The organism is Spirilliplanes yamanashiensis (assembly GCF_016863475.1).
In the GTDB taxonomy this organism is placed as follows: domain Bacteria; phylum Actinomycetota; class Actinomycetes; order Mycobacteriales; family Micromonosporaceae; genus Spirilliplanes; species Spirilliplanes yamanashiensis.
This window is the reverse complement of the sequence record NZ_BOOY01000032.1, coordinates 167,085-224,755: the sequence shown is the minus strand read 5'-3', so window position 1 is coordinate 224,755 and position 57,671 is coordinate 167,085. Positions and strand designations below refer to the sequence as shown.

Genomic DNA, 57,671 nt, shown 5'->3' with positions numbered 1-57,671 from the left:
GGCGTCGCGGGCCGCCGACCACGCCGCGGCGCGGCGGGCCGTGCGCACCCTCGGCCGGATCGCCCAGCGGCCCATGATCGCCGCGCACCACCGCATCGCCCGCACCGGCCTCGACATGGTGGACGACACCGGCCCGGCCGGGGCAGCCGCCGCGCTGCGCCGCCTCGACGCCGCCGGCCCGCAGCTGCGGGCCGTCGACGCGCCGCTGGTGGCGTACCTCGCCGCGGCGCTGCGCGCCCGCGCCCTGACCCGGCTCGACCTGCGCGGCGAGGCCGAGCGGCAGGCCCGGTACGCCATGACCACCGCCGTGGACAACGGCTGGCCGCAGCGGGTCCGCCGGCTGATGGGGGAGTTCCAGCTGGAGGGCCCCGGCAGCGTCGTGCAGCACCGCGGCTCGACCACGTTCTCGGCGGGCCGCGACGTGCAGCGCCTGGCCGCGCTGCAGGAGATCAGCCTCGCCGCGTCCCGGGTGCTCGACCCGGTGAAGCTGGCCGGCGTCGCCCTGGACGAGACCATGCGGCTGATGGGCGCCGAGCGGGCCCTGCTGTTCCTGGCGGACCCGGCCACCGGCGCGCTGACCGCGCACGCCGGGCGCGACGCCGCCGGGCGGCCGCTGCACGACCTCACCGGCTACAGCGCCAGCCTGGTCGACCAGGTCGGCGTCACCCGCCGGCCGATCGTCGTCACCGGCACGGAGCAGGGCGAGGCGCTCGCCTCGCGCAGCGTGGTCGCCTACGGTCTGCGCAGCATCCTCGTCGCCCCGATGCAGCTCGACGGCAGGCTGCTCGGCGTGGTCTACCTCGACAGCCGGGTCGCCAAGGGCGTGTTCACCGACGACGACGCCGACCTGCTCACCGCCGTCACCCACCACGTCGCGGTGGCCCTGGAGACCGCCCGCGCCGCCCGGCTGGAGGCGGACGTGGCCGCGGCCACCCGCCAGCGCGACCTGGCGGAGACGCTGCGCGCGGCGATGGGCCACGTGTCGGGCACCCTCGACCCGGACGAGGTGCTGCGCCGCACCGTCGGCACCGTGCTCACCCAGCCGGGCGGCGCGGGCGCCTGGCTGCTGCTGGCCGACCCCGCGGTGCTGGTGGGCGGCGACCACGGCCCGGTGCCGCTGCCGGCGGGCGACGAGCTGGCGCCGGTGCTGGCGACGGCCGAGCCCGCCCTGCACCCGGCGGGCGGCTGGACCGCGCTGCTCGCCGACGGCCCGCGGACGTGGCTGGTGGTGCCGCTGCTGGCCCGCGACCGGCGGCTCGGCGTGCTGGTCCTGGCGGCCGAGGCGGCCGACGCCTACTCCGCCGCCGACATCGGGCTGGTCACCGCGCTGGCCGCGCAGGGCATGGTCGCCTACGAGAACGCCACCCTGTTCGACCAGGTGCGGGCGCTGGCCACCACCGACCCGCTGACCGGGGTCGCCAACCGGCGGCACTTCTTCGAGCTGGCCGGCCGCGAGGTCGCCGCCGCGCACCGCACCGGCCGCCGCCTGGCCGCGCTCATGATCGACATCGACCACTTCAAGCAGGTCAACGACACGTACGGCCACCAGGCCGGCGACGACGTCATCCGCGGCGTCGTGGAGCGGCTGCGCGCCGGCCACCGGGAGGCCGACATCCTGGCCCGCTACGGCGGCGAGGAGTTCGTGCTGCTGCTGCCCGACGTGGGCGACGGCGCCCCCGAGCTGGCCGAGCGGCTGCGCGCCGCGGTGGCCGCCGGCCCGGTCGAGACCCGCGACGGGCCCGTCCCGGTGACCATCAGCGTCGGCTGCGCCCACCTGGGCCCGGCCGACCACGAGCCGGACCGGCTGCTGGGCCGCGCCGACGAGAGCCTCTACCGGGCCAAGCAGGCCGGCCGCGACCGCGTGGTGGTCGACGGGGCCGTCAGCGCGTGAACCGCGCCAGCTGACCCGTCTCGCAGGCCACCCACACCGCCCCGGCGGTGACCGCCAGCCCGTGCGGCTCGCGCGCCGCCGCCGGCAGGTCCCGGCCGGTGTACGCGCCGTCGCGGGTCACGTGCCCGAGCCGGTGCGCGCCCCACTCGGTGACGAAGCAACCCCCGGCGCCGTCGGCGGCGATCGCGTGCGGGCGCGCCCCGGCGGGCAGGGCGACCGTGCGCACCGTGCCGTCCATGGCGCGCCGGCGCACCCGGTCGGCGGCGATGTCCACCCACCACACCGCGTCGGCGTCCGCGGCGATGCCGACCGGCGCGTCGCCCGCCGGCTCGACCGTCACCTCGCCGTCGGCGGTCAGCCGGCCCAGCTCGCCGGAGCGGTTGCAGGTGAACCACACCGCGCCGTCGGGGCCCGTGACGATCGTGGACGGGAACCCCGGCGTCGCCCACACCCCGCCGCCGACCCGGCCGACCGCGTCGGCGTTGGCCGCCGTGTACCACAGCGCCCCGTCCGGGCCGGTCGCCAGGCCGAACGGCCCGCCGTCGGGCCACGGCAGCTCGTGGGTGCCCATATCGCCGTCCACGGTGACCCGGCCGAGGCGGCCGTCGCCGAACCGGCTGAACCACAGCGCCCCGTCCGGCCCCGGCACGATGATCGTCGGCCGGGCGGCCGGGTCGTCCAGCGCGTGCCGGGTGACCTCGCCGCCGGGGGTGACCCGGGCGACCGCGCCGGCGTGCACGAGGGTGACCCACAGGTTGCCGTCGGGGCCGGCGCACACGGCGTAGGGGCCGGCGTCGTCGCCGGCGACGTCCAGGAGCTCGACGTTCATCCGCCCGACACTAGGCGACCGGGTTGCGCGGGGCAGACAACGGGCATATCGCCGCGCAGGCGGGGCGAACGTCGCGTGCCCCGCCGAGTGGGGTGCGGGAAAGCGTCGGACCAGGCCGGTAGGCTCGCCGCGCCGGAAGCGACGGATGGGGAGTACCAGCAGTGACTGCGCAGCTGTACGGGGCCGACGACCTGACGCACCTCGAGGGGCTCGACGCCGTCCGCAAGCGCCCCGGCATGTACATCGGCTCGACCGACAGCCGTGGCGTCGGTCACCTCGTCAACGAGATCCTCGACAACTCGACCGACGAGGGTGTCGGAGGTCACGCGAAGAACATCGAGGTGATCCTGCACCCCGACGGCTCGGTGCAGGTCGACGACGACGGCCGCGGCATCCCCGTCGGCGTGCACGCCCGCTCCGGGCTGTCCGGCGTGGAGCTGGTGCTCACCCGCCTGCACGCGGGCGGCAAGTTCGGCGGCTCGGGCTACAAGACCTCCGGCGGCCTGCACGGCGTCGGCGCCTCCGCCGTCAACGCGCTGTCGCTGCGCTTCGACGTCACCGTGCGCCGCGACGGCAAGGTGCACGAGATGTCGTTCCAGCGCGGGGTGCCCGGCGTGTTCGCCGGCGACGGCCCGGGCGCCCGGTTCACCCCCGAGCCCGGCCTGCGGGTGGTGCGCCGCATGAAGCGCGGCGAGGCCACCGGCACGTCCATCCGCTACTGGTACGACGCCCGCTACTTCGAGGCCGGCGCCGGCCTCGACGTCGACGCGGTGCGCGCCAAGCTGCGCAACACCGCGTTCCTGGTCCCCGGCGTGCAGTACGTGCTGCGCGACCTCACCGGCGAGGAGCCGGCGACCGAGCAGTTCCACTACCCGAACGGCCTCACCGACATGGTCGAGTTCCTGGCGCCGTCGGGCGACAAGCCGGTCTCGGGCATCCTGCTGCTGATGGGCCACGGCACCTACAAGGAGAACGCGGCCGACGAGAACGGCGTCATGCAGTCCAACGTGCAGCGCCGCGCCGAGGTCGAGATCGCCCTGCGCTGGGGCACGGGCTACGAGCGCACCGTCGAGTGCTTCAGCAACACCATCCGCAACGTGCACGGCGGCACCCACCGGCGCGGCTTCGAGCGCGGCGCGCTGCGCGCCCTCAACGACGCCATCCGCAACACCCGCGGCCTGCTCAAACCCAAGGAGGACCCGCCGGTCCTGGAGGACGTGCTGGAGGGCATGACCGCGGTCATCCACGTGCGCATCCCGGAGCCGCAGTTCACCTCGCAGACCAAGGACGAGCTGTCCACCGCCGGCATCACCAAGGTGGTGCAGAGCCTGGTCGAGCAGCAGCTCAAGGCGTGGCTGGAGGACCGGCGCACCCGGTCCGAGGCCCGCACGGTGCTGCAGAAGATCGTCGACGCGGGCCGGGTGCGGCTCACCCAGAAGCACCAGAAGGACGCCGCCCGGCGCAAGACGGCGCTGGAGGGCGCGTCGATGCCGCCGAAGCTGGTCGACTGCCGCTCCACCGGCATCGCGCGCAGCGAGCTGTACATCGTCGAGGGCGACAGCGCGCTCGGCACGGCCCGCATGGCCCGGTCGTCGGAGTACCAGGCGCTGCTGCCGATCCGCGGCAAGATCCTCAACGTGCAGAAGGCGAACCTGCAGCAGGTCCTCGACAACGTGGAGTGCTCGGCGATCGTGCAGGTGCTCGGCGCGGGCTCCGGCCGCACGTTCGACCTGGCGCAGATGCGCTACGGCCGCGTCATGATCATGGCGGACGCCGACGTCGACGGCTCGCACATCCGCACGCTGCTCATCACGCTGTTCGCGAAGTACATGCGCCCGGTCATCGAGAACGGCCGGCTGTTCGCCGCCATGCCGCCCCTGCACAAGATCACCACCAAGGGCCGCAACCCGGAGACGCTGTACACGTACACCCAGCAGGAGATGGACTCCACGGTCGCCCGGCTGGAGAAGGCCGGCAAGACGGTGTCCAAGCCGGTGCCCCGGTTCAAGGGCCTCGGCGAGATGGACGCCGACGAGCTGTGGGACACCACGATGAACCCGGCCACCCGCACCGTCCGGCGCATCACGCTCGACGACGCGGAGCGCGCCGAGGCGGTGCTCGAACTGCTCATGGGCGAGCGGGTCGAGCCGCGCAAGAACTGGCTGATCGAGGCCGCGGGGCGCATCGACGCCGAGACGATCGACGCCTGAGGGAGACGCCGGACATGGCACGCAAGAAGAACACCGGCGACCGCGTCGACCTCGCCGCCTTCGACCAGGCGGGCGCGCACGTCCTCGACACGCCGCTGACCACCGAGGTCGAGGACTCCTACCTGGAGTACGCGTACTCCGTCATCCACTCCCGGGCGCTGCCGGACGCGCGCGACGGCCTCAAGCCGGTGCACCGCCGCATCCTGTGGTCGATGTACGAGCAGGGCCACCGCCCGGACCGCCCGTACGTGAAGTCGGCGCGCGTCGTCGGCGACGTGATGGGCCGCTACCACCCGCACGGCAACCTGGCGATCTACGACGCGATGGTCCGCCTGGCGCAGGACTTCTCGCTGAACACCCCGCTGATCGACGGCCACGGCAACTTCGGCAGCCCGGACGACGGCCCGGCCGCGGAGCGCTACTGCGTGGTCGGTGACACGCGCATCAGGCTGGCGGACGGCACGAGCCGGCGGATCGCCGACGTGGTGGGTCTGGGACCGGACTCCGAGGCGGACGCCGACTTCGAAGTCCTCGACAAGGACGGCAAGCCGGTCACCGTCTCCAAGGTGTTCAACTCCGGTGTGCACCCCACATTGCGGGTGACCACGAAGGCCGGGTACTCGGTCCGTGGCAGCCACAACCACCTGGTTCTCTGCCTCGAGGCGCCGATGGGCGTACCGCTGTTCCAGTGGCGGCGCCTGGACGAAATCAGGCCGGGTCAGGTCGTCGCCATCGCCCGTAATGCATGGATGCGGGTGACGCCCACCGCCCGCGAGTACATGCTCGGTGTGTTGGCGGGAGCGTGGGTGTCGGAGGGCTGGGCCGGCGACGAGCGAGCCGGCTTCAACAACACGGACAAGCACTTCTTCGACGAGGTGCTGCACGCCTACGACCAGATCGTCGGCGGCAGCCGGTACGTGTCCGACCGGGTCACCCGGCGCGACCGCAAGCGGATCTACGAGATGGACGTCCAGGAGAGCGCCGGTGGCATGGCCGCCTTCCGGGCCAGCCCCCTGGGGGAACTCGTCGGCCACAAGTCGGCCGCCAAGTTCGTGCCCGAGTTCGTCTGGCAGGGCGGCTGGGGCGTCAAGCGGGCCTTCCTCATGGCGGCGTTCGAGGGTGACGGCGGCCCGCGCGCGGCCAGCGACGGCTTCACCATTCAGTACTCCACCTACAGCGACCGCCTTGCACGGGAACTCCAGGAGCTGTTGGCCGAGTTCGGTGTCGTCGCCGCGCACCGGCAGTACACCCGGCCGAGCGGCTCCGTGGAACACCGTCTGGTCGTCTCCGGCCTGCACAACGTGCGGGCTTTCGTCGACCGCGTCGGTTTCCTCCGCACCAAGCAGGCGAAGCTCGACGAGCTCGTCCGCCGGTCGCCGCAGCGGCCACACCGCCTCAGCGGTGACCGGGTGCCGTTCGTCGCCGAGTACGTGCGCGGAGCCCTCGCACCGGGGCGCGGCAGCGGCCGTAAGTGGCTCCAGCAGCACAATTTCGACCGGGTCGAGCGGTGGGAGACCGAGCGGCTCCGGCTGATCGACCGGTTCAAGGACCCCGAGATCCTGTCGACGATCCTGCCGGTGATGGATTCCGGGTATCGCTTCGAGACCGTCGCACAGGTCGAGGCCTGCGAGCCGGCCGAGGTCTTCTCCGTCCGGGTCGACTCGGACGACCACTCGTTCCTGGCCGGCGCGTTCGTCAACCACAACACCGAGTCGCGCATGTCGCGCGAGGCGATGCTGCTCGTCGGCGAGCTCAACGAGGGCACCGTCGACTTCAAGCCGAACTACGACGGCTCGGAGCAGGAGCCGAAGGTGCTTCCGGCCGCGTTCCCGAACCTGCTGGTCAACGGCACGTCGGGCATCGCGGTCGGCATGGCGACCAACATGATCCCGCACAACCTGGGCGAGGTCGTGGCGGCGGCGCGGTACCTGATCACGCACCCGGGCGCCTCGCTGGACACGCTGATGAAGTACGTGCCGGGGCCCGACCTGCCGACCGGCGGGCAGCTGCTCGGCCTCGACGAGGTGCGGCGGGCGTACGAGACGGGGCGCGGGGTGGTGCGCATGCGTGCCACCTGCGTGACGGGGCCGCTGGAGGGCGGCCGGGGCCGCCAGGCGATCACGGTGACGGAGCTGCCGTACGGCGTCGGCACCGAGAAGATCATCGAGGCGATCACGGACGAGGTGAAGGGCAAGCTCATCACGTCCGGCCCGCGCAAGGGCCAGCGGCAGGCGGCGCGGCTGCAGGGCATCGCGGACGTGAAGGACCTGACCGACCGCGAGCACGGCACCCGCCTGGTCATCGAGTGCAAGGTGGGCGTCAACCCGCAGGCGCTGCTGGCCGACCTGTACCGGCTGACGCCGCTGGAGTCGTCGTTCGGCGTCAACAACCTGGTGCTGGTCGACGGCCAGCCGCAGACGCTGGGGCTCAAGCGGCTGCTGGAGGTGTTCGTCGAGCACCGCTACGAGGTGGTGACCCGGCGCACCACGTTCCGGCGCACGAAGCGCCAGGACCGCCTGCACGTGGTCGACGGCCTGCTGATCGCGCTCATCGACATCGACCGGGTGATCCGGCTGATCCGGGAGAGCGACGACGCGGCGGCGGCGAAGGCGGGCCTAATCGCGACGTTCGGGCTGAGCGAGATCCAGGCCAACTACATCCTGGACACCCCGCTGCGGCGGCTGACCCGGTTCGACCGGATCGAGCTGGAGACGGAGCAGGAGCGGCTGCGCGAGGAGATCGCGGAGCTGTCGCGGATCCTCGACGACGGCGCGGTGCTGCGCAAGGTGGTGTCGGACGAGCTGGCCGAGGTGGCGAAGGAGTTCGGCACGCCGCGGCGCACCACGCTCATCGACGGCGACCTGAAGGAGGTCCTGGCGGCGTCCGCGCCGGCCGGGCCGCTGGAGGTGGCCGACGACCCGTGCCAGGTGATCCTGTCGGCGACGGGCCTGATCGCGCGCACCGCCGCCGAGAGCGAGGAGCGCACCGAGGGGCGCAGCCGCAGCGGCCGGGTGAAGCACGACGCGGTGCGCGCGGTGGTGCACGCGACCGCCCGCGGCCGGGTGCTGCTGGTGACGAACCGTGGCCGGGCGTTCAAGACCGACGTGCTGCCGCTGCCGGTGCTGCCGCAGCAGAGCGGCACGGTGTCGCTGCGCGGCGGCATGTCGGCGGCGGAGCTGCTGCCGCTGGAGAAGGGCGAGCAGGTGGTGGGCATCGCCCCGCTGGCCGACGGCGCGGGCATCGGCCTGGCGATGGGCACCCGCCGGGGCATCGTGAAGGTGTGCGCGCCGGAGTGGCCGGTGCGCTCCGACGAGTTCGAGGTGATCGGGCTGCGCGACGGCGACGAGGTGGTCGGCGCGACGTGGCTCACCGACGACAAGCCGGCGCTGACGTTCGTCACCTCCGACGCCGCGTTGCTGCGCTTCCCGGCCAAGCTGGTCCGGCCGCAGGGCGTCAAGGGCGGCGGCATGGCGGGCGTCAACCTGGCCGCCGACGCCGACGTCATCTTCTTCGGCGCGGTGGTGCTGGGCGACGACGAGCACGGCGCCCCGATGGTGGTGACGTCGACGCTGACCCAGGTGAAGGTGTCGCCGTTCGCGTCGTACCCGGCGAAGGGCCGGGCGACGGGCGGGGTGCGGGCGCAGCGGTTCCTCAAGGGCGAGACGCGGCTGACGGTGGCGTGGGTGGGCCCGCGGCCGGTGGGCGCGTCCAGCACGGGCGACCCGGTGCAGCTGCCGGAGCCCGACGCCCGCCGGGACGGCTCGGGCACGCCGGTGCTGATGGGCCCGCAGATCGTGGGCCACCACATCGAGCGCGAGTGAACGGCGGCCCCCTCAGGGGTTGATCAGGACGTCGGGCCTCGCGTCCGGGGTGGCGAAGGCCAGCAGCGCCGCCCCCTCGTCCTGCACGGCGGCGCGTTCCGCGGCGGTCAGCCGGCGGAACGGGCGGACCCGCAGGGTGGCGGCCGGGCCGTCGCGCAGGATGCGCCAGGTGGCCGCGACGGCGCCGTCGACGAGCACGGAGCTGGGCTGCTCGTTGGTGGTGCCGTCGAAGCCCTGGGCGGCGTAGTCGGCGTCGCCCACGACGCGGCGGCGGTCGGCGTGGGACAGCAGCAGGTTGTCGAAGTCGTAGAGGAACCGCACCGGCGCGGGCACGTCCGGGCCGGGCCGCGGCGCGCCGGGCAGGTCGACCAGCTCGACGCCGCGCGGGTCGCGGAAGGTCACCAGCCCGGGCCGCAGCCGGTCGACGACCTCGGCGAGCCGGGTGAGGCCGCACCACTGCTGGATGTCGCGCACGGACGCCGGCCCGAACGCGGCCAGGTAGCGCCGCACGAGGTCGTCGACGGGCGCGGCGACCGGCGGCCCGGCCCAGTCGTCGAGGGTGGCGTGCAGCACCCCGCCGCTGCGGCCCCACACCCCGCGCGGCGGCGCCTGCACCACGGGCACCCAGGCGCGGGCGGTCTCGGCCAGCGGGCCGGGGTCGGCGCCGGGGAACCGGGCGGCCAGGCCGCGGCGCAGCTCGGCCAGCGGCAGCGGGCCGCCGGCCAGCAGCTCCCGGGTGGCGGCCTCGACGGCGGTGCGGTCGAGCCCGGCGACCTTCCGGCCGAACGCGCCGCGCACCATGCGGTCGTGCACGACCTGCGTCAGGGGGCGCAGCCACCGGGCGTCGCGGGCGGTGAGCAGGTGGATGGTGCCCCGCATCGCGACGACCCGGACGAGCGTGCGACCGGTCAGCAGCGCGCCCGTGGCGTCGGCGTCGAGGTCGCGCAGCCGTGACCACAGGCCGACGTACCAGGAGTGCACGGTCTGCGCCTGGAGGCCGGCGAGGTGCTCGACGGCGGCGGGCACGCCCAGGCCCGACCGCTCGAGGAGCAGCTGCCGGGCCAGGGTCGCGCGGCCGATGGCGCGGTCGGTGAGCGTCTCCATGCCCCCGACCCTAGGGTCGATTGCGGCCAGGACGTGGCCGCATCTCGTCAGATCCGCACGTCGATGCGGGTCACCGCCCCCTCGCGGGCGAACACCGAGGCGCTGGTGTGCGCGTCGATCTCCAGCTCCGAGCGGGCCACCGTCTCGCCGGCCCGGGTGGTGAGCACCAGCTCGGGGCTGCCGGCGCGCTGCACCACGACCGGCACCTGGCAGAACGTGAACGCGTACCCGCCGGCCGGCACCTCGACGGTGGCCCGCGCGCCCGCGGTGTCCACGTAGGTCAGGGTGCCGGGCTCCGCGCGGAACTCCGCCGGGCGGATCAGCGACGGGTCGACCACGATCCGGCCGTCGGTCACGGTCAGGCCCAGCTCGGCGACGCGGCCGATCACGTCCTCCTTGACCTGGCCGGTCATGCCGGGCTGCTGCGCGCCGGTGAAGCCGGGGGTGTGCGAGTACGGGTCGAGCGGGATCGCCCCGTGCACCGCCGGGTCCTTGTGCACGCCGATGCCGTCGCGGATCTGCTCGTAGTGCGCGCGCAGCCGGTCGGCCACCGGGCCGGTGGCGTGCGGCAGCGTCTCGCCGACGGCGAGCAGCAGCTTCGACACCATGTGCCAGTAGATGCAGCCCAGGCCCTCGTACTTGTAGAGGGTGCCGGAGCGGCCGGTGAACGAGCGGTGGTCGAACACCTCCTCGTACAGGTCGAGGACGGCCTGCCGGTCGGCGGCGACCAGCTCGGCGAGGTCGGGCTCGGCGATCGCGTCGAGCGCGGCGGCCAGCACGCCGGCGTTGGCGTGGGCGGCGGCGAAGTGCAGGCCGCCGTCGTCGTCGCGGACCACGATGCGGCGGTCGCCGCGGGCGATCAGCTCGGCGAGCAGCTTGGCGCGGGCGGGGGCGTCGGCGGGCAGCACGTTCTTGGCGAGGAAGCGCGGCAGCTGCCGGTCGGGGTAGAGGGTGTAGCTGTTCTGGTCCGGCCGGTACATGGCGCTGGCGCGCAGCGCGTCGAGCAGCTCCGCCGCGGCGGCGGGGGACAGGGCGCCCGAGCCGAGCACGGCGACCTGGCCCTCCAACATCTCCGGCAGCCGGCGCACGGCGATGCCGCCCGGGTCGACCCGCAGCAGGTTGTACGAGTGGTAGAGCCCGTCCGGGCGCCGGTTGGCGGCGACGGTCTGGTCGAGGTGGCGCAGCGCCACGGACAGGAAGCCGGCCACGTCGGCGGCGGGCACCACGTCGGTGTCCTCGGGCAGCCCGCCGTCGTACAGGGCGGCGCGGTAGTCGCTCGCCGCCCCGGCCAGGCCGTCGAGGATGGCGCGGCGCTCGGTGTCCGAGACGTCGGCCGCCGGGGCGTGCGCGGTCAGCACCTGCGCGGTGCGGCGCAGCAGGGCGGCCACCGGCGCGGTCAGCGCCAGGTCGAGGCCCGCCAGCAGTTCCTGGCAGAACGCCAGGTAGCGGCGCAGCTGGTACAGCGTCACCATCGACACGCCGTAGCCGACGAGGGCGTTGTTGGCGTCGTTCCACTCGGGCCGCTGGGTGTTCATCCAGATGCCGGCGCCGGGCAGGAACGCCCCCAGCTTGGCCAGCGCGGGCACCAGCAGCTTCTCGGCGAGGGTGACGCGCAGCGGGTCGCCCGCGCCGTCGAGCAGGAACGGGCCGGCCTCGCGCCCGGCGAGCGCCTCGTGCTTCGCGGCGTCGAACGTGACGGCGTCGCGCGGGTCGGCCAGCAGCTCGGCGTACGGGCGGATCCGGTACGGCACGTCGGCGTACACGAACAGCCGCTCGGTCAGCAGCTCGCGCAGCCGGCCCGGGTGGAAGCGCTGGGAGGTCTCCAGCAGCCGCAGCAGGTAGATGATCTGGTGGTCGCCCCAGTAGCCGACGTGGCTGTGCGGGTCGCCCGGGATCAGCACCTCCCAGTCGATGCCGGTGGCGGTGATCCGGTACGGGTTGTTGCCGTCGGCCGTGGAGGCGTTGACGAACCGGAAGATCATGCTCTCGGCGTACTCAGGGAACGACCAGGCGAGCGCCTCCCAGTTCTGGAAGATGTCGCGCCAGTTGCCCTGGTAGCCGAGGATGCGCTGGCCGTCGGCGTCCTTGACGGCGATGGCGAAGGTGTTCCACGGCCGGCTCGGGTCGCCGTGCCGGCGGCTGAACGTCAGCGGCAGGAACTCCCGGGCGAGCCGCTCCAGCTCCGGGTCGCCGGCCGCGGAGGCGACCAGCTCGGCGTGGGTCTGCGCCTCCGGCAGGGCGGCCAGCCAGTCGGCCCGCCGCCGGGCCGTGCGCGGCGAGGCGTGGCGCAGGTACGCGGCCACGTCGCGCGCCCGCACGGTGTAGCCGTCGTCGGGCATGCCGCCGCGCATCACGTTGAACAGCACGTTGGAGAAGTGCCGGGCGGCGCTCAGCTCGTCGCCGGTGGTCTGCAGGCCGTCGGCGGCGCCGACGATGGCGCGCAGCGCCTCGGTGCCGCGGCGCACGTCGGCGTCGGCGGCGGCGACCACCACGTGGGCGGGAGAGCGCTCCATGAGGCGGCGCAGGCGGACCACGGCGGCCGCGTCGAGGCCGGTGTCGACGCCGGTGCGCCAGTCGGCGGTGTCGCCCGCGCCGACGGTCAGGGTGGCGACGCTCAGGTGCGCGCCGCGCCGGCCGCGTAGGTGGGTCTCGGCGGTGACGCCGCGGCCGGCGCGGAACGCGTCCAGCTGCACCGTCGACAGCAGGTGCACCGGCTGCGGCAGGCCGCGCGACCACGCCACCGCGGCGCGCAGCGCCTCGCCCGGCTTGGCGGAGTCGCCGGGGATCGAGGTGAGCGTGTAGATGCCCAGGCCGGTGCGCTCGTCCAGCTCGGCGTCCTTGTGGCCGTCGACCAGCGTGCTGAAGTGCTCCTGGAAGAACCGGTCGACGCCGGCCGGCACCAGGTTGCGCACGCCGTCGAGCAGCTCGACGGTGACCGCGGCGCCGCCGCTGTTGGTCAGCGCGGCGGCGCGCACGAACCCGAACCGCTCGCTCGGCGCCCACGAGTAGGCGAACGTCAGCCCGAGGTCGTGGTTGACCTCCTCGAACCGCACGGTGGTGCCGACGGCGCTCTTGTACAGGCTGCGGGTGACGGCGTACGCGCCGGCGTGCCGGTCCGCGAACGGCTCCCACAGCTGCCGGCCGTCGGGGGTGTGCACCAGCAGCACGGTGACGGCGCCGGTGTCGTGCCGCGCATCGTGGATCTTGTCGTCCGTGTAGTACGGGAACAGCGCGTGGTGCGGGTCGACCCGCCCGGCGGTGAGTGCGCCCGTGCTGGACACGAACAGCCAGTGGTCGGAGTCGCTGACGAGGCTCATCAGGAACGGCGGCATCGCGTCGACGCCGCGGATCCGGTAGTACGCCTCGCCGTCGAGCTGGACGAGCTCGCCGGTCACCGGGTCGCCGGCAGTCTGCAGGGGGCGGCCGCCCACCAGGATCTGGGTCACGCGGGCACGTTACGCGATCATGTCGGGGGAGTGCCCGCCGTGTCCCAGGCATCGGATCCCGCGAGCGCGAAGGCGCCCTTGCCGCCGTGCTTGACGGCGTACATCGCGCGGTCGGCCTCCAGCAGCAGCGCGTCGCTGCCGGCGCCGCCCGCGGCGCTGAACGCGACGCCGACGCTGGCGCCGACCGTCGCGGCGCCCGCGGCCAGCAGGACCGGCTGCTCGCAGGCGGCCACGATGCGGGCCGCGGTGGCGGCCACGTCGGCGGGGCGCGGCGGGCGCAGCAGCACCGCGTACTCGTCGCCGCCGAGGCGGGCCACCGTGTCGCCGTCGCGCACGCAGGCGGTCAGCCGGCGGGCGGTCTCTCGCAGCACCGCGTCGCCGGCGGCGTGCCCGAGCGCGTCGTTGACCAGCTTGAAGTCGTCCAGGTCGACGAGCATGACCGTGACGGCGTCCCCGTCGGCGCGCACCGCGGCGTCGAGCCGCTCGGTGAACAGCGCCCGGTTCGCCAGCCCGGTCAGCTCGTCGTGGTACGCCAGGTGGCGCAGCTGCGCGGCGAGGGCGTCGCGCTCGGCCAGCGAGCGGCGCAGCTCGTCCTGGGCGGCGTGCAGCTCGGTCACCCGGGTGTCCAGCTCCGTGAGCAGCCGCGCGTTGTCGCGGAACGCGGCCACCTGCCGGGCGGCGACCAGCGCGGTGCACAGCGCCGCGCCGGCGAGGCCGACCCGCACCCCGGGGTGGTCGTCGCGCAGCACGGCGACGGTGAGCAGCACGTACGTGGCGGCGACGGCCGCGTACGGCAGCACGCTGTACGGCCGCCGGGCCGACCGGGTCGCGGCGGGCGGCTGGAGCTGGTTGACCCGCACGGCGACGGTGAGCAGCGCGTGCGAGGTGACGGTCAGCGCGAGGAAGACGGGCAGTTCGCGGGCGCCGAGCCCGCCGGAGCCGAGGGTGTCGGCGCCCGCCTTGACGCCCGCGGCGGCGACGCCGACGAGGCCGCACCACCGGCTGAACGGGGCCGTGCCGCTCATCAGCAGCTTCGCGACGACGAACACGCACACCACGAGCAGGACCGGGCCGCGCAGGGTGGCGAGCACCCCGTTGCCGGCGTCGTCGGCGACCAGGGCCCAGCCCACGGCGGCCGCGGCGACCACGACGGTGGCGACGTCGAGCCAGAACCGGAACCGTTCCCGGCGGGTGCGCAGCCCCAGCGGCGCGGTGATCAGGGCAAGCCCGAGCCAGGCGCTGCCCGCCGAGAGCAGGGCGAGCTGCACCGGCCCGCCGGTCGCGGCGGCCGGCTCGTGCGGGGCGCGCGCCGCCGCCACCACCTGGGCCAGGTCGCCGGCCAGGTAGACGGCGGCGGCCACCACGACGGCCCGCCAGAACCGGTGGACGGCCGGCGGCCCGCCGCCGCGGCGCACGGAGCGCACGGCGAGCGCGAGCAGCACGGCGTGCCCGGCGGCGACGAACGCCCAGGCCGTGACGACCTGCGCGGCGACGCCACCGGCGCCGAGGGTGAGCCAGGCGGCCAGGGCGGACGTGCCGAGCAGCAGCGCCGACAGCACGGGATCGGGGCGGCGCGGGCGCAGCAGCTGTGCCATCACCCACCCACCCGTGTCGGACGCCTGCTCGGACGAGCGCCTCATCGGCGGGCCGACGGCGGATCCGAGCGACTGTGACGCGCTCAGCGAGGATTCTTCAGCCTGGCGGCGGCGCCGTCCACCGCCGCCCCGAGTCCCGGAACCGGCGGCCGGGTCGGCAGCGGGCGCGCGTCGCCGGTGAAGGGGTCGCCGCGCAGGGCGGCGGCGGGCAGCGGCACGGCGGGCCGCCCGCGCAGGGCGCGGCCGAGGAAGTCGCGCCAGATGGCGTACGGCATGCCGTCGCCGTTGATCGGCCGGCCGGCGCCGTCGCGCACCGGGCCGGGCGTCTCCCGGCCGACCCAGGTCACGGCGGCGAGCCCGCCGGTGTACCCGGCGGTCCAGGCGTCCTGCGAGTCGGCGGTGTCGCCCCACTGCTGGGTGCCGGTCTTGGCGGCAGCCGGGTGCCCCTCGACCTCGCCGTCGTGCCGGACGACCTGGCGCAGTGCGTACCCGACGTCGCCGGCCACCTCCGCCGGCAGCACCCGGGTGCGCACCACCGGGGTGCGGGCCTGCCCGACCTGCTGCACGAGGTGCCGCTCGGCGCGCACCCCGCCGGCGGCGAACGTGGCGTAGACGGTGGCGAGGTCGGCGGGGGAGACCGGGTAGCGGCCGAGCGCGATGTCGGCCCGGGTGCGCCCGGGCGCGGGCTCGCCGGGGAGGTCGACGAGGGTGCGCCGGTCGCCGTAGGAGCCGGGGACGCCGAGGCGCACCGCCAGCTCCCGCACCCGCTCCGGCCCGACCTTCTCGGCCAGCGCGTAGTACGGGGTGTTCAGCGACAGCACCATCGCCCGGTCCAGCGGGCACGCCGGGCACTGCAGGTCGAGCCGGTTGCGCAGCGGCACCCCGTGGCGGTCGGCGAAGATCCGGGGCGAGCTGCCGTCCCACACCGAGTGCACCGACACGCCCGCGGCCAGGCCCGCCGCGAGCACGACGGGCTTGAACGTGGACGCGGGCGGGCGCGGCGCGGCCGCGTCGTCGAAGAAGCCGCGCCCCTCGGTGCCGCCGTACCAGGCGCGCACGGCGCCGTCGGCAGGGTCGACGGCCACCAGGGCCACCCGCTGCTCGCCCCTGTACCGCCGGCGGGCGGCGGCGATCGCGTCGGCGGCGGCGCGCTGCGCCTGCGCGTCGATCGTCGTGACGACCTGCAGGCCGCCGGTGCGCACGGTCTGCGCGGACCAGCCCAGCCCGCGCAGCTCGGCCTCGACCCGGTCGGCGATGACGCCCAGCGGGCCGCCGACCGCCTGGGCGGTCACCGACCGCCGGGCCACCACCGGGTACGCGGCCGCCTCGGCCTGCGCCGGGTCCAGCCAGCCGGCGCCGGCCATCGCCCGCAGGATCCACCGCCACCGGCCCCGCGCCCGCTCCGGATCGTTGGCGGGGTCGTTGAGGTACGGGTCCTTCACCAGCGCGGCGAGCACCGCCCCCTCGGACGCCCCGAGCCGGTCGACGGTGGTGCCGAAGTACGCCTGCGCCGCCGACTGCACGCCGTACGCGCCGCGGCCGAAGTACACGGTGTTGAGGTAGCGGCCCAGGATCTCGTCCTTGCTCAGCCGGCGCTCCAGCCTCAGCGCCAGCGCCGCCTCCTTCGCCTTGCGGTCCAGGGTGCGGTCCTGGGTGAGGTAGGCGTTGCGCACGTACTGCTGGGTGATCGTCGACGCGCCCTGCCCGGTGCCGGCGGTGAGGTTGCTCCACAGCGCGCGCAGCACCCCGCGGGCGGAGACCCCGGCGTGGTCGTGGAAGCCGCGGTCCTCGGCGGCCAGGAACGCCTGGCGCACGGCCTGCGGCACGCTGGCCAGCGGCACGTCGGTGCGGTCGGTGGCGCCGATGCGGGCCAGCACGGTGCGCCCGTCGCGGTAGTAGAGCACCGACGCCTGCGGCGGCGCCGGGTCCGGCGGCAACTCGGTGGACACGACGTAGCCGAACGCGGCCATGCCGGCCAGCAGCACCACCGCCAGCGCGGCCGACCCGGCGGCCAGGGCGGCCCGGCGGACCCGGCGGCGCAGCCGCGCGCGCCGGTCGTCGCGGTGCGGTCCGCGGTGCACTCCTGCGCTCATCCGGCCCCGTCCTCCTCCGGCGGCGCCCGGGCCGGGCGCCGCTCGCGCAGGGGAGGACGGGTGGGGGGCCGCCGATGGTTACATCGACGGCCCCCCCGGCTCAGATCGTCACCGTGCGTCGTCGTCGCGCGACGGCTGGAGCGCGTCGCTGACCGCCCCGGTCAGGTCGCCGGCCGGCACGGCGGTCTCCTCGGCGTGGTCGTGCACCTCGTCACGCTGCCCGGCCGGCGCAGGCGTGCTCGCGCCGCCGGCGTAGCCGTACTCGTTCGGCGCGTCGCCCTCGGCCGGCGTCACGGTGTCCGTGTGCACATCCTGGTCACGTTCCGTCATGATGCTCCTCCGTTCGGGCCAACATCGGTGCAGTACCCGATTCCCGCCCCGGAAATCTCGACCGCCGTCGATCCGCGGCCGCCCCGGGTCCGCCGAGCGGGAGTCCGCGGTCCCGCCGGACTTCTCCGGCCGGGTGTAACGGCTGACGCCGTTCGGGGCCCGGGTCTGACCTCAGGGGACGGTGACGCCCATCGATGACCTTCTCGAGGACACAAGTTCTGCTTATGTCTGGATTAAGGCGCGATAACGCGGGGCCCGGGCGGCCCTAGCGTGATCGCGCGCCCGCCGGTCCCCAGCCGCGGCGCGCGTCCCCCCTCGTGCCGCCCCGGTGCCTGCCATCCCCTTCACCGCCGGGCGCGGCTGCCGCCTCCGGAGGTATCCACACGTGTCCCCGTCCCGACGCGCCCCAGCGGGAAGTCCAGGCGGCCGTCGCCGCCGCCGCATCATCCTGACCGTCGCGGTCGTCGCCGCCCTGGCGCTGGTCGGCGTGCCGTCCGCGCTCGGCAGCGCCTGGCTGCCCGCCGCCCTCACCACCGTGGGCGACGCCGCCGTCGACGTCATCACCGAGGTGCCGGCCGACGACCCGGCCAAGGGCCTCGTCCACGCCGGCCTGAAGCCCGGCAAGAAGGGCCAGCCCTGCGCGGGCGAGTACCGCGTCGAGGGCACCGACAGCTGCTCGCACGGCCCCGACGAGGTGCCCGCCGGCCTCGACGTGAAGCGTGACGTGCCGCCCGTCGCGCCCGCCGCCCCCGCCCCCGCGGTGAAGGCCGACGCGGCCCCGGTGTCCGACGCGAGGATCGCCGACGCGGCGGGCGCCGAGCTCGCCGACTCGGGGAAGCTGACGATCGTGCCGGACGCCGGCACCTACAGCACCCCGGCCCTGGCCGCCGGCGCCGCCCCCGCCGCCGAGGCCGCCCCGGCCGCCGCGCCCGCCGTCGGCCCGCACGGCGTCGTCTGCGACGGCGACGGCCAGACCGGCAAGCGGATCCAGGTCCTCTACACCTACGAGGCCGGCACCGAGAGCCGGTTCGCCAAGTACGAGGCGTCGTTCCGCACCTGGGCCGCCGGCGTCGACGCCATCTACGACGCCAGCGCGCAGGAGACCGGCGGCTCGCGCCACCTGCGCTACGTCACCACCGCCGACTGCCGGGTCGACGTGCGCGAGGTCGAGCTGCCGGCCGGCGGCCTGAAGGACTTCAGCGCCACGATGACGGAGCTGAAGAAGCTCGGCTGGAACCGCACCGACCGCAAGTACATGATCTTCGCCGAGTCCAAGGTGTACTGCGGCATCGGCACGTTCACCGGCGACGACAAGCCGGGCGCGAACAACCGCAACAACAGCGGCGCGTCGTACGGCCGCAACGACAGCGGCTGCTGGACGGCCAGCGTCGCCGCGCACGAGCTGGGCCACAACCTCGGCGCCGTGTCCAACAGCGCGCCGAACTCCAGCAAGGCCGGTCACTGCGTCGACGACTACGACGTCATGTGCTACAAGGACGCCCCCGGCACGACGATGAAGGTGGCCTGCACCAACAAGGCGCAGGACGCCCGGCTGGACTGCAACCACGACGACTACTACAGCACCGACGTGAAGCCGGGCAGCTACCTCGCGACGCACTGGAACGTGGCCGACAACCAGTTCCTCATCGCGGGCACCCCCGGCGGGGGCGGCCCGGCGCCGACGACGCCGGCCCCGTCGCCGACCACCGCGCGGCCCACGCCGACCACGGCGAAGCCGACCACGCCGGCGCCGTCCACCCCGGCCCCCTCGCCGACCACGGGCAAGCCGTCGCCGTCGGCGCCGCCGAGCCCCACGGCTACCGCCACCACCGGCCCGACGGCCACGCCGGGACCGACGGCGACGCCCGGCCCGACCGCCGGCCCGGGGCTCGCCGCGCTCACCGTCAGCGACGTGCAGCCGAACGCGGTGCGGCTGAGCTGGCCCGCCAAGGCCGGCGCCGCCCGCTACGGCCTGGTCGTCGACGGCCGGACCCTCGGCCAGGTGCAGGGCACCGGCGTGCGGCTCGTCGGGCTGCGGCCCGGCGCGACGTACCGGGTGCAGGTCCTCGCCGGGTCCGCCCCGCACACCGCCGAGGTCACGGTGACCACCCCGGCCGCCGCCGGGCCGAAGCCCGGCTCGTGGTTCACGCTGGGCAACGCGCTGACCGGCGCCGTCGCCGACCTGTACGGCGCCCGCGCCGCCGACCGCACCCCGGTCGTGCTGCACGAGGCGCACGGCGCGACCAACCAGCAGTGGCGCCTGGTGAGCGCCCCGGGCGGCGTCCGGCTGGAGTCGCGGGCGTCGGGCAAGTGCGTGACCCCGCTCGGCGGCCGGGCCGTCGCCGGCGCACCGCTGACGCAGAGCGCCTGCTCGGGCGACCCCGCCCAGGTGTTCACGGTCGCCACCGGCCCGGCCGGCCTGACGCTGTCCAGCGTCGCGGGCAAGGGCCTGGTCGTGGGGCTCGGCAGCCGGCAGTACGGTGGCCACGACGTGCTGGTCCTGCAGCGGCCGGGCGATGCCCGCCACCAGGGCTGGGTCGCGCTGCCCGCCGCCTGACCGAACCGGCGCCGGCCGCGGCTCCCCGTCCACACCGGGGGGCCGCGGCCGGCACCTTTCCGCCCCACCGTCGCCCGAGGACGTGCCCATGCGCCGTGTCATCGCCGTACTGCTCGCCGTCGTGGCCGGGGCGCTCGCCGTGCCCGCGCCCGCCGCGGCGCACGCCGGGCTGGCCCTGGTGGTCAACGACGACGGCCGCGGCAGCGTCTCCGTCGAGGTGACGTGGGAGGACGGGCACCCGGTGACCGAGCCGATCGCGGGCACGCTGTTCGCCGTCTCGGGCGCGGGCGCCCAGGTGGGCCCGGCGCCGCTGCGGCGGCTGCCGGGAACCTCCACCCTGGTCTACGGCGACACGCTGCGGCCCGGCGCGTGGCAGGTGACCGTCGACGTGGCGGCGCCGGGCATCGGGCACTGCGTGGCGTCGGTGACGGCCGCCGCGGCGGCCGCGGGGGCGCAGCCCGGCACGACGCGGTGCGCCCCGTCGCCCGCCCCGGCCCCGGCCGTGGCCGGCGGTCCTGCCGGTCCGGCCGCCGGCGCCGGGGGCGACGGGCCGCCGGTCGGGCTGATCGTGCTGCTCGGGGCCGCGGGCGTGGCCGTCGCCGGCGCGGCGGTGTGGTGGGCGCGCGCCCGGCGGTGATCGACGATCTTCGTCGGGTCGCAAGTCTCGCTTATGTCTGGGTTAAGCACCGGGCGCACCGGTGCCGGTCCGCCCTAGCGTGATCGCGTTCCGCCGACTCCCCGCGGCGGCGCAACCCCCGGAGGTCTCCAGCGTGTGGCGCGGATGGGCACAGTACGGCCCGCCCGGTCGCCGTCGGCCGCCGCGGCGCCCGCGCAGCAGCTCGCGCCCGCGGCGCCACGGCCGGCCGCGGCCGCGCCGGCCCTGGTGACGTGCCGGGGCGCGACGCCCCGGGCCGCAGGCCCGTGCGGGCCCGCCACCGGCGCGGGCGCATTCCGGCACGGGGCGCCGCCGGCCGCGGCCCCCACCTCCTCGGGGCCGCGGCCGGCGCGAACCGTCTAGTTGTTCTCGGTCGGCTGCGGGACGGAGCAGTCGACCTCGGGGTCGACGCCCAGGTAGTTGAGCGGGCCGGCGACGATCGTCACCAGGATGGTGCCCGCCTTCGCGCAGCTCGCGTCGCCCTCGTCGCTGTAGTAGCCGCGCTGGAAGCCGGCGAAGGCGCCGATGAGCAGCCAGATGAGCAGGATGGCGCCACCGATCGATCCGAGTCGCATCGCAGTCTCCTCGTCAGGGGGTGAGGGTCGCCGGGGGGAGAGCCCACCCGGTGGCGGTCCACCGGCGACGCCGCCCGAATACCCACTCCGGATCGATCACTAACGACGGGTCGCCCGCAGCGTGTACGTGTGCGGCAACCGCCACGGCCGGTCGGCGAGCTGCCACTCCCCGTTGTCGAGCAGGCGCATCATGCCGGGCAGGGCGTCCCACGGCACGCTGTCGTGCTCCTCCAGCGCGTCCAGGGTGAACCCGGCGTCCAGCAACGCCGTCACCACCTCGCCCAGCCCGTGGTTCCACTCGGCGCTGCGGGTGTGCGTGAAGGACACGTCCGTGGTGACGTACGTGCCGTCCTCGTCCCACACGGTCGGCTCCGGCCGCTGCACGTACGGGTGCTCGACGACCAGCAGCCCGTCCGGCCGGGGGTCGGCCAGCGACCACAGCACCGGGTGGCCCTCGCGCAGGAACAGCCGCCCGCCGGGCCGCAGCAGCGCCGCCACGACGCCCGCCCACCGCCGGATGTCCGGCAGCCAGCACAGCGCGCCGATGCCGGTGTAGACGAGGTCGAACCCGCCGGCGCCGAGGGCGTCCACCGCGTCGTGCACATCGGAGCGCACGTAGCGCACCGGCGGCCCGGCCCGCCCGGCCAGCTCGCGGGCCAGCGCCAGCGCCTCGCCGGAGAAGTCGAGCCCGGTCATGTCGGCGCCGAGGCGGGCGAGCGACAGCGTGTCGGTGCCCAGGTGGCACTGCAGGTGCACGCCGCGCAGCCCGGTGAGGTCGCCGAGCCGCGGCAGGTCGAAGCGGACCACGCCGCTCAGGTGCGCCGGGTCGTCGGCGAAGCGCTGGAAGCCGTAGTCGGGGCTGGCGGCGTGGGCTCCGGCGCGCTCGTCCCACAGCGCGCGGTTCAGCTCGAGGTACTCCGACGTCATCTCACCCCACCTCGACGGGGGTGCCGGCGGCGGGCCGGCCGAACATCTCCGCCGCGTCGCCGCCGCGGGCGAACACCTCGTACCAGGTGAGCTGCTCGCCGTCCGCGGACGCCCAGCCGGAGCTGCCGGGGGCGAACGCCAGCTCCCCGGCGGGCACCTCGAACACGCCGTCGCTCACCACGGCCTCGGCGGTGGCCGAGCCGATCCGCACGGTGACCCGGGCGCCCGGCTCGGCGGGCGCCGACGACCAGGTCGTCTTGAGGTTGCCGTAGCCGTCGGTGTACGCCACCGCCCGGCGCGGCGCGCCCCGGACGTCGATGGGGTCGCCGAGCAGGTCGTCGTCGCCGCGGGCGAGCCGCGCCAGGGCGCCCGGGAAGACGTCGCGGGAGCGGAACTGGGAGCCGGCGTCGGGCACCCGCACCGCGCGCACCGGCACGCCCGCGTCGGCGAGGAACGCCAGGCTCGACCCGGAGGCCACGCCGACGACGAGCACCCCGGACGGCAGCCGGGCGGCGGCGAGCTGCTCGCCGGCGTTGGCGGAGCGCGGGTCGTCGGCGTCCTGACGGGGCGCGACGTTGGCGTAGAAGACGCGGTCGGCGGGCCCGTCGCCGAAGGCGAGCTGGGCGATGCAGAAGCCCGCACTGACGGTGTCGAAGGCGGGCACGGGCAGCGCCTGCACGGACGCCTCGGGCAGCAGCTCGGCGAGGCGCTGGCGCACCTCCGCGAAGGCGAGGTCCCCGGTGCCGTAGTCGGCGATGACGGTCAGCAGCATGCCCTCATCCTCGTGCACCGGCGGCGCCCGCGCCGCCGGACGCGCGCCAGGCGGCGATCCCCGCGCGCAGCCGGGCCCGCACCGGTTCCGGCGCGAAGCTCGCCGCCACCCCGGCCAGGGCCAGGTCGGCCAGCTCGCCGTCGGACCAGCCCCAGGCGTCGCGGACCCGGGTGTACTCGCCGGTCAGCGTGGTGCCGACGATCGCCGGCACGTCGGTGCCGAGGGTCACGTGCAGGCCCGCCGCGCGCAGCGCCGGCAGCGGGTGCGCGGGCAGCGACGGCACCAGCCCGAGGGCGACGTTCGACGACGGGCACACCTCCAGCGGCACGCCCGCCGCCCGCACCCGGGCGACCAGGGCGGGGTCGCCGAGGATCGAGGTGCCGTGGCCGATCCGGTCGGCGAGGCCGCGGTCGAGCGCCTCGGCGATGCTGGCCGGCCCGGCGTCCTCCCCGGCGTGGTGGACCAGCCGCACGCCCGCCGCCCGCGCCCGCGCGCACACGTCCGCGAACGGCTCCAGGGGGTACGACTCCTGCCCGGCCAGCCCGATCGCCGCCACCGCGTCCGGGTGGGCGAGCGCCAGGTCGAGGGTGCGGCGGAACCGGGACACGGCGCGGCGGCGGGACTGGTCGAGGATCACCCGGGTCTCGACCCCGTGCGCGGCCCGGCCGTCGGCGAGGCCGTCCAGGACCGCCGCGAGCGGCAGGTCGCGCACGCCGAGCCGCTCCTCGTGCGCGGCCGCGGTGAAGGACACCTCCGCGTACGCGACGCCGTCGGCGGCGGCGTCCGCGCAGAACTCGCGGGCGACGCGCCGGAAGTCGCCGGCCGTTCGCAGGCAGGCGCGCACCAGCGCGTTGTGGTCGGCGAACGCGCGGAAGCCCGCGAAGGCGCCGCCGGGTCCCGGCGCGGGCAGCCCGTGGGCGGCGGCCAGTTCGGCGAGCGTGCCGGGCCGCACCGTGCTCTCCAGGTGGACGTGCAGGTCGGCCTTGGGCAGCAGGGCGAGGTCGCGCACGCCCGCAGACTACGGGCGGACGCGGCCCCGGTCCTGTCATTTCAGCGCCGCGGCCACCGGGCCGGCGATGTCCGGGTCGGCGAGGTAGTCCTCGATGGCGTGTGGGCCCGACGGGTTGACGGTCCGCTCGTCGCGGATGCCGGCCCGGCCGCCCGCGAACAGCGGCGCCAGCGGGTGCACCAGGGCGACGACGTCGCGGTCGTCGTAGCCGTTGATCCAGGCCGGCCCGGACCAGCCGGCGGGCGGCGCGAGGCCGGGCAGCGCGGGCGGGTCGGACACCCCGGGCAGGTTGCGCCGCACCGCCGGCAGCCCCAGCGGCGAGCCGACGGTGACCAGGGCCCGCACCGGCACGTCCAGCGACCGGCACAGGTCGTACGCGACGACGCTGCCCAGGCTGTGGCCGAGCACGACCACGTCGGCGTGGCCGCGGGCCAGCAGCGTGTCGACGCCGCGCCGCACGGCCGCCAGCACCGGCCCGCGGATCGCCGGCACCGTCAGGTAGTACGCGACGTCGCGCAGGAACCGCTCGATGATCCACTGTGGGGTGCTGGTCTTGTCCGCGAGGAACTGCAGCGCCCGGCGGACCACCCCGTTGCCGAGCAGGTCGCCGAAGCCCTCCGGCCGGGCGAAGCCCAGCGTGCCCGCCGCCTCCAGCACCAGCGCGTCGGTGGCGGCGTCGACGCGCTCGGCGGTGCGGGTTCCGGCGTCGGTGCGCGCCGCCGGCGCCCGCCCGGGCGCCGCCAGGGACTCCAGGTCGGGGCGGCGCCCGCCGGCCGCCTCGTGCGCGTCCACCAGGTCGGCCAGCAGGTCGCCGTAGAACGGCAGCTCGACGGCCGACGCCGGCACGGCCGGGTGACCGGCCAGCACCGCGCCGCGGGCCAGCCCGGCCAGCCACGACCGGGTCATCGCCGCGACGTGCGCGTCCACCTGCGCCTTGTCGGCGCGCAGCCGGCGGGGCAGCTCCTGGCTGCGCCCGTGCACGAGCAGCAGCCCGGTCACGGCGTGCCCGCGATCGTGAGGAACTCGGCCAGCAGCTCGCCGGGGACCGGCCCGGCCACCGCGGCGACGTGCCGGACGATGGCGGAGATCCGGATGCCGCGGTTGCCGACGAGCCGGCCCGGCGCGTCGCCGCCGCCCGCGTGGTGCAGGGCCACCAGCTCCCAGTCGTCGTTGAAGACGGGCGAGCCGGACGAGCCGGGCTCCGTGTCGGTGCCGTACGTCAGGGTGGTGGCGTCGTCGACCGACAGCAGCAGGTTGTGCCGCACGGCGATCTCCTTCGCCCGGCCCTGCGGGTGCTGCACGATGTTGACCGGCATCCCCTCCAGGATCTTGCCGGTCGCCGCCTTGGCCGCGATGCAGCCGTAGGTGGCGCCGGGGGCGGGGGCGCCGGGCGGCTGCGCCACCGCGACGAGCGTGAAGTCGAGCGCCTCGTCGGTGACGAAGCAGCGCTGCGGGTCGAGGCCGAAGCGGGTCGCCTCCGGGCGCTGCTCGTCCTCGTCGTCCTCGAACCGGAAGGTGGCGGTCGAGACGGCGGCGGTGGCGGCGTCCGGCAGGACGTGGTTGTTGGTCATCAGCAGCGACGGCGTGACGAGGAAGCCGGAGCCGAGCGAGCTGCCGGTGCGGATCCGCGCCACCGCGTCGGCGGCGGCCCGGCCCTGGCGCAGCCACCGGCCCGGCAGGAAGTCGGCCGCGCCGACCACGCTCTCCAGCCGGCGGTCCAGCTCCGCCTCGCTCGCCACGGCGGCGACGTCGATGCCGTGCCGGGCGGCGTACGCCCGCTTGCGGGGTTCGGGCTCGTCGCGCCAGGCGTCGTCCGGGTCGGCGCCGACCCGGCGCGCGCGGTCGCTGATCGGTTCGAAGGTCGGTTCGTTCGCGATGATGGTCATGTCGGGTCCCCTGGGAACACGCCGGCGAACCGGAACAGGTCGGTGATGGTGACGATGGGCTCGCCGTTCGGCAGCCGCACGCCTTCGGCGGGCGTCCACGGCCGGTAGCGGCCCAGGTACGAGTCGGGGTCGGCGCGCAGCTGACCGATGAGCGTCTCCGCCACGATCCGGCTGCCGACCTCGCCGAGGAAGTTGCCGTGGCAGCGCACCTCGGCCTCCTTGAGGATGTAGAACCACAGCGGCGTGTGGTCGGTGAAGCCGCCCGCGTCCAGGGCGTCGTTCACGGCGGCGCTGTTGCCGCGGCGCAGCTCCTCGGCGCTCAGCGGGCGGGCGCCGACCTTGGCGGCGACGGCCTGGCCGGTGGGCAGCGCCAGGTGGTAGCCGCGCAGCAGGTTGCGCACGGCCAGCGCGCGCAGCATCCGCTTGACGTCGTCGGGGCCGGCGTCGTCGGCCGGGCCGACCTGGTTGACCATGTCGAACAGCGGCGGCGCGATGTGCGTGTCGATCGGACGGGCGAAGTGGTCGGAGGTGCCGTCGCCCTTGTCGACGAACCGGTCCCACTCGATCACCCAGTTGAACGGCAGGGTGGGCGACGGCGCGCCGTCGAAGGGCCGGCGGTGCCCGCCGGTGAACGCGAACAGCTGCCGGAACGACGCGGAGTCCTGCAGGACGCCGCCGGCGCCGGCGTGGCGGCCGAAGTTGCGGTTGTAGTCGTAGGTGGCGCGGACCATGCTGTGCCCGAACCGGTAGGCGGCCACGGAGAACTCCAGCGGCATGTACGGCTCGGCGCCGTCGGCCACGACGAAGTGCCGGTTGCCGTCGAGCAGCACCTTGTCGACGACGCCCGGCATGGCGATCGTCTTGAGGTAGTCGTGGACCACGAGCCACTGGTAGTGCCAGCGCACCAGGTCGCGGGCCGACTCGAACAGCTCCCGGTCGCTCCTGCGGTGGCCGTTGGACCTGGTGCGCAGCTGCGCCAGCACGGCGTTGTGGAAGCGCAGGAACGCCACGTGGAACTGCGCGACGATCAGGTTCTCGTCGTTGCGGCCGTCGCCGATGACGGCGGTGGTGCGGTGCGTCGCGGCGGTCTGCTCGTCGGCGTCCGGCGGCAGCCCGTCGTCGCCCCGGCGGGGCAGGTCGCGCAGGGCGTCCCCGGCGGGCGGGACGGCCTCGCCCGGGATGCTGTCGGACTCGGTCACCGCGCCCACGCGCAGGGCGATGCCGTCGTAGAGCCGGCCCGACTCGGTGCCCTCGCCGTGCAGGTCGGGCCCGTCGCCGTAGACGGAGTCGAGGTTCAGCGCGGGCTGGCGCAGGTTGCGCAGGCCCGCGCGGACGACCCGGGGGTCCAGCGGCGTCAGCACGGGCTGCCGGAGGTCGGTGACCGCGTCGTTGCGGTCGGTGCCGGCGGTGATGTCGTGGTCGATGAACTGGCCCCAGTACGTGTACACGGCCGGGATCACCGAGTCCCGCCCGGCCGGGGGCTCCTCGATCATGACGGCGCCGAGCGCCTTCAGGGCCCGGGTGACGTCGGCGGGGTCGCCGGGCAGGTGGTGCGCGGGGAACCCGGCGGCCAGGTCGGCGAACAGGTAGTCGAACGGGCTCGACACGTCCTCGACGTCGCTCGCCGACTCGGCGCCCGGCGGGGCGGCGGCGGCCACCTGGCCGCCGTGCCGCACGTCGCGCAGCATGCGGCGGTAGTTCTTCTTCTCGGGTGCGGTCATGGTCGGTGTTCCCTTCCCCCGGCGCTGATGTCCGCCGTCCACGTTTTCCACGCGGGGGAATGGTCGCCAGTGGCGTGTCCCGTAGCGGACACGCCATTTCCCGATGGCGCCGGAATGCGACCGCGCGGCCGTCGGTGATGCGACGGCCGCGCGGTATCAGGCGCAATTATCGGACCGTTGGCGTCACGGAACCGTCCACTTCTGATTGGCGCCGCCCGAGCAGCTCCACAGCTGCAGCCGGGCGCCGTCGGCCGGATTGTTGTCGCGGACGTCGAGGCAGGTTCCGGACCGGACGTTCACGAGGTCGCGGCCGGCCGTGTACGTCCACTGCTGGCTGGTGAGCCCCGCGTGGCAGGTCCACATGTGCACGGTCGCCCCGTCGTTCACGGCGCCGTTCTGCACGTCGAGGCACTTGCCCAGGGACCGGACGGACCCGTCGGACGCGCGCTGCCAGGTCTGGTTGGGCCCGCCGAAGCAGGTCCACATCTGCGGCAGGGTGCCGTCGGCGGTCGCGCTGCCGGTGACGTCGAGGCACTTGCCGGTGGCGGCGCTGACGATCCGGCCGGAGGCGCCGGACGGGGGAGCGGTGGTGGGGCCGGCGGTCGGGGTGCCCGAGCCGGGGGTGCCGGCCCAGGTGAACGTCGCCGTGGTGCGCCCCGGCAGCGGGTAGGTGAAGGACTGGTTGCCCCAGACGACCTTCAGCGACTGGGCGCCCGTGCCGGCGTTGTGGGCGATGAGCGCCTTGGAGCCGTCGGTGTTGCGGTAGGCGACGTTGCGCACGGCCGAGCCGTCGTTGCTCTCGATGCGCTGGGCGCCCGGCCGGACGAACTTGGTGAGGTGGCCGGTGGTGTAGTACTCGACGGTGTAGTCGACCTGGCCGGCCCGGGCGCCGCCCTCCTGCACGGTGACCAGGCCGGTGCAGGTGCCGCAGCCGCCGTTGTGCGGGCCCATGTTCTGGTTGAGCGCCAGGCTCCACTTGACGATGCTGCGCGACCAGTTCCGGGCGTAGCCGATGATGTCGGTCAGGTCCTCGTTGTGCTGGTTGCCGATCCAGGTGCCGCCGGAGTGCTCGGTGGAGAACTGCGGGACCGCCGGGTACTGGTTGTGCACCTGCGTGCCGACGCCCATGTCACCGAAGTAGCCGTGCCAGGCGATGCCGCCGAACAGCGGGTCGTTGCGCACGCCGGCGTCGGCGAGGATGGCGGCGCCGAAGTTGGCGTAGTCGCCGTAGTTCCAGTCGTGGATCAGCACCTTGGTGCTGAGCCCGGCGGCGCGGAACGCCGGGTAGACGTGGTTCTTGGTGAACTCGACCAGGCCGGCCGGGTTCCAGCTCATGCCGGGGTAGTTCATGGCGGTCGGGTTGGCGGCCTGGCAGCAGTTGGGCTCGTTCTGCACGCTGACGTAGTTCACCGGGATGCCGGCCGCCTGGTACGACTGCACGTACTTCACCAGGTACTGGGCGTACAGCGGGTAGTACTCCCACTTGAGCCAGCCCATCTGGTCCATCCGGCCGTTGTCCTTCATCCAGCCGGGGGCGCTCCACGGCACGCCCTTGACCCGCAGCGCCGGGTTGAGCTGCTTCGCCTGCTGGGTGAGCAGCCGCACGTCGGTGTCGTAGCCGTTGGCGCCGAAGTCGTCCAGGGTGCAGCAGGTGTCGTCGAGCGAGACGTTGCCGGGGCGCGAGAGGTCGGACGCGCCGATCGGGTTGCGCACGAACGACAGGCCGATGCCGTCGGTGGGGCTGAACAGCTTGCGCATCACGTCGTCGCGGGTGGCGGCGCTGATCGGGCCACCGCGGAACAGGTACGCGGTGGTGTCGGTGATGGACGCGCCGGCGCCCTCGAACGTCTGGTGGCGGACGTTCTCGTCGACGGTGACGGTGGTGCCCGCGGCCGGGCTGCTGCCCGCGAACGCGACGGGCGCCTGCGGTTCCAGGCGGCGGGTCAGCACCCGGCCGCCCGCGTCGGACGTGGTGGTCAGGACGACGTTCACCTGCTCCCCGGCGGCGAACGCCGAGGGGCCGAGAACGACGGCGGTCACCCCTGCGCCGGCCAGGGCGGTGCCGGTGACGGCGACGGCCAACAGGCGGCGGGAGAGACGGCGGCGGGGGGCGGTCGCCGCGGCCTCGTTGGTTTCGATCACGAAATAAGAATGCCGTTTGTTAACAGCATTGCCAAGACTGTTACGAGATTCCGGAACTTCAATTTCTCGTTATGTAACAACCGTTTGTTTCAACGCGCCGGGGCCGCCACCGAATACGGTGACGGCCCCGGCCGGAACGCGTTGATCAGACGGCGCCGCGGATACGCCCGATCGTGTCCTTGAACCACAGCGCGCTCTGCTTCGGGGTGCGCTGCTGGGTGTCGTAGTCCACCCGCACGATGCCGAACCGCTTGTCGTAGCCGTACGCCCACTCGAAGTTGTCCAGCAGCGACCAGGCGAAGTAGCCGCGGATGTCGGCGCCCTGGGTGCGGGCGTCGGCCACCGCCGCGATGTGCTCGGCGAGGTAGCCGGTGCGGTCGTCGTCGCGCACGAAACCGGACTCGTCGGCGGTGTCGGCGAACGCCGCCCCGTTCTCCGTGATGATGATCGGCAGGCCCGGGTAGTCGCGGCTCAGCCGGGTCAGCAGCTCGGTGAAGCGGTTCGGCGTGATGGGCCAGCCCATCGCCGTCTGCGGCAGGTCCTGCGGGATGTCGCGCACCACCGGCACGCCGTCGCCGTCGGTGCGGCTGCCGTTCTCGTCCAGGCCGGAGAAGACCTGCCCGAAGTAGAAGTTGACGCCCAGCACGTCGATCGGCGCGCTGATGGCCTCCAGGTCGCCGTCCTGCACCGGGATCTGCACGCCCTGCGCCGCCAGGTCGGCGACGACGTCCTCCGGGTAGGCGCCCCGGCGCAGCGGGTCCATGTAGATCCGCACGCCCAGGCCGTCGGCGGCCCGGCACGCGTCGCGGTCGGCCTCCGAGTCGGTCTCCGGGGTGGCGGTCGCCATGTTCAGCGTGATGCCGAACTGCAGCGGCCGGGTGGCCGCCGCCCGCATCCGCTGCGTCGCCAGGCCGTGGCCCAGCAGCAGGTGGTGCGTCGCCGCGATGCTGTCCTGCAGGTTGCGCCGGCCCGGCGCGTGGTCACCGGTCATGTAGCCGAGCCACGCCGAGCACCACGGCTCGTTCAGCGTCGTCCACGTGTCCACCCGGTCGGACAGCTTGTCGAACACCATCATCGCGTAGTCGGCGAACCGGTAGGCGGTGTCGCGGTTCGGCCAGCCGCCCGCGTCCTCCAGCTCCTGCGGCAGGTCCCAGTGGTAGAGCGTCACCCACGGGTCCACGCCCTGCGCCAGCAGCTCGTCGGTGAGCCGGTCGTAGAAGGCCAGGCCGGCCTCGTTGACCGGGCCGCGGCCGCCCGGCTGCACCCGCGGCCACGCCACCGAGAACCGGTAGGTGTCGACACCCAGCTCCTTGATGAGCGCGACGTCCTGCGGCATCCGGTGGTAGTGGTCGCACGCCACGTCGCCGTGGTCGCCGTTCGCCACGGCACCGGGCACCCGGCAGAACGTGTCCCAGATGGACGGCGTGCGGCCGTCCTCGGCGACAGCGCCCTCGATCTGGTAGGACGAGGTCGCCACGCCCCACCGGAACGACGGGGGCAGGGTCGCGATCCGGGCCAGCAGCGCGGGGTCGGTGCTCAGGTCGAACGCCGTGGCGGTGGTGTTCATGGTTCTCCTGACTTCGGGGGGTGAGGGGGATCAGCCGACGGGCACGCGGGCGGGGTGCAGCCAACACGCGACGGTGCGGCCACCCCCCGTCGGCGCGTCGGGCTGACCCAGGATCGGCAGCCGGGCCGGGCACGGCTCGAACGCCTTCGGGCACCGCGGGTGGAACGAGCAGCCCGTGGGCATCGCGCGCAGGTCCGGCGGCGAGCCGGGGATGCCGGCCAGTTCGCGGCGCGGCCCCCGCAGGGCGGGGAACGAGCCGAGCAGGCCCTGGCTGTACGGGTGCATCGGGTCGCGGTACAGGGTTTCGGCCGGAGCCTCCTCGACGATCCGGCCGCCGTACATGATGGCGATGCGGTCGCTGAACTCCACCAGCAGCGACAGGTCGTGCGTGATGAAGATGACCGAGAAGCCGAGCCGCTCGCGCAGCTCGATGAGCTGGCCCAGGATCTGCCGCTGCATGACGACGTCGAGCGCGGTCGTCGGCTCGTCCATGATGACGACCTGCGGCTCCAGGGCGAGCGCCATGCCGATCATGACGCGCTGGCGCATGCCGCCCGACAGCTGGTGCGGGTAGGACTCCATCCGGTCCGGCGAGATGCCGACCAGCCGGAGCATCTCCCGCGCCCGCGCCGTGCGCGCCGCCGCGCTCAGGTTCGGCTGGTGCGCCTTGATGACGTCGGTGAGCTGGGTGGAGATCTTGTGCACCGGGTTGAGCGAGTTCATCGCGCCCTGGAACACGATCGCCGTCTCCGCCCAGCGGAACGCCCGCAGCTCGCGGTCGCTCAGGCCGAGCACGTCGTACGGCTCGCCGCCTGGCGGGTGGTAGATCACCTCGCCGCCGCTGATCACGCCGGGCGGCGGCAGCAGCCGGGTCAGGCCGTACGCCAGCGTGGACTTGCCGCTGCCGCTCTCGCCGGCCAGGCCGAGCACCTCGCCGCGGTGCAGGGTCAGGTTGACCTCGCGCACGGCGTGCACCGCCTGGTCGCCCAGGCCGTAGTCGACGTCGAGGTTGCGGATCTCGAGGACGGGCTGGCCGGTCACTTGACCTCCTCCTTCCGGGGTGCGACGTGCGCGCCGTTGACCTTGCCGTTGGACACCGGAGCGGCCGGGTAGGACCGCGCGACCTGGGTCGCCCGCACCGGGCGCGACGCCAGGACCGGCGTGAAGCCGACCCGCATGCGCACGGTCTGGCCCGACGCCGTCTTCACCTTGGACTTGCCGGAGCTGCGCAGCCGCGGGCTGACGAACTCGTCGATGCCGAAGTTGATGAGCGACAGCGCGGTGCCGAGCAGGGCGATCGCGAGACCGGCCGGGACGAACCACCACCACGCGCCCTGGGCGAGGGCCTGCTGGCTCTGCGCCCAGAACAGGATCGTGCCCCAGTTCCACGACGAGATCGACGAGATGCCGATGAACGCCAGGGTGATCTCGCTCATCACCGCGAAGATGACCGTGCCGACGAAGCCGGAGGCGATGATCGCGGTCAGGTTCGGCAGGATCTCGAACAGGATGATGCGCCAGGTGCTCTCGCCGGTGGCCCGGGACGCCTCGACGTAGTCGCGGCGGCGCAGCGACAGCGTCTGCGCGCGCAGCACCCGGGCGCCCCACGCCCACGACGTGAAGCCGATGGTGAGCGCGACGACGACGTCGCCCGCCGTGGTGAAGCTCGACGCCACGATGATGATGAGCGGCAGCGCCGGGATGACCAGGAAGACGTTCGACAGCGCCGACAGGGCCTCGTCGAACGCGCCGCCGAGGAAGCCGGCGGTCACGCCGATGAGCACCGACAGGACGGTGGCCACCAGGCCGGCGGTCAGGCCGACGAGCATGACGCCGCGGGTGCCGACGAGGATCTGGCTGAGCACGTCCTGGCCGAGGTGCGTGGTGCCGAACCAGTGCGCGGCCGACGGCGGCGCCAGCAGGTCGTTGCTGCGGGCGTCGGGGTCGTACGGCGCGATCCACGGGCCGATGATCGCCAGCACGCAGTAGATGGCGAGCATGATCAGGCCGGTGGCCGCCTTGCCGTTGGCCACGAACCGCAGCCGCTGCCGCTTCGCCTTGGCCGCCGGCGCGGTGTCCGGCTGGGCCATCGCGCCCTCGCCCGGAATGACCTGGTCGATGCTGGAGGTGGGGATGGTCATCGCTCAGCCCTCCTTGCGGGTGCGCGGGTCGAGCAGCATGTAGACGACGTCCGCGAGCAGGTTGGCCAGCAGCACCGAGATGGTGATGACCAGGAAGATGCCCTGCATGAGCGGGTAGTCCTTCGCGCCGACGGCGCGGAACAGCAGGTAGCCGAGGCCCGGGTAGGAGAAGACGATCTCCACCAGCAGGGTGCCGCCGACGATGAAGCCCAGCGACAGGGCGAAGCCCGACACGTTGGGCAGCAGCGCGTTGCGGGCCGCGTAGCTCAGCGCCACCCGGCGCTCCGGCAGGCCCTTGGCGTGCGCCACCGTGATGTAGTCCTCCGCCGCGACGGTGACCATCATGTTGCGCATGCTGAGGATCCAGCCGCTCACCGACGAGATGAGGATGGTGAACGCGGGCAGCAGGCTGTGCTGGATCGCGCTCGGGATGAAGTACTGGTCGAACGCGGGCACCAGGCCCGGCTCGTAGCCGCCGGACGACGGGAAGAAGCTGCCCGGGCCGGCCAGCAGGGCGATGGCGACCAGGCCCAGCCAGAAGTACGGCACCGACGACAGGAACGTGGTGGCGGGCAGCAGCCCGTCGATCCAGGAGCCGCGCCGCCAGCCGGCCAGCACGCCCAGCCCGGTGCCGATCGCGAAGCTCAGCGCGGTGGTGATGCCGACCAGCAGCACCGTCCACCACACGCTCGTGCCGATGACCTCGCTGACCGGCGACGGGAACGAGGTGAACGACAGGCCGAGGTCGCCGCGGAACAGCTGGCCCCAGTAGTCGACGTACTGGTCCCAGATGCCGGCCTGCTTGTCGATGCCGAACAACACGTACAGGCTCTCGATCGCGTCGGGGTCCATCTGGCCCTGGAAGCGCGAGATCATCGACTTGACCGGGTCGCCCGGGATCATCCGGGGGATGACGAAGTTGAGGGTCAGCGCCGCCCACGCCGTGAACAGGTAGAAGGCGATGCGCTGGAGCAGGTACTTCATCGGGCCGCCTCCTCGGTGGCCGCGGCGGCGCTGCCGGGCTGCTGCGCGGCGACGGTGGCCGGGTCGTAGAGCCAGCACGCGGCCCAGTGGCCGGGCCGGTCGCCGATCTCGATGCGCGGCGGCAGGTCGACCGTGCAGCGCGGCATGACGTTCGGGCAGCGCGGGTTGAACCGGCAGCCCGCCGGGGGGTTGATGAGGCTGGGCGGCTCGCCGTTGCCGCGGTCGCCCGTGTCCGCGGTCAGCCCGCTGATCCGGTCGGGGTCGGGCGCCGACTCGATGAGCAGCCGGGTGTACGGGTGCGCCGGGTTCTGGGTGACGGTCTCGCTCTCACCGCCCTCGACCATCCGGCCCGCGTACATGACCATCGTCTCGTCGGCGAAGTAGCGGGCCGACGCGATGTCGTGGGTGATGTAGAGGATGGCCAGGTTCAGCCGCTCCTTGAGGTCGCGCAGCAGGTTGAGCACGCCGAGGCGGATCGACACGTCGAGCATCGACACCGGCTCGTCGGCGAGCAGCGCCTCCGGGTTGGCGCCGAGGGCGCGGGCGATCGCGACGCGCTGGCGCTGGCCGCCGGACAGCTCGTGCGGGAACTTCTCCAGGTACCGCTCGGGCGGGGTCAGGCTGACCCGGCCGAGCAGGTCGGCGAGGGCGCGCTCGAGGTCGTCGGCGGTGCGCCCGGCGTTGCCGTGGATCTTCAGCGCCCGGGTGAGGTGGTAGCGCACGGTGTGCACCGGGTTCAGGGACGCGAACGGGTCCTGGAAGATCATCTGGACCCGGCGCGCGTAGGCGCGGAACCGGCGGCCGCCCTTGACCGTGACGGCGTCGCCGTGCAGCAGGATGTCACCGCCCGTGCGCGGGTAGAGCTGGGCCAGCAGGCGGGCGACGGTCGACTTGCCGGAGCCGGACTCGCCGACCAGGGCCGTCACGTGCCCGCGGCGCAGGACGAGGTTCACGTCGTCGACGGCGTGCACGGCGGCGTGCTCGCGGGTGAAGAGGTCGCGCAGTTTCCGGCGGACCGGGAAGTGCTTCGTGAGGCCGACCGCCTCCAGCACCACCTCGGTGGCCGGCCCCGAAGCCGGCCCGGCGGCGGGCGCCGGCGCACTGTTGCTCAACGTCATGGGGGAGTTTCCTGTCTGAGGGGTTCGGCGGCGCCGCGGGGCCGCTCCCCGGCCGGCGGACCGGCCGGGGAGCGGCGTTGCGGATCAGGCGTTCGCGGGCTTCAGGTGCAGGACCACGTCCAGCGAGTTGGCCTGCGTGGGCTGACCGGCTCCGTAGGGGTTGGAGTCGTCGGGCCAGCCGACCCAGTTCTTCACGTTGTACGCGGCACCGACGTTGTCCGCGCCGACCGGGATCATCGGCATCTGCTCGACGAAGATCTTCTGCAGGGTGTTGAGCGCCGTGGTGCGGGTGGCGTCGTCCGAGGCGTTCGCGTAGTCCTTGAGCGCCTTGGTCGCCTCGGGGCTGTCGAACCGGCCGAAGTTGCCGGCCGGGGAGGCCTGGCCGATCGGCTTGAGGAACGTGCCGTCCATGATCGTCTGGTACAGGTCGTACGGGGTCGCGCCGCCGTTGGTCCAGCGGAACGTGGCGTCGAACTTGCCCTCCTCGACGTTCTTGAACCAGGCGTCCTGGTTCGCCTTGTCGACGGTGGCGGCGATGCCGATCTGGGACAGGTTGTCCTTCACGATCTCGAGGCTCGTCTGGTAGTCGGACCAGCCGGCCGGGTCGGTCAGCGTGATCTTGACGTCCTTGCCGGACTTGTCCTTCAGGACGTTGCCCTCGAGCTTGTAACCGGCGTCGGTGAGCAGCTTCTTGGCGCCCTCGACGTCGACCTTGTGCTCCTTGCCCTTGTACTCCGGCGCGATGTACGCCTCGGCGGCCGGGGTCGGCAGGCCGGTCACGCTCTTGACGACCGGGTGGAAGTAGCTCGACGAGGCCTGGACGAAGATGTCGTCACGGTTGATGACCATGTCCATCGCGCGGCGCACGACCGCGTCGTCGAACGGCTTCTTCGTGGTGTTGATGTAGAGGCCGTGGATGCCGAGCACCGGCGGCGACCAGATCTTGTGGTGGGTCGGGTTCTTGCCGACGAAGACCTGCTGCACGTTCGGGATGAAGACGAAGCTCCACTCCGACTCGCCGTTGGCCAGCGCGGTGGTCTGCGCGTTGTTGTCGGTGTACGAGGTGTAGCGCAGCTCCTTGACGGCCGGCTGCGTGCCCCAGTAACCCGAGGTGCGGGCGACCAGCGTGGTCGTCTGCGGGGTGAACGACTTCAGCGTGTACGGGCCGCTGCCGACCGGCGTCTTGTTGACGTCCGTCGACGGGCTCTTGATGGTCTCCCAGATGTGCTTGGGGACGATCGGCTGCTGGAGCACCTTGTTCTGGTTGACGAACTGCGGCTCACCGAACTTGATGGTCACGTCGCTGCCGGACGCGGTGATGTCGCCGTACGGGGTGTTGCCCGTGTTCAGCGCCTTGTCGTTCTTGATGAGGTTGAACGTGAAGGCGACGTCCTCGGCGGTCAGCGGCTTGCCGTCCGACCAGGTGGCGCCGTCGCGCACGGTGACCTTGACGGTCTTGTAGTCGGCGGACCACTCGGCCTTGGTGCCCAGCCACGGCTTGGCCGGGTCGGCCGGCTTGACCGGGTTCCACATCATCAGGGGCTCGTAGATCATCCACTTGTAGCCCAGCGACGACGCCGACGAGGTGCCCAGGAACGGGTTGTGGTTCTCCGTCTGGGGGCCGTTCGGCATGCCGATGTTCAGCACGGTGGCCGCTTCGCCCTGGTTGGCGTTCGGGTTGTTCGGGCTGTCGCTGCACGCGGCGAGCGTGCCGGCGGCGAGCACGCCGGCCACGCTCAGCGCGAGCAATCTGGGAGTGCGCATCGTTCTCCTCGGGTGGGGATGGGTGAGAGGGGACCGCCCCGTGCGGGGCGTGCGGCATCGCGGCCGGGACGGGAGATCCCGGTCGTGCTGTCGCAAGAGGACGGACGGTACCGGCCGGCTGCCGGCACTGTCCTCAGGGGATGGTCTAGGGGGCCGGCACGAGCACGGCCCGGTCCGGGGCGACCGTCGAGCCCCGGATGGTGAGCGTCGACGGGATGATGGTGGGGGTGCCGGGCAGGGGTGTGCCCTCGAAGTGGGCGAGCAGCGTGCGGGCCGCCACCTCGCCCATCTCGCGCAGCGGTTGGCGCACGGTCGTCAGCGGTGGCTGGGTGTGCGCCGCCAACGGGATGTCGTCGAAGCCGACCACCGCGACGTCGTGCGGCACGCGGCGACCGGCGTCCAGCGCCGCCTGCATGGCGCCCGCGGCGGACAGGTCGTTGTGGGCGAAGACGGCGTCGAACTCGACGCCGGCGGCGACCGCGGCGGCGACGGCGTCGCGCCCGCAGCCGAGGGTGAAGTCGCCGACGACGACCCGGTCGCCACTGATCGGGTGGCCGGCGGCCGCGTACACGTCGGCGAAGCCGTGCAGGCGCTGGTCGGTGCAGCCGAACCGCTCCGGCCCGCTGACCACCAGCGGCCGCAGCCGCCCCAGGCCGAGCAGGTGCCGGGCGGCCTCGGCCGCGCCCGCCTCGTTGGTGGTGCCGACGCTGGGCAGGGCGATCGGCTCGTGCGCCCGGTCGTCGATGAGCACGACGGGCAGGCCCCGCAGGTGCAGGGTGCGGATGGTGTCGAGGGTGCCCTCGGGCTCGATGACGAGCAGCCCGTCGAACGACTTCGAGGAGACCTGGGCGGAGAACAGCCGCATGGACTCCTCGCCGCGGTTGCAGGTGAACAGCAGCAGCCCGTACTGCTCAGTCTCCAGCACGTCGACGGCGCCCTGCAGCACGTCGCCCATCCACGGCCAGGTGAGCGAGGGGACCAGCATGCCGACGACGCGGGTGCGGCCGCGGGCCAGGCCGACGGCGCGGGCGCTGGGCACGTAGCCCAGCTCGTCGATCACCCGGCGGACCCGGGCGGCCGTGGCCTCGTCCAGCTCCCCCTTGCCGTTGAGCACGCGCGAGACGGTCGTCTTGCTGACGTTCGCCCGCGCCGCCACATCGGCGATGGTGATCGGCACGACGCCCTCCTGACCGCACGCGAGGCCGCGCGTGAGGCGGCCCGAAACCGGTTGCGGAAGCGGTTTCGGCAGGCAGTCAACATCAGTGACCCGAGTCACGTCAAGAGGTCAGAGGCCATCTTGCGGTTACAGGCAGGAAACGTTTCAGAAGGCGACCGGGATGTCCAGTTCCCGGGGGCCGCGAATCGATGCGGGTCGCTCCGGCGCGGGGCCCCGCGGCCCGGGCCGCGACCGCTCCGGCCACGCCAGCACGAGGACGACGAACGCCAGCGCGACCAGCGGGACCGGCTGCCGGGTCTGCGCCCAGAGCATCGGCAGGCCGGCGAACGGCACCCGCAGCCGGGCGACCCCGCGCACGCTCTCCGGCCGCACCGGGGCGTAGTCGCGCGACATGTTGGCGTCACCCTTGGTCACCAGCGCGCCGCCGGGCTCCCGGTCGACCACCCGGTGCAGCACCAGGCGGCCCGGGCGCACCGGGTCGTCGAACTGCACCACCAGGCCGCGCAGCTCCGAGCGCCGGGCCGTCGCCGCGTCCAGCGGCGCCAGCACCACCAGGTCGCCCGTGCGCACGCCCGGCTCCATGGAGCCGCTGGTGACGAGCGTGGTGTGCCACCCCGCGGCGTACGGGACGAACGCCCACAGCAGCAGCCCGCCGACCGCCACGAGCACGGTCAGCCGGACCGCGGCGCGCAGCTCGGCGAGGCTCGGCCACGGGCGGCGCGGAGCACGGTGAACGCCCATGACACCTCCTCCGACGCGGGCGAGCGGTTGCTGACCGTAACGTCGGCACGCACGCACCGTGGATGAGGTCTCACCCGGCGCTCTCAAGTCGGCTCCCCGGCCGCCGATGGACACGGCGACCACCCAGCCGAACGGAGCGAGCATGCAGCACGCGAGGGCGCACGGCCACCGGCTCGTGTCGGGCGGCACGCTGCTCATGATTGTCGCCGCCAGCGTCGCGCTGCTGGGGATCGCGTCGTACAAGCCGAAGCAGGACGCCACGGCGTCCCCCGTCGCCGTCCTGGCCTCGGTCGGGCTCACCGACGACGACAACGGCCAGGGCCTGTTCCAGGTGTCCGGCCTCGTGCCGGGCCACCCGGTCAGCCGGTGCATCAAGGTGAGCCACGCCGGGCAGGCCGGCGGCACCGTCTACGTCTCCGCCGCCCAGGTCACCGGCCAGCTCGCCGGCAACCTGCGGATCCGGCTCGAGCAGGGCAACGGCGGCGGCTTCGCCGGCTGCGCCGGGTTCTCCGGCACCACCGTGTACGACGGCCTGCTCACCGACCTGCAGGACCCCGACCCGGCCGCGCCGCGCACCACCACCGGCTGGACCCCCGCCGCGGCGGACAGCCGCACGTTCCGGGTCACCGCCACCGTGCAGGACGTCGCCGCCGCCCAGGGCCGCACCGGCACCGCGCAGTTCCGCTGGTTCGTCGTGGGCGCGCCCGCGCCGACGACGCCCCCCACCACGCCGCCGACGACGCCCCCGACGACCGCCCCCACCACGGCCCCGACGACGCCCCCGACCACGGCGCCGACGACGGCCCCCACGACCGTGCCCGCGTCCGGCGCGCCCGCGCCGGCCGCCACCACCGCGCCGGCCGCGAGCGCCGCCCCCGCGCCGTTCGCCGCCATCGGGTCCACCGCCGGGCCGCGGCCGACCGGCACCCGCCGCAGCGTCACCACCGGCATGGGCGCCAACCGCGACCCGCGTCCGGCCGGCTCCGCCGCCGCGCCGGCGCGCAGCAAGGCCGCCGACGCGCCGGCCGCCGCCCCGATGGCCCGCATCGCGGAGGCGCTCGCCCAGTTCGGCCGCGACGTCACCGAGGTCGCCGTGCGCAGCACCACCCACAGCGTGCTGCCCCTCATCGGCGCGCTGGTCCTGCTCGCCTTCCTGATGCTGCAGAACCGCATCGACCGGCTCGACCCCCGCTTCGCCCTGCGCGCCGCGCAGGACCCGCACCTGACCTTCCGCGACCCCCGCGCGGACGACGCCCTGACCCCTTCCGAGGACGACGTCGCCCACGAGGAGAAGACGACATGACCACGCCCGCACCCGCCGCCGACCTCATCCCGGTCGGCACCCGCCTGCGCTGGATGCTGCTGCTGCGCGCGGTCGTCATGGCGATCGTGCCCGCCGGGCTGCTCGTCGACGGCGCCGACCACGAGCAGATCCACCACGTCGTGCTGCTCACCGTGCCGTGGTTCGTGCTCACCCTGCCGACGCTGCTGCTCGGCCGCGCGCCGCGCGCGGTCGCCCTCGGCGCCTTCAACGTGTCCATGCTCGGCGACGGGCTGCTGCTGTGCCTGCTGTGGCGGGCCCTCGGCGGCCTCGACGGGCCCGGCGGCCACCTCGTGTTCCTGCACTGCGCCGCCGTGACGCTGCTCGCCTCGTTCCGCACCGGCGTCAAACTCACCGTGTGGCAGGGCCTGCTCGCGCTCGTCACCCTGGAGGCCGGCGCCGCCGGCATCTGGGGCGCCGCGACCCCGTTCGCGCTGGGCGACCTCATCGTCTACCAGGGCACGCTGCTGATCACCGTGCTCGTCACGGCCGCGGTCGCCGCCGTCAACGAGCGCGAGGTGCGCCGCCGCCGGGCCGACAGCGACGTGGTGCGCGCGCTCGCCGCCGACCTGGCCGCCGACCGCGGCGCCGCCGAAATCGCCGGCCTGCTCGCCGGCGCCGGCACCGGCCCGCTCATCGGCACCCGCGCGCTCGTGCTCGCGTACCGGCGCGACCCGCACACCGGCACCCGCGGCCCCGGCATCGCCGTGCTCCAGCGGCAGGGCGGCGCCGTCACCCACCACGAGGCGCCCGCGGCCCACTCGCCGCGCTCGGTGGTGAGCCGCGCGCTCGCGCAGTCGCGGACCCTGCTGGTCTCCCATCTGGACCCCGACCAGGACGACTGGCTCACCGCCGTCCTGCCCGGCGCGCGCAACGTCATCGTCGTGCCCTACGCCGTCGGCGGGGTCGCCGGGGCGCTGCTGCTCGAGGCGCCCCCGGTGCGCTGGGGCCGCGTCGAACACCGCGTGCAGGACGCCGCCGAACACCTCACCGCGCTCGCCGCGGCCGCCCTGGCGCGCGCCGTGCTGGCCGAGGACCTGGCCCGGACGTCCCCTGTGGACGCCCAGCCGGTGCCCGCGTAACGCCCGACACACCGCACGGAAAACGTTCAACCCCGCCGGCGCCCGCCGATAGGGACACCCGACAGCACGGGCGGACACGGACCGCCGAACCCAGGAGGCACATCATGCAGGACGCACACCCCCGCTCCGGTCGGTCCGCCAAGGTCGTGGCCGCCGCGGTCGTCGTAGGGCTCATCGGCAGTGGCGCACTCGTCTGGCAGGCGTCGAGCGCGGCGTTCACCGCCAGCACCGACAACGCCAACAACAGCTGGACGTCCGGCTCGGTCACCCTGACCGACAACGACTTCGGCGGCGCCAACTTCAACGAGACGAACCTCAAGCCGGGCGACACCGGTACCAAGTGCATCTTGGTCACCTACAACGGGAGCGTCGCCTCGTCGGTGACGCTGTACAGCAACACCCCGACCGGCACCCTCGGCCAGTACCTCGACCTCGACGTCTCGGTCGGCTCGGGCAGCACCTGCGCCTCGCCCGGCACCCAGACCCAGATCTTCGGCGACGTGAACACCGTGCCGGACAACTCGTCGGACACCCTCGACAACTTCGCCGCCGCCCACACCGACTGGGGCACCGGCGCCGGCACCTGGACGCCCAGCACGGCAGGGACGGCCAAGCCGTACACCTTCACCTACACGCTCGGTGGCGGCGACGCCGCCCAGGGCCTGTCGGCGACCGGCGTGCAGTTCACGTGGGAGGCGCAGAGCAGCTGATGCGCCCACGGCCACGGCCCGTCTCCATCCCCCTGGGAGGCGGGCCGTCGCCGTGCGCGGGTCACGCCGGCTGGGCGGCGGCGTCCAGCCGGCGCACCAGCTCCGGCAGCAGCTCGCCGAGCGGCGCGTCCAGCCGCACCGCCGCGTGCTCGTCGCCGCGGGTCACGCCCTGGTTGACGATGCCCACCGGGATGCCGTCGCGGGCCGCCCGCAGCACGAACCGCCGGCCCGACATCACGGTCAGCGAGGAGCCCAGCACCAGCACCGCGCGCGCCGCCTCCACCAGGGCGAAGCAGTGCTGCACCCGCTCGGCCGGGACGGTCTCGCCGAAGAACACGACGTCCGGCTTGAGCACCCCGGCGCACCGCCGGCAGGCCACCGTGCGGAAACCGGCCAGCGCGTCGTCGTTCAGCTCCACGTCGCCGTCGGGGTGCACGGCCAGCACCGCCGCCGCGAAGCCCTCGTTGGCCGCCGTCAGCCGGGCGTCCAGCTCCTGCCGGCCGGTGCGCTCACCGCAGTCCAGGCACACCACCCGGGACAGGTTGCCGTGCAGCTCCACCACGCCGTCCGCCCCGCCCGCCTGGTGCAGCCCGTCGACGTTCTGGGTGATGACGCCGGCCAGCGCGCCGCGCCGCTGCAGCTGCGCCACCGCCCGGTGCCCCGCGTTCGGCCGGGCGTCGCCGATGACCCGCCAGCCCACGTGGCTGCGCGCCCAGTAGCGCCGCCGCGCCGCCGGGTCGCCGGTGAACGTCTGGAAGGTCATCGGGGTGCCGCGCCGGGCCGCGCCGGTCGGGCCCCGGTAGTCCGGGATGCCGGACTCGGTGGACAGGCCGGCGCCGCTGAGCACGACGACGCCGCCGTCGGCCAGCCAGCCGGCCAGCTCGTCGAGAGGTTGCACGCCGTCCAGTCTGCCTCGCCCGGGACCGGACACCGGTGACGATGGACACGAGCGGTGCACGAACCGTGCCGCAGCGGTACGTTGTATCGGTGGCTCTCGACGGACGCACCCGGCTGGGGTACGCCCGTCGCCTGCTGCGCTTCCTGACCGCCCTCGCCCTGCTCGTGCTCGCCCTCGGCGCGCCCGCGGCCGGCGGCGCGGTCGGGCCGGCCCCCGCGCCGGCCGTCTCCTGGGCCGCCACGCCCGCCACTCAGGCCGTCGTCGCCGCACCCGCCGCACCCGAGGCCGCACCCGCCGCCGGGGCGCCCGCCGAGCCGCCGGTCCCGCCGGCCGCCGCCCCGCGCCTTGTCGTGCCGGCCGCCGCGGCCGCCGTCCCGCCCGCCGGTCCGGAGCGGCGCCCCGCCGCCGGCCGCGCCCCGCCGCTCGCCTGAGCTGGCCCCCGCGCGGCCGCGTGGCCGTGCGCGCATCCCGCACCTGACGAACGACCCCCTCAGTAGTTCACGGCCCCCGGGCGCCCCCGCGCGCGCCCCGGGCCGGCCTCGACCCCGAAGAGGTGCATGACCATGGAGAACGCCCTGCAGTCCGTGCTCGTCGAGATGCCCCAGGCCGCCGGCATCTGGCTGCTGCTGCTCGCCGTCGCCGTCGTCGCCGGGGCGGTCCTGGTGGCGCCCCGCCGCGCCGCCGCCGGGCCGGCCGCCCCGCCCGCCGCGCCGCCCGCCGATCCCGCCGACCCCGCCGACGCCGAGTTGGGGGAGGCCGCCCGGTACGCCGAGGAGGTCGCCGTCGCCGCCGACCGGGCCGCCGTCACGGCGCGCCGCCGGCACGCCGAGTGGATCGCCGCCGAGGCGGCCGTGGAGGTCACCTGGAAGGCATTCGAGGCCGCCGACGCCGCCTGGCGCCGGGCCGCGGGGGCGGCCGCGTACGCGGAGGTCGTCGCCGCGTCCCCGGCCGAGTGCGAGCGCTACCTGCACCGCTCCGCCACCGCCGCGTGCCGCCGCCGGGAGCTGCCGATGGCCGACCTCAGCGACGTCCTCACGCACCGCAACGGCTGGGACCCGAGCCTGCACCCGGCCGCCCAGGAGGCCGCGCTGCGCCGCGCGGTGCGCGACCGCCGGCTCGCCGCCCACCTTGCCGCGACCGAGGCCGAGCGGCTCACCTGGCGGGCCGCCGACCTGGCCGCCGCGGCCCTGAGCACCCTGCGCGAGGAGGCGTTCGAGGCCGCGTTCCGGGCCGAGACGCAGCGCCCGTCGGGCGCCGCGGACTGGCTGGACGCCCAGCTCAGCCTGGACGTGGCGGCCGGCGTCACCACCGTGCCGATCGCCCGCGGCGAGCACGCCCTGGCGGGCTGAGCGCCCGCGTCGACTGTGGAGCCGGGGCGTCCCGCGCTGCGGGCGCCCGGCACCGTTCACCCGCGGGTGTCGGCGGGTACTTGTACCGTCGGGGGTGGGCCGGACCGCCGGCCCGCCGAACATCGCCGACACGAAGGCAAGGTGGTCCCGTGGCGCTCACTCCCGCAGGCCGGGTCTTTCCCACCCGGCTGCACCGGGCGGCGCGCATCGAGGACAAGCTGCACGAGCTCGTCGCGCGCCGGCTGCGCCAGCGGGGCTGGCGACCGACGATCACGGCCTACACGGGCTACGGCGCCCCCGGCTGGGTGCGGGTCATGGCCCGGGTGCTGCTGGCCCGCGACGTGCCCGCCGGCGGCCGACGCCCGGAGAAGGTCCGCGGCTGGCGCAGCTTCACCTCGATCCCCGCCAGCGACGCCGAGGTCGTGGTCGAGGTCGGCGGGCGGCAGCAGGTCGCCCGCACCGACCGTGGCGGCTACGTCGACTGCGTCTTCGACGGCGAGCTGGCGCCGGGCTGGGGCACCGTGCGGCTGCGCACCGAGGGCGCCAAGCCGGTCGAGGCGCCGGTGCGCATCATCGACCCGGCGGTCACCTTCGGGGTGCTGTCCGACATCGACGACACGGTCATGGTCACCGCGCTGCCGCGCCCGCTGCTCGCCGCGTGGAACACGTTCGTCCTCGACGAGCACGCCCGCGCGGCAGTGCCCGGCATGGCGGTGCTCTACGAGCGCCTCGCCACGGCCAACCCGGGCGCGCCGGTGTTCTACCTGTCCACCGGCGCGTGGAACGTCGCCCCGACGCTGACCCGGTTCCTGTCGCGGCACCTCTACCCGGCCGGGCCGCTGCTGCTCACCGACTGGGGTCCCACCCCGGACCGCTGGTTCCGCAGCGGACAGGCCCACAAGCGCGACACGCTGGCCCGGCTGGCCCGCGAGTTCCCGCACGTCAAGTGGCTGCTCATCGGCGACGACGGCCAGCACGACCAGGAGATCTACGCCGAGTTCGCCGCCCGCCACCCCGACAACGTGGCCGCCGTGGCGATCCGCCGCCTGCTGCCCGGCGAGGCCATCCTGGCCGGTGCGATCCCGGCGCCGGCCGGCTCGTCCGACGGCGAGGCGCTCGGCCCGGCCGGCAAGAAGTGGCTGTCCGCACCGGACGGCGCCGGCCTGTGGGGGCTGCTGCGCGACGCGGAGATCGTCGAGCCGCCGGCGGACCGCTAGCTGGGCTGCGGCGGGGTCGCCCCGGCCGGCGGGTCGGCCGGCGGCTCCGCCGACTCCGTGAGCCGCGAGTGCAGCCGCCCCCGGATCTCGTCCGGCGTGTACGCCCGCCGCTTGCGCTCCGCCCGCGCCACGACGACACCCGTCGCCGCGATCCCGGCGAGCCCGGCCAGTCCGGCCACCTTCCACCAACGCATCCTCGTAGGGTAGTCGGATGCCTCCCGCCACCCTGAGCCTGGACGAGGCCGTCGACCTGACGCGTACGGGGGATCTCTGGATCTTCCGCGGCCGCAGCGTCCCGGACCGCGCCATCCAGTCGCTCACCAACAGCCCCGTCAACCACGTCGGCATGGCGCTGGTCGTCGAGGACATGCCGCCGCTGATGTGGCACGCCGAGCTGGGCCGCTCGCTGCCCGACATGTGGTCCGGCACCCGGCAGCGCGGGGTGCAGCTGCACGACCTGCGCGACGCCGTGCTGGTGTGGGGCCGCCGGTACGGCCAGCGCGGCTGGCTGCGCCAGCTCCAGCAGCCGGTGACGCCCGCGATGGAGGACGCCGCCCTGCGCACGGTGGCCCGGCTCGACGGCACCCCGTTCCCGTCGTCGGCACAGCTGGCGTGGCGCTGGGTGCGCGGCCGGGTGCCGCAGCCGCGCCGGCTGCCCTCGCTGCCGTCGCTGCCGTCGCTGAAGTCCCTGCGGTGGCGCGGCGAGGTCGGCGCCGGGGACGCGACCGGGGTGTCCGGCGAGGCCGCGCTGGAGACCGCGTACTGCGCGGAGGTGGTCGCGGTGACCTACGAGGCGATGGGGCTGCTGCCGTCGGGCCGCAAGCCGAACTGGTACGACCCGGGCCGCTTCTGGAGCGGCGACGAGCTGGAGCTGTGCGACGGCTACACGCTCGGCGACGAGATCGCGGTGGAGTTGCCGCCGCGCTGAGCGCGACAATGCCCGGCATGGACGTCCCGCTGTTCGGCCGCGACGACGAGCTGGCCCTGCTCGGCCGGCTGCACGCCGCCGCCGCCGGCGGGTCGGGGGCGCTGGCCGTCCTGACCGGCGAGCCGGGCGTCGGCAAGTCGGCGCTGGCCGAGGCGGCGGCCGCCCGGGCCGCCGCGCACGCCGCGGCGCCGGTGCTCACCGGGCGGGGCGTCGCCGACGACGGCGCGCCCGCGTTCTGGCCGTGGCTGCGGCTGCTGGCCGCCGGGGAGCGCGCCGGCGTCGCCGGGCTGCACCCGGGCCTGCTCGACCTGGGGGCCGGCGGCGCGCAGCCGGCCGCCCAGCCCGCCGCCGCGGCCCGGTTCGTCGCCGGGCAGGCCACGGTCGACGCGCTCACCGCCGCCGCCCGCCGGACGCCCGGGCTGGTGCTGCTGCTGGAGGACCTGCACTGGGCGGACGCGCCGTCGCGGTCCCTGCTGCACGCGCTCGCCGCCGAGCTGGCGGACGTGCCGCTGCTGGTGCTGGTCACGTCCCGCGACCCGGAGGCGGAGCTGGCGGCGCTGCCGCGGGCGCACGCGGTGGCCGTCGCCCCGCTCGGCGAGGCCGCCGTCGCCGCGTACCTGCGCGCCGTCGCGCCCGCCGTGCACCCGTCCTGGGCGGGGGCGGCGCACCGGCTGACCGGCGGCAACCCGCTGTACCTGCGCGAGCTGGCCCGGCTGCCGGCGCAGCGGGCGGCGTTCGCGGCGCCCGCCGGCGAGGTGACCGCCCCGGCGCAGCTGCACCGCCTGGTCGCGCAGCGCTCCGCCGCGCTCGGCCCCGGCTGCGCCGCGCTGCTCGGCGGGTGCGCCGCGCTCGGCGAGGAGGTGCACGTGCCGCTGCTGACCGCCGTGGCGGGGGAGTGCGGCCCGCTGCTCGCGGAGGCGCTCGCGGCGGGCGTGCTCGTCGACGACCCGCGCGCCCCGGCGACCCTGCGCTTCTCGCACGACCTGGTGCGGCAGGCCGCGTACGCCGGGCTCGACCGGGCCACCCGGATCGACTGGCACCGGCGCATCGCCGACGCCCTCGACGCGGCCGGGGCGCCGCCCGCCGAGCGCGCCGCGCACCGGCTGCGGGCGGCCGCCGACGAGGCCGGGCGCCGGCGCGCCGCCGAGGCGTGCGCGCGGGCCGCCGACGCCGCCGCGGCCGCGCTGGACGTGGCCGGCGCCGCCCGCTGGTACGGCGAGGCACTGGCGCTGACCGCCCCCGCCGACCGGGCCCGCCGGGCGGAGCTGCTGGTGGCCCGGGCGGAGGCGGCGTACCGCGACGGCCGGCTCGACGACGCGGTGGTCGACTGCGCCGAGGCGATGGACCTGGCGGAGGCGCTGGAGAGCCCGGCCCTGGCGACCGAGGCGGCCCTGGTGGTGCGCGGCATCGGCAGCACGCTGACCCCGCACCAGGCGCAGCTGTGCGCCCGGGCGCGGGCGCTGCTCGGCGGCGAGGACAGCCCGCGGCACGCCCGGGTGCTCGCCCAGGAGGCGTTCCTGCTGGCGTACCGCGGCGACCACGCGGCGGCGGAGCCGGCCGGCCGCCGGGCGATGGCGATGGCGGAGCGGTCGGGCGACCCGGCGGCGCTGGTCGCCGCCTGGCACGCCCGGCACGAGGTGGTCGACCCGGTCGACGGCGTCGCGGAGGTCGGCGACCTGGCCGGGCGGATGTGCGGGCTGGCCGCGGCGAGCGGCCGCCCCGACGCCGAGCTGTGGGGCCGCAGCTGGCTGCTGGACGCCTGCCTGCTCACCGGCGACCTGCCCGGCTACGACACGCAGACGGCGGCGCTGGCCGTCCTCGCCGGGCGTCTGGGCTGGCCGGTGGCGCGCTGGCACCTGCTGCGCGCCCGCGCCACCCGCGCCGCGCTGGCGGGCGGGTTCGCCGAGGCGCGGCAGCTCGCGGCCGAGGCGCGGGACCTGGCCGAGCGGGCGCAGATCGCCTCGGGCCGCTGGCTGTACCTCGCGTTCGCCGGCGGGCTGGCGCTGCACACCGGCGAGTGGGAGCCGCCGGGCACCCGGGCCGGGCTGCTGCCCGAGGCGCTGCGGCACCCGATCGCGGCCGCCCAGTGGGGCCTGTACGCGCTGCACACCGGCGACGCGGAGACGGCGGCGCTGGCCTGGCAGGCGCTGCGCCCGGAGGTGGGGCGGCTGCCGCGCAACGCGCGGTGGTGGTTCACCACGATCGCGGCGGGCGAGCTGGCGGTGGCGTGCGGCGACCTGGCCGGCGCCGCCCGGTGCCGGGACCTGGCCGGGCCGCACCGCGGCTACTTCGTCAACTCCACGACGAACTGCCACGGCGCCGCCGCCCGCCCGCTGGGCGCCATCGCGTCGGCGCTCGGCGAGCACGACCGGGCCGTCGCCGAGCTGACCGCCGCAGTCGAGCTGGAGCTGGGCGCCGGGGCGCCCGCGTTCGCCGCGCACGCCCGGCTCGCCCTGGCGTCGGCGCTGGTGGCGCGCGGCGGCGGGGGAGACCGGGAGCGGGCGCGCGGCGCCGCGGCGGAGGCGCTGCGCACCGCCCGCCGGCTGGGCATGGCGCCCGTCGAGGCCGCGGCGGGCGCGCTGCACGACGAGCTGACCGGGGTGCGCGGCGGCGTGGCCGCGCTGACCGCCCGGGAACGCGAGATCGCCGGGCTGCTCGCCGCCGGCGGCACGAACCGGGCGATCGCCGAGCGGCTGGTGCTGAGCGAGCGCACCGTCGAGACGCACGTGCGCAACCTGCTGGCGAAGCTCGGGCTGGCCAACCGCACGCAGGTGGCCGCGTGGGCCGCGGAGGCCGGTCTGCGTACCGGATCTGCGGGTCGCCACTGACGCGGCCGGGCACCCCTCCGGGGTGGGGTGGACGCATGGAGACGAACACCCGCGCCACCGTCCAGCCCGGCACCTACCGCCTCGACCCGGTGCACACCACGATCCGGTTCACCGCCTACCACCTGTGGGGCGTCAAGCCGGTCGCGGGCACCTTCACCCTGCGCTCCGGCGTGGTCGTGGTGGCCCACGACCAGCGGCGCAGCACCGTCGCCGCCGAACTCGACGCCGCCAGCTTCCACACCGACGACCCGCGCCGCGACCGCGACGTCACCGGCAAGTTCCTGCACGCCGCCGCGCACCCGACCATCGCGTTCCGGGCGACCGCCACGGACTCCGCGCGCCTCGACGGGGTGCTGACCGTCCGCGGCACCGAGTCGCCGCTGGCCCTGGAGGTCGGCCCGCCGGAGCCGCTGGACGGCGGCGGCTGGCGGTGCGCCGCGACCGCCCGGGTCGACCGGTTCGCCGCCGGCGTGACCACCGGCCGCGGCATCGTGCACCGGTGGCTCGACGTCGAGCTGACCGTGGTGGCCGTCCCGGCGCCGGTCGGCTGCACCGGCCTGCGCCCCTGACCGGGGCCGTCCGCCACACCCGCCCCGCAACCGCCGGCGGCGTCCCCAGCGCGGGACGCCGCCGGCGCCGCGTTGCGGGCCGGGTGTAGTGCGGCGGCAACCCCGCTGCACCCGTTCGCGACCCGGCCCGCACCGCGCGGACCGGACAGTTCTCCTCGCAGCCGGCATGGACGCCGGCCCTCACGGATGAGGAGAACCGCTGATGAGCGTCGCCCACCAGGCGGACGTCGCCCCATTCCAGGAGCGCCGCCGCGAAGACATCGTCACCGCCCACATGCCCCTCGTCGGTCACCTGGTGCGCGAGATGCTCGCCCGGGTGCCCGGCCATGTGAACCGGGACGACCTGCTGTCCGCCGGCTACGCGGCCCTGGTCGCCGCGGCCCGCGGCTTCGACGCCGACCGCGGCGTGCCGTTCGCCCGCTTCGCCGCCGCCCGCGTGCGCGGCGCGCTGCTCGACGAGCTGCGCGGCCTCGACTGGGCCAGCCGCTCGGTGCGCCAGCGGGCCCGCAAGACCGACGCCGCCCGCCAGCAGCTCGTCAACGAGCTGGGCCGCACGCCCACCGCGGCGGAGGTCGCCGCCCACCTCGGCGTCACCGTCGAGGAGGTCACGTCCGCCGACGAGGACGTGCAGCGCGCCGTCGTGTTCAGCCTGCAGGGCTTCGCCACCGGGTCGGCCGAGGACATGGTCAGCGAGCCCAGCCCGGGCCCGGAGGACATGCTGCTGCGCCGCGAGCGCCTCGGCTACCTCGCCGACGCCATCGCCGCCCTGCCGGAGCGGCTGCGCGTCGTCATCACCGAGTACTTCTACGCGGAGCGGCCGATGGCGCAGATCGCCGCGGAGCTGGGCGTCACCGAGTCGCGGGTGTCGCAGCTGCGCGCCGAGGCGCTGGGCCTGCTGCGCGACGGCATGAACACCCACCTGGACCCGGCGCTCGCCGCGCAGGGCCCGAAGCGGGAGGGCTGCGTCGCCCGCCGCCGGGAGGCGTACTACGCCTCGATCGACGCGAAGGGCGACCTGCGCAGCCGGCTGTCGCACACCGGCCCGGACGGGCTCCCGCTCGCCGCGTGAGCCCGGCACGCACGACGGCGCGCCGCCACCCGGATCCCTCGGGTGGCGGCGCGCCGGTGTTACGGGGTTTGGCTCAGCGGTCAGGTCACGCGTTGGCGCAGGTGCCGGCCTTCTTCTGGGCCAGGATGGCGCGCTGCGCGCCCTGGGCGTAGAGCTTCAGGCCGGCCGGCGCCGGCTCCAGCTTCCAGGCGTCGCCCTCGTACACCATCGTGTACGACTGGGCGGCCACGAGCTGCTTGGCGATGACGATCGCCTTGCTGTCGCCCTCGAGGCGGGCGCTGGTCAGCGTGATCGCCAGGCCCTTGCGGGCGCACGCCTCGTTCAGCTTGACGTAGTCGGCCTTGGTGATGGCCTTCTTGCCGGCGTCGGTGTACATCTCCCAGGCGCCGGCGAAGTCGCCGCCGCTGAAGCGGTCGAACATGGTCTGGGCCGCGATCTTGGCGGCGTCGAGGGTCTTCGGCTGCGGACCGCTCGCGGCGGCCGCGGCGGCCTTACCGCCATCCGCGTCGGCGTCGTCGGAGCAGCCCGTGGAGAAGCTGATGACGGCGGCCGCGACGGCGGCGAGGGCGGCGAGGCGACGGATCGGGTGGTTGCGGTTCATGACCGACTTAATGCGATCCGGCCGTCTCGCGTAACGGCTCACGGGAGCGTTGACGGATTAACGACAGTCGCGCCACGGCCGTCACCCCTGGGGGCGACGGCCGCCCGGGCGTACGGGGCGGGCCGATCGGCTATGCTCGAGCGTTCGAGCACACGAAAAAAGCGGCCGTACAGGCCGCTGCTCGTCGGATGTTACCACAACCGGGAGGCGTCTTGTCAAGCTCCGCTCACGACACGCAGCGGACCGACGACATCGGACCCGAGCAGGAGTACCTCGACCTGCTGTACGGCCGGCTGGCGGCGGAGCGCGCCCAGGCCCAGGACCGGCTGGCGGCGAGCCTGCGCGAGACCGGCGGCACCCCGCAGCAGCGCTCCCAGCGCGAGTCGGCGTCCAGCCTGTACGCCGACCGGCTGGCCCAGCTCGACGCCGTCAGCGAGGGCCTGCTGTTCGGCCGGCTGGACCTGAGCGAGCCCGCCACCCGCTACATCGGACGGATCGGGCTGCTCGCCGAGGACCGCGACGCCGACCCGCTGCTGGTCGACTGGCGGGCCCCCGCCGCCCGCGCCTTCTACCTGGCGACGGCCGCCTCCCCGCAGGGCGTGCGCCGCCGCCGGCACATCCGCACCCACGGCCGCCGCGTCACCGGGGTCGACGACGAGGTGCTGGACCTCGGCGCGGCCCGCGCGTCCGGCGCCCGCGAGGACGTCACCGGCGAGGCCGCGCTGCTGGCCGCGCTGACCGCCGCCCGCACCGGCCGGATGCGCGACATCGTCGAGACCATCCAGGCCGAGCAGGACGAGGTGATCCGCTCGCCGCTGGCCGGGGTGCTGGTCGTGCAGGGCGGGCCCGGCACCGGCAAGACCGCCGTTGCGCTGCACCGCGCCGCGTACCTGCTCTACACCCACCGCGCCCAGCTCACCCGGCACGGCGTGCTGGTGCTCGGCCCCAACGACACGTTCCTGCGCTACATCTCGCAGGTGCTGCCGTCGCTGGCCGAGACGGGTGTGCTGCTGTCCACCCTGGGCGGGCTGTTCCCGGGCGTCACGGCCCGCGCGAGCGAGCCGGACACCGTCGCCGAGATCAAGGGCCGGCTCGCGATGACCGGCGTGCTCGCGGCCGCGGTGCGCGACCGGCAGCGCGTCGCCGACCTCGCGGTCGAGGTGGACGGCTACGAGCTGCGGGTGCCCGCGGAGCGGGTCGCGGCGGCGCGCGAGGTGGCCCGGCGCACCGGCCGCCCGCACAACCTGGCCCGGCCGGTCTTCCTGACCGAGGTGGTGCACGCCCTGTCCGAGGTGGTCGCCGAGCGCATCGGCGCCGACCCGCTCGGCGGCGAGAACCTGCTGGACGAGGCCGACCTGGCGGAGATCCGCCGCGAGCTGCGCGACGACCCCGTGGTGGTGGCCGCCGCCGACGAGCTGTGGCCGGAGCTGACGCCGCAGGAGCTGCTGTCCGGTCTGTACGGCGCGCCGGAGCGGCTGGCCGCGGCGGGCGCCGACCCGGCCCTGTACCGCGCGGACGACGCCTGGTCGCCGGCCGACGTGCCGCTGCTCGACGAGGCCGCCGAGCTGCTCGGCGAGGACACCTCGGCCGCCGAGGCCGAGGCGGAGCGCCGCCGCCGGCAGGACATCGAGTACGCCGAGGGCGTGCTGGAGATCGCGGCCGGCTCGCGCAGCTACGAGTTCGAGGACGAGGGCGAGGAGCGCGACGAGCAGCTGCACGCCACCGACCTGGTCAGCGCCAGCCGGTTCGCCGAGCGGCACGCCCTGGCCGACCGGCGCACCGCCGCCGAGCGGGCCGCCGCCGACCGCACCTGGGCGTTCGGCCACGTGATCGTCGACGAGGCGCAGGAGCTGTCGCCGATGGCGTGGCGGCTGCTGATGCGCCGCTGCCCGAGCCGGTCGATGACGGTGGTCGGCGACGTGGCGCAGACCTCCGACCTGTCGGGCGCCACCAGCTGGGCGGACGTGTTCGAGCCGTACGTGAGCAGCCGCTGGCGGCTCACCGAGCTGTCGGTGAACTACCGCACCCCGGCCGAGGTGATGGCGGTGGCGGCGGACGTGCTGGCGGCGATCGACCCGGCGCTGGGCAGCGCCCCCGCGGTCCGGTCGGCCGGGGTGGACCCGTGGGCGCGCCGCGTCGCCGGGCCGGACCTGGCCGCCGAGGTGGTGGCGGCGGCCCGGGCCGAGGCGGCGGCGATCGGCGCCGGCCGGCTCGGCGTGGTGGTCCCGGCCGCCCTGGTGGACGAGCTGGCGCCGGCGCTGACCGCGGCGCTGCCCGGCGTGGCGGTGGGCGAGCAGCCCGACCTGCTCAACCGGGTGGTGCTGCTGAGCGTGAAGCAGGCCAAGGGGCTGGAGTTCGACGCGGTGCTGCTGGTGGAGCCGGACCGCATCGTGGCCGACTCCCCGCGCGGCCTCAGCGACCTGTACGTCGCCGTGACCCGCACGACGAACCGGCTCGGCGTGCTGCACACCGCGGCGCTGCCGAAGGAGCTGTCGGCGCTGGAGACGCCGGCACCCGCCCTCTCCGCGTAGGAGGGGCGGGCGCGCGGCGTCGTGGCGGGTCAGGCGGCGGAGCGGACGGGCATGCCCTGCGGCGTGGTGTGCTGCAGGCGCGAGTGCACGGTCGAGCGCTCGGCGATGCTGGCGTAGTAGCTGGCCCGGCGCTTGGCCACGCAGCCGTCCGGGCGCTCCTGGGCGGCCAGCAGGTCGGGGTCGAGCTGGGCGTTCATGCCGTCCTTGAGCAGGGCGAGCGCCTCGGAGCGCAGCTGCGACACCCGCGACTCGGTGACGCCCAGCTCGGCGGCGATCTCGGTCATCGGCCGCTCGTCGAGGTAGTACTCGGCGACGACCTTGCGCAGCCGCTCCGGCAGCGCCTCGATGGCGTGGTGCAGGTAGCCGATCTGCTCGCGGCGCAGCAGCGTCTCCTCCGGGCCGGGGGTGCGCTCGGTGACCATGTCCTCGGCGGTGCCGGCGGCGAAGCCCTGCAGCGACAGCACGACCGCGCGCTGCACGTCGTTGCTGGTGTTGTGCAGGTCGTCGGCGGTGGTGCCGAGGGCGGCGGCCAGCTCGGCCGGGGTGGGCGTGCGGCCCAGGGTGTTCATGAGCTGCTCGCGGGCGGTGTCGGCCTGGCGGGCGCGGCTGCGCACCGAGCGGCTGGCCCAGTCCAGGGCGCGCAGCTCGTCGAGCAGGGCGCCGCGGATGCGGGTGGTGGCGAACCGGTGGAACGGGATGCCCCGCTCCGGGTCGAACGACCGGGCCGCGGTGACCAGCGCGGTCAGGCCGCCGCTGGTGAGGTCGTCGCGGTGCACGTGGTTGGGCACCCGGGTCAGCATGTCGCGCACGATGTGGCCCACCAGCGGGATGTGCGCGGTGATGAGCTGCTCCTGCTCGGCCGCGGACAGCGGGCTCGCGGCACCGGTCGTGGCGGTCGTCTCGATCAGGTCGGTCGTGGCGATCGTCATGCTGAAGTTCCCCCGTGTGCTGGTGGCCCGCAGGCCCTACCGGCTGACAAGGGAAACTCTCTGTGACCTCAGGTCCGTGTTCCGGTGACGCTCGGTTGCCGGTCCGTTGCATCCGAGCCGGATAACCTCAACCCGCCAGGAGCAGCTCCGTCGCCCCGGCGAGGGTGGCCGCCTCGGCGGTCGCGCGCGGCACGCTGGGCGCCGCGAAGTGCTCGCCGGTGCGCACCCGGATCGACCGCGCCCCGAGCGCCGCGGCCACCGCGACGTCCTTGCCGGGGCGGTCGCCGATGACCAGCAGGTCGGCGGCGCCGACGCCGAGCAGCGCGGCGGCGTGCAGCAGGCCGGCGGGGTCCGGCTTGCGGCAGGCGCGTCCGCCCAGCTCGTCGGTGATGACCACCGCGGTGAACGCGCCGGTCAGGCCGGTCGCGGCGAGCTTGGCCCGCTGGATCGCCGGGTCGCCGTCGGTCAGGCAGACCACCGGGAACCGGGCCCGCAGCGCGGCCAGCGCCTCGGCCGCGCCGGGGTAGAGCGGCAGGCGGCGCGGCCGGTAGCCGGCGAACGCGGCGACCAGCGCCGGCAGCACCGGCGCGGGGTCGGCCACCCCGTAGGCGGCCAGCGCCCGGTCGACGGTGCCGCCCGCGTCGGACCCGGCGACCAGCTGCCGGCGCACCAGCCGGGCCAGCCGCAGCGGGTCCAGCCCGAGGGCGCCGCCCGCCCGGCCGACCGCGCGGGCCGCCCCGGCCAGGTACGCCGCCTGCGGGTAGAGGGTGTCGTCGAGGTCGACGACGATGCCGGCGGGAGTCACGCCGCGACCTGCCACGGGCGGGTGCCGTCGGTGTAGTCCGGCTCGTCGAGGGTCAGCAGGGCGTCGGTGGCCGGGTCGGCGAGCACCGCGGCGACGCGCAGGCCGGTGGCGCCGTCGCCGTACGGGCACGGCAGCGCCGCCACCCGGGCGAGGGCGTCCGGCGCGGCCAGGCGCTGCGCCGCGGCCAGCGCGCGGGCGGCCTCGTCGTCGCTGGTGATGCCGGTGAGCACGGCGGCGCCCGACTCGACGCCCTCCCAGCGCGGGGTGGAGCGGCGCAGCACGACCACGGGCACGCCCAGGTACGCGGCCTCCTCCTGCAGCCCGCCCGAGTCGGTCACCACCACCCGGGCGGCGGCCAGGGCGGTGAGCAGCTCCTCGTACGGCAGCGGGTCGGTCAGCGTGACGCCCGGCGCGGCGGCCAGGCGGTCGTGCAGGCCGCAGGCGCGCAGCCGGTCGGCGGTGCGCGGGTGCACGGGGAAGGTGACCGGCCCGGTCCCGGCGGCCAGCCGCTCGACGAGCCCGACGAGCCGGTCCAGCCGCTGCGGGTCGTCGACGTTCGACGCCCGGTGCGCGGTGACGAGCACGCCGCGGCGCCGGTCTGCCGGCACGGGCAGCACGCCGCGGTGCTGCAGGGCGTCCACGACCGGGTTGCCGACGACGACCACCCGGCGCGCGTCGACGCCCTCGCCGGCCAGGAACGCGGCGGCCCGCCCGGTGGGGGCGAAGTGCAGCTGGGCGGTGGCGGCGGCGACGCGGCGGTTGACCTCCTCGACGCTGCGCAGGTTGAAGCTGCGCAGGCCGGCCTCGAGGTGCGCGAACGGCACGCCGGCGGTGCGGGCGGCCAGCGCGTACGCGGGCACGGTGTGGGTGTCGCCGAGGGCGAGCACGAGGTCGGGGCGGTGCGCGGCCAGCGTGCGGGCGGCGCCGTCGAGCAGGGCGGCCTGGCGTTCCGGGCCGTCGGGCAGGCTGAGCCGCACCTCGGCCGCGAGGCCCAGCTCGGCCTGCAGGAACCCGCTCATCGCGGCGTCGGCGTGCTGGCCGGTGTCGACGGCGGTCACCCGGTGGCCGACGGCGCGCAGGGCCGAGACGACGGGCGCCAGCTTGATCACCTCGGGCCGGGTGCCGAAGGGCACCAGGACGTGCCGGCGGACGGGGCGGGAGGGCCAGGACTGACGGATCATGGGGCCACCTCTTCCAGGATCGCGGGGGACTGCGGGGCAACCGCGGGGGCGGCGGCCAGGGGATCGGGGAGGGCGGCGCCGTCGGCCGCGTAGTAGACCTCGGAGAAGTAGCGGGCCATCCGGGTGCCGGGGCGGAAGGTCAGGCGGGGCAGCTCGGCGGCGGGGTCGAGGATGCCGTCCACGTACGTACCCACGACGTCGGCGCCGGATGCGAGCGTCAGCGGCAATCCACCCGAGAAGCGCGGGTTCACCTCCACGACGGTCACCCGGACGGGCGCCTCCGGGTCGGCGGCGAGCCGCTCGGGGTCGGCCACGAAGCCCTGCACGTTGGCCGGGCCGGTGTGCCCGACGGCGCGCAGCGTCGCCGCGACGACCGCCGTGACGGCCGCCGAGTCGAACGTCGTGCCGCGGGTGGAGATGCCGCCGCGGGTCTCGTCGCGCCAGCGCGGCACGCACGTCAGCAGCGTGCCGTCGCGGCCGACGAGCGCGTCGGCGGTGAACTCCAGGCCGGTCAGCCGGGGCTGGGCGATGGCGCCGGGCACGGCGGCGAACGCGTGGTCCAGGTCGGCCGAGTGGTCGACCATGACGACGTCGCGCG

At 75.2% G+C, this 57,671-nt stretch carries 44 protein-coding genes and 3 pseudogenes (2 of these 47 cut by a window edge); 18 read left to right on the top strand and 29 right to left on the bottom strand.

Translation table 11 applies throughout. The features are described 5' to 3' along the window. Positions 1-1,891 carry the end of a diguanylate cyclase gene (locus Sya03_RS23530; RefSeq protein WP_203940547.1) on the top strand. The gene continues 3,344 nt to the left of window position 1, outside the view, so the window shows 1,891 of its 5,235 coding nt (coding positions 3,345-5,235); its start codon lies off the left edge, out of view; its stop codon occupies positions 1,889-1,891. Here Sya03_RS23530 and Sya03_RS23525 read toward each other — a convergent pair. Then, positions 1,881-2,720, bottom strand: a complete 840-nt coding sequence (locus Sya03_RS23525) for a Vgb family protein (RefSeq protein WP_203940546.1) — start codon at positions 2,718-2,720, stop codon at positions 1,881-1,883. The two genes, Sya03_RS23530 and Sya03_RS23525, sit on opposite strands and share 11 nt — an antisense overlap. 161 nt (positions 2,721-2,881) lie before the next feature. On the opposite strand from Sya03_RS23525, the gene Sya03_RS23520 reads away from it, so the two are divergent. From Sya03_RS23520 to Sya03_RS31740, 4 genes and pseudogenes are all read left to right on the top strand, one after another. Beyond that, on the top strand, positions 2,882-4,930 hold the full coding sequence (locus Sya03_RS23520; protein ID WP_203940545.1) for a DNA gyrase/topoisomerase IV subunit B: 2,049 nt from the start codon (positions 2,882-2,884) through the stop codon (positions 4,928-4,930). A gap of 14 nt (positions 4,931-4,944) precedes the next feature. Next, positions 4,945-5,352, top strand: a pseudogene (locus Sya03_RS31750) (DNA gyrase subunit A); the annotation flags it as partial. A gap of 3 nt (positions 5,353-5,355) precedes the next feature. Beyond that, a pseudogene (locus tag Sya03_RS31745) lies at positions 5,356-6,246 on the top strand (LAGLIDADG family homing endonuclease); the annotation flags it as partial. Between the two features lie 390 nt (positions 6,247-6,636). Next, a pseudogene (locus Sya03_RS31740) lies at positions 6,637-8,751 on the top strand (DNA gyrase subunit A); the annotation flags it as partial. Between the two features lie 12 nt (positions 8,752-8,763). Here Sya03_RS31740 and Sya03_RS23510 read toward each other — a convergent pair. The 5 genes from Sya03_RS23510 to Sya03_RS23490 form a co-directional block, all read right to left on the bottom strand. Then, a complete protein-coding gene (locus Sya03_RS23510; RefSeq protein ID WP_203940543.1) occupies positions 8,764-9,855 on the bottom strand; it encodes a winged helix DNA-binding domain-containing protein in 1,092 nt (363 codons plus the stop codon). Positions 9,856-9,902: 47 nt separating this feature from the next. Further along, a complete protein-coding gene (locus Sya03_RS23505; RefSeq protein WP_203940542.1) occupies positions 9,903-13,301 on the bottom strand; it encodes a 1,3-beta-D-glucan phosphorylase, GH149 family in 3,399 nt (1,132 codons plus the stop codon). A 17-nt stretch (positions 13,302-13,318) separates the two neighbouring features. Next, a complete protein-coding gene (locus tag Sya03_RS23500) occupies positions 13,319-14,896 on the bottom strand; it encodes a GGDEF domain-containing protein (protein WP_203940541.1) in 1,578 nt (525 codons plus the stop codon). Positions 14,897-14,979: 83 nt separating this feature from the next. Continuing rightward, entirely contained in the window at positions 14,980-16,989 is a 2,010-nt protein-coding gene (locus tag Sya03_RS23495) for a transglycosylase domain-containing protein (RefSeq protein WP_203940540.1), read from the bottom strand. Positions 16,990-17,097: 108 nt separating this feature from the next. After that, a complete protein-coding gene (locus tag Sya03_RS23490; RefSeq protein ID WP_203940539.1) occupies positions 17,098-17,319 on the bottom strand; it encodes a hypothetical protein in 222 nt (73 codons plus the stop codon). Between the two features lie 385 nt (positions 17,320-17,704). Here Sya03_RS23490 and Sya03_RS23485 point away from each other — a divergent pair, with 385 nt between their 5' ends. Further along, positions 17,705-19,876, top strand: a complete 2,172-nt coding sequence (locus tag Sya03_RS23485) for an RICIN domain-containing protein (RefSeq protein ID WP_203940538.1) — start codon at positions 17,705-17,707, stop codon at positions 19,874-19,876. A gap of 88 nt (positions 19,877-19,964) precedes the next feature. Then, complete coding sequence (locus Sya03_RS23480; RefSeq protein ID WP_203940537.1) at positions 19,965-20,513, top strand: hypothetical protein; 549 nt, start codon at positions 19,965-19,967, stop codon at positions 20,511-20,513. A gap of 377 nt (positions 20,514-20,890) precedes the next feature. On the opposite strand, the gene Sya03_RS23475 is transcribed toward Sya03_RS23480, so the two are convergent. From Sya03_RS23475 to Sya03_RS23400, 16 genes are all read right to left on the bottom strand, one after another. Beyond that, positions 20,891-21,106, bottom strand: a complete 216-nt coding sequence (locus Sya03_RS23475; RefSeq protein ID WP_203940536.1) for a hypothetical protein — start codon at positions 21,104-21,106, stop codon at positions 20,891-20,893. A gap of 99 nt (positions 21,107-21,205) precedes the next feature. Further along, entirely contained in the window at positions 21,206-22,033 is an 828-nt protein-coding gene (locus Sya03_RS23470; RefSeq protein ID WP_203940535.1) for a class I SAM-dependent methyltransferase, read from the bottom strand. 1 nt (position 22,034) lies between these two features. Further along, positions 22,035-22,805, bottom strand: coding sequence for an SAM hydrolase/SAM-dependent halogenase family protein (locus Sya03_RS23465; RefSeq protein WP_203940534.1), 771 nt, complete (start codon positions 22,803-22,805; stop codon positions 22,035-22,037). Positions 22,806-22,809: 4 nt separating this feature from the next. Then, on the bottom strand, positions 22,810-23,814 hold the full coding sequence (add, locus tag Sya03_RS23460) for an adenosine deaminase (protein WP_203940533.1): 1,005 nt from the start codon (positions 23,812-23,814) through the stop codon (positions 22,810-22,812). 36 nt (positions 23,815-23,850) lie between these two features. Continuing rightward, positions 23,851-24,813, bottom strand: a complete 963-nt coding sequence (locus Sya03_RS23455; protein ID WP_203940532.1) for a lipase family protein — start codon at positions 24,811-24,813, stop codon at positions 23,851-23,853. Continuing rightward, positions 24,810-25,700: a trypsin-like serine peptidase gene (locus tag Sya03_RS23450; protein ID WP_203940531.1), complete on the bottom strand. Its 891-nt coding sequence runs from the start codon at positions 25,698-25,700 to the stop codon at positions 24,810-24,812. Before Sya03_RS23450 ends, Sya03_RS23455 begins: the two co-directional genes overlap by 4 nt. Next, positions 25,697-27,421 (bottom strand): peroxidase family protein, encoded by a 1,725-nt coding sequence (locus tag Sya03_RS23445; RefSeq protein ID WP_203940530.1) that lies wholly within the window; start codon positions 27,419-27,421, stop codon positions 25,697-25,699. Before Sya03_RS23445 ends, Sya03_RS23450 begins: the two co-directional genes overlap by 4 nt. Before the next feature lie 183 nt (positions 27,422-27,604). Continuing rightward, the gene (locus tag Sya03_RS23440) at positions 27,605-29,563 is read right to left on the bottom strand and encodes a ricin-type beta-trefoil lectin domain protein (protein ID WP_306892180.1); all 1,959 of its coding nucleotides are present in this window, start codon (positions 29,561-29,563) and stop codon (positions 27,605-27,607) included. A 145-nt stretch (positions 29,564-29,708) separates the two neighbouring features. Continuing rightward, positions 29,709-31,130, bottom strand: a complete 1,422-nt coding sequence (locus Sya03_RS23435) for a GH1 family beta-glucosidase (RefSeq protein ID WP_203940529.1) — start codon at positions 31,128-31,130, stop codon at positions 29,709-29,711. 30 nt (positions 31,131-31,160) lie between these two features. Next, positions 31,161-32,171, bottom strand: coding sequence for an ABC transporter ATP-binding protein (locus Sya03_RS23430; protein WP_203940528.1), 1,011 nt, complete (start codon positions 32,169-32,171; stop codon positions 31,161-31,163). After that, positions 32,168-33,271, bottom strand: a complete 1,104-nt coding sequence (locus tag Sya03_RS23425; protein ID WP_203940527.1) for an ABC transporter permease — start codon at positions 33,269-33,271, stop codon at positions 32,168-32,170. The genes Sya03_RS23430 and Sya03_RS23425 overlap by 4 nt, the downstream gene beginning before the upstream one ends. A 3-nt stretch (positions 33,272-33,274) precedes the next feature. Further along, positions 33,275-34,255: an ABC transporter permease gene (locus tag Sya03_RS23420; protein ID WP_203940526.1), complete on the bottom strand. Its 981-nt coding sequence runs from the start codon at positions 34,253-34,255 to the stop codon at positions 33,275-33,277. Then, the gene (locus Sya03_RS23415; RefSeq protein ID WP_203940525.1) at positions 34,252-35,373 is read right to left on the bottom strand and encodes an ABC transporter ATP-binding protein; all 1,122 of its coding nucleotides are present in this window, start codon (positions 35,371-35,373) and stop codon (positions 34,252-34,254) included. Before Sya03_RS23415 ends, Sya03_RS23420 begins: the two co-directional genes overlap by 4 nt. A gap of 84 nt (positions 35,374-35,457) precedes the next feature. After that, a complete protein-coding gene (locus Sya03_RS23410) occupies positions 35,458-37,137 on the bottom strand; it encodes an ABC transporter substrate-binding protein (protein WP_203940524.1) in 1,680 nt (559 codons plus the stop codon). Between the two features lie 145 nt (positions 37,138-37,282). Further along, entirely contained in the window at positions 37,283-38,314 is a 1,032-nt protein-coding gene (locus Sya03_RS23405; RefSeq protein WP_203940523.1) for a LacI family DNA-binding transcriptional regulator, read from the bottom strand. A 144-nt stretch (positions 38,315-38,458) separates the two neighbouring features. Continuing rightward, positions 38,459-39,055: a signal peptidase I gene (locus Sya03_RS23400; protein WP_203940522.1), complete on the bottom strand. Its 597-nt coding sequence runs from the start codon at positions 39,053-39,055 to the stop codon at positions 38,459-38,461. 142 nt (positions 39,056-39,197) lie between these two features. Here Sya03_RS23400 and Sya03_RS31645 point away from each other — a divergent pair, with 142 nt between their 5' ends. From Sya03_RS31645 to Sya03_RS23385, 3 genes are all read left to right on the top strand, one after another. Beyond that, positions 39,198-40,358, top strand: coding sequence for a hypothetical protein (locus Sya03_RS31645; RefSeq protein WP_203940521.1), 1,161 nt, complete (start codon positions 39,198-39,200; stop codon positions 40,356-40,358). Next, on the top strand, positions 40,355-41,458 hold the full coding sequence (locus Sya03_RS23390) for a hypothetical protein (RefSeq protein ID WP_203940520.1): 1,104 nt from the start codon (positions 40,355-40,357) through the stop codon (positions 41,456-41,458). The genes Sya03_RS31645 and Sya03_RS23390 overlap by 4 nt, the downstream gene beginning before the upstream one ends. Before the next feature lie 104 nt (positions 41,459-41,562). After that, on the top strand, positions 41,563-42,168 hold the full coding sequence (locus tag Sya03_RS23385) for a hypothetical protein (RefSeq protein WP_203940519.1): 606 nt from the start codon (positions 41,563-41,565) through the stop codon (positions 42,166-42,168). 61 nt (positions 42,169-42,229) lie between these two features. Here the strand turns inward: Sya03_RS23385 and Sya03_RS23380 are convergent, their stop codons facing one another. Further along, complete coding sequence (locus Sya03_RS23380; RefSeq protein ID WP_370872069.1) at positions 42,230-43,066, bottom strand: NAD-dependent protein deacetylase; 837 nt, start codon at positions 43,064-43,066, stop codon at positions 42,230-42,232. An 89-nt stretch (positions 43,067-43,155) separates the two neighbouring features. On the opposite strand from Sya03_RS23380, the gene Sya03_RS23375 reads away from it, so the two are divergent. The 3 genes from Sya03_RS23375 (at position 43,156) to Sya03_RS23365 (ending at position 45,632) form a co-directional block, all read left to right on the top strand. Beyond that, positions 43,156-43,497 carry a hypothetical protein gene (locus Sya03_RS23375; protein WP_203940518.1) on the top strand — a complete coding sequence of 114 codons (342 nt, stop codon included), beginning with the start codon at positions 43,156-43,158 and terminating at the stop codon, positions 43,495-43,497. Positions 43,498-43,629: 132 nt separating this feature from the next. Then, positions 43,630-44,415 carry a hypothetical protein gene (locus tag Sya03_RS23370; protein WP_203940517.1) on the top strand — a complete coding sequence of 262 codons (786 nt, stop codon included), beginning with the start codon at positions 43,630-43,632 and terminating at the stop codon, positions 44,413-44,415. Positions 44,416-44,564: 149 nt separating this feature from the next. Next, positions 44,565-45,632 carry an App1 family protein phosphatidate phosphatase gene (locus Sya03_RS23365; protein WP_203940516.1) on the top strand — a complete coding sequence of 356 codons (1,068 nt, stop codon included), beginning with the start codon at positions 44,565-44,567 and terminating at the stop codon, positions 45,630-45,632. Here the strand turns inward: Sya03_RS23365 and Sya03_RS23360 are convergent. Then, positions 45,629-45,826 (bottom strand): hypothetical protein, encoded by a 198-nt coding sequence (locus Sya03_RS23360; RefSeq protein WP_203940515.1) that lies wholly within the window; start codon positions 45,824-45,826, stop codon positions 45,629-45,631. The genes Sya03_RS23365 and Sya03_RS23360 overlap by 4 nt on opposite strands. Positions 45,827-45,843: 17 nt before the next feature. On the opposite strand from Sya03_RS23360, the gene Sya03_RS23355 reads away from it, so the two are divergent. The 4 genes from Sya03_RS23355 (at position 45,844) to Sya03_RS23340 (ending at position 51,026) form a co-directional block, all read left to right on the top strand. Beyond that, positions 45,844-46,560: a hypothetical protein gene (locus Sya03_RS23355; protein ID WP_203940514.1), complete on the top strand. Its 717-nt coding sequence runs from the start codon at positions 45,844-45,846 to the stop codon at positions 46,558-46,560. A gap of 17 nt (positions 46,561-46,577) precedes the next feature. Beyond that, positions 46,578-49,388 carry an ATP-binding protein gene (locus tag Sya03_RS23350; RefSeq protein ID WP_203940513.1) on the top strand — a complete coding sequence of 937 codons (2,811 nt, stop codon included), beginning with the start codon at positions 46,578-46,580 and terminating at the stop codon, positions 49,386-49,388. 35 nt (positions 49,389-49,423) lie between these two features. Then, positions 49,424-49,957, top strand: a complete 534-nt coding sequence (locus Sya03_RS23345) for a YceI family protein (protein WP_203940512.1) — start codon at positions 49,424-49,426, stop codon at positions 49,955-49,957. Between the two features lie 202 nt (positions 49,958-50,159). Continuing rightward, a complete protein-coding gene (locus Sya03_RS23340) occupies positions 50,160-51,026 on the top strand; it encodes a sigma-70 family RNA polymerase sigma factor (protein ID WP_203940511.1) in 867 nt (288 codons plus the stop codon). 85 nt (positions 51,027-51,111) lie between these two features. Here the strand turns inward: Sya03_RS23340 and Sya03_RS23335 are convergent, their stop codons facing one another. After that, positions 51,112-51,627: a hypothetical protein gene (locus tag Sya03_RS23335; protein WP_203940510.1), complete on the bottom strand. Its 516-nt coding sequence runs from the start codon at positions 51,625-51,627 to the stop codon at positions 51,112-51,114. Positions 51,628-51,815: 188 nt separating this feature from the next. On the opposite strand from Sya03_RS23335, the gene Sya03_RS23330 reads away from it, so the two are divergent. Beyond that, on the top strand, positions 51,816-54,158 hold the full coding sequence (locus Sya03_RS23330; RefSeq protein ID WP_203940509.1) for a HelD family protein: 2,343 nt from the start codon (positions 51,816-51,818) through the stop codon (positions 54,156-54,158). 29 nt (positions 54,159-54,187) lie between these two features. On the opposite strand, the gene Sya03_RS23325 is transcribed toward Sya03_RS23330, so the two are convergent. The 4 genes from Sya03_RS23325 to Sya03_RS23310 all read right to left on the bottom strand — a co-directional run. Then, positions 54,188-55,087 (bottom strand): sigma-70 family RNA polymerase sigma factor, encoded by a 900-nt coding sequence (locus Sya03_RS23325; protein WP_203940508.1) that lies wholly within the window; start codon positions 55,085-55,087, stop codon positions 54,188-54,190. Between the two features lie 127 nt (positions 55,088-55,214). Next, positions 55,215-55,892: an HAD family hydrolase gene (locus tag Sya03_RS23320; protein WP_239107790.1), complete on the bottom strand. Its 678-nt coding sequence runs from the start codon at positions 55,890-55,892 to the stop codon at positions 55,215-55,217. Continuing rightward, complete coding sequence (wecB, locus tag Sya03_RS23315) at positions 55,889-57,073, bottom strand: non-hydrolyzing UDP-N-acetylglucosamine 2-epimerase (protein ID WP_203940507.1); 1,185 nt, start codon at positions 57,071-57,073, stop codon at positions 55,889-55,891. Before wecB ends, Sya03_RS23320 begins: the two co-directional genes overlap by 4 nt. Then, positions 57,070-57,671: the end of an ATP-grasp domain-containing protein gene (locus Sya03_RS23310; RefSeq protein WP_203940506.1), read on the bottom strand. 1,501 nt of this gene lie beyond the right edge of the window; only the last 602 of its 2,103 coding nucleotides appear in the window; the start codon falls outside the window, past its right edge; it ends in the stop codon at positions 57,070-57,072. The genes wecB and Sya03_RS23310 overlap by 4 nt, the downstream gene beginning before the upstream one ends.

Bases quoted from the DNA above. Each gene is read 5' to 3' on its own strand.
- Sya03_RS23525 (WP_203940546.1), bottom strand. From the start codon at position 2,720: ATGAACGTCGAGCTCCTGGACGTCGCCGGCGACGACGCCGGCCCCTAC.
- Sya03_RS23510 (WP_203940543.1), bottom strand. From the start codon at position 9,855: ATGGAGACGCTCACCGACCGCGCCATCGGCCGCGCGACCCTGGCCCGG.
- Sya03_RS23500 (WP_203940541.1), bottom strand. From the start codon at position 14,896: ATGGCACAGCTGCTGCGCCCGCGCCGCCCCGATCCCGTGCTGTCGGCG.
- Sya03_RS23495 (WP_203940540.1), bottom strand. From the start codon at position 16,989: ATGAGCGCAGGAGTGCACCGCGGACCGCACCGCGACGACCGGCGCGCG.
- Sya03_RS23490 (WP_203940539.1), bottom strand. From the start codon at position 17,319: ATGACGGAACGTGACCAGGATGTGCACACGGACACCGTGACGCCGGCC.
- Sya03_RS23480 (WP_203940537.1), top strand. From the start codon at position 19,965: ATGCGCCGTGTCATCGCCGTACTGCTCGCCGTCGTGGCCGGGGCGCTC.
- Sya03_RS23475 (WP_203940536.1), bottom strand. From the start codon at position 21,106: ATGCGACTCGGATCGATCGGTGGCGCCATCCTGCTCATCTGGCTGCTC.
- Sya03_RS23470 (WP_203940535.1), bottom strand. From the start codon at position 22,033: ATGACGTCGGAGTACCTCGAGCTGAACCGCGCGCTGTGGGACGAGCGC.
- Sya03_RS23465 (WP_203940534.1), bottom strand. From the start codon at position 22,805: ATGCTGCTGACCGTCATCGCCGACTACGGCACCGGGGACCTCGCCTTC.
- Sya03_RS23450 (WP_203940531.1), bottom strand. From the start codon at position 25,700: ATGACCATCATCGCGAACGAACCGACCTTCGAACCGATCAGCGACCGC.
- Sya03_RS23445 (WP_203940530.1), bottom strand. From the start codon at position 27,421: ATGACCGCACCCGAGAAGAAGAACTACCGCCGCATGCTGCGCGACGTG.
- Sya03_RS23435 (WP_203940529.1), bottom strand. From the start codon at position 31,130: ATGAACACCACCGCCACGGCGTTCGACCTGAGCACCGACCCCGCGCTG.
- Sya03_RS23425 (WP_203940527.1), bottom strand. From the start codon at position 33,271: ATGACCATCCCCACCTCCAGCATCGACCAGGTCATTCCGGGCGAGGGC.
- Sya03_RS23420 (WP_203940526.1), bottom strand. From the start codon at position 34,255: ATGAAGTACCTGCTCCAGCGCATCGCCTTCTACCTGTTCACGGCGTGG.
- Sya03_RS23415 (WP_203940525.1), bottom strand. From the start codon at position 35,373: ATGACGTTGAGCAACAGTGCGCCGGCGCCCGCCGCCGGGCCGGCTTCG.
- Sya03_RS23410 (WP_203940524.1), bottom strand. From the start codon at position 37,137: ATGCGCACTCCCAGATTGCTCGCGCTGAGCGTGGCCGGCGTGCTCGCC.
- Sya03_RS23400 (WP_203940522.1), bottom strand. From the start codon at position 39,055: ATGGGCGTTCACCGTGCTCCGCGCCGCCCGTGGCCGAGCCTCGCCGAG.
- Sya03_RS31645 (WP_203940521.1), top strand. From the start codon at position 39,198: ATGCAGCACGCGAGGGCGCACGGCCACCGGCTCGTGTCGGGCGGCACG.
- Sya03_RS23390 (WP_203940520.1), top strand. From the start codon at position 40,355: ATGACCACGCCCGCACCCGCCGCCGACCTCATCCCGGTCGGCACCCGC.
- Sya03_RS23385 (WP_203940519.1), top strand. From the start codon at position 41,563: ATGCAGGACGCACACCCCCGCTCCGGTCGGTCCGCCAAGGTCGTGGCC.
- Sya03_RS23370 (WP_203940517.1), top strand. From the start codon at position 43,630: ATGGAGAACGCCCTGCAGTCCGTGCTCGTCGAGATGCCCCAGGCCGCC.
- Sya03_RS23360 (WP_203940515.1), bottom strand. From the start codon at position 45,826: ATGCGTTGGTGGAAGGTGGCCGGACTGGCCGGGCTCGCCGGGATCGCG.
- Sya03_RS23355 (WP_203940514.1), top strand. From the start codon at position 45,844: ATGCCTCCCGCCACCCTGAGCCTGGACGAGGCCGTCGACCTGACGCGT.
- Sya03_RS23350 (WP_203940513.1), top strand. From the start codon at position 46,578: ATGGACGTCCCGCTGTTCGGCCGCGACGACGAGCTGGCCCTGCTCGGC.
- Sya03_RS23345 (WP_203940512.1), top strand. From the start codon at position 49,424: ATGGAGACGAACACCCGCGCCACCGTCCAGCCCGGCACCTACCGCCTC.
- Sya03_RS23340 (WP_203940511.1), top strand. From the start codon at position 50,160: ATGAGCGTCGCCCACCAGGCGGACGTCGCCCCATTCCAGGAGCGCCGC.
- Sya03_RS23335 (WP_203940510.1), bottom strand. From the start codon at position 51,627: ATGAACCGCAACCACCCGATCCGTCGCCTCGCCGCCCTCGCCGCCGTC.
- Sya03_RS23330 (WP_203940509.1), top strand. From the start codon at position 51,816: ATGTTACCACAACCGGGAGGCGTCTTGTCAAGCTCCGCTCACGACACG.
- Sya03_RS23325 (WP_203940508.1), bottom strand. From the start codon at position 55,087: ATGACGATCGCCACGACCGACCTGATCGAGACGACCGCCACGACCGGT.
- wecB (WP_203940507.1), bottom strand. From the start codon at position 57,073: ATGATCCGTCAGTCCTGGCCCTCCCGCCCCGTCCGCCGGCACGTCCTG.